This window comes from Nevskia soli DSM 19509 (genome assembly GCF_000711955.1).
Taxonomy (GTDB): Bacteria; Pseudomonadota; Gammaproteobacteria; order Nevskiales; family Nevskiaceae; genus Nevskia; species Nevskia soli.
This window is the reverse complement of the sequence record NZ_JONR01000009.1, coordinates 128,212-183,267: the sequence shown is the minus strand read 5'-3', so window position 1 is coordinate 183,267 and position 55,056 is coordinate 128,212. Positions and strand designations below refer to the sequence as shown.

Here is a 55,056-nt window from a genome sequence, read left to right as displayed (position 1 = left end):
CACGGGTCACCGCATGACCGCGAATCGACCGGAGTCGCCGATCGTCACACAGGCGGCACCTGATGGTGCCGACGTACCACCCTTGATCCGGGGACTGATGTCGGCCGCAGCCTTTCCGCACGCCGTGAGCGGAGTGCAGCTGGTGCAAACCCATATTTCCTGGGTGGTGCTGACCGGAGACTATGCCTACAAGATCAAGAAGCCGGTACGCTTTTCATTCCTCGACTTTTCCACCCTGGAGCGCCGGGAAGCGGCATGCCGGGAGGAATTACGTCTGAACCGGCTGATGACCCCGGAACTCTATCTCGACGTGGTGCCGATCGTCGCCGGTGAAGGTGGGCCCAAGCTCGCCTGCCCCGGAACACCGATCGAATATGCCGTACGGATGCGGCAATTTTCGCAGCACCTGCAACTGGATCGGCTATTGCAGGCCGGCGAATTGCAAGCCGCGGACCTTGCCGCGTTCGGCGGGGAGCTGGCCCGGCTTCACGCGGCGGCCCGGCAGGCGGCGATCGGCAGCGCCTTCGGCGAGCCGGCAGCGGCGCATGCGACGGTGCTGGAGTGCGTGCACGATCTGCGTCGCGGAGCGCCGGGCCTGGATCTGCACGCGGACCTCGACGCGATCGAACACTGGCTGTCACAAGCCTACAGCCGGCTTGCGCCGTTGCTGCTTAACCGCAAGATGCAGGGCCGGGTGCGTGAGTGCCATGGCGACCTGCATCTGGCCAACCTGGTGAAGCTGGACGGGGAGGTCCGGGCCTTTGACCGGATCGAGTTCAGCGAGGAACTGCGCTGGATCGACGTGATCAGCGACATCGCCTTCCTGGTCATGGACCTGGACCAGCGCGGCCATCCGGCCCTGGCCAGCGCGTTCCTCAATGCCTATCTCGAGGCCGGTGGCGACTATCAGGGGATGCGCCTGCTGAACTACTACCTGGTGTATCGCGCCTTGGTGCGGGCCAAGGTCGCGCTGATCCGCTGCCGCGGCGCCTGCGCCGGGCAGCGGGACGCCGACGCAGCGGAGTGCGCCCGCTATGTGCGATGGGCCGCGCGGCGCGCCGGAGAGCGGCGCCATGCCCTGTTGTTGATGCACGGCTTCGCCGGATCCGGCAAATCCTGGTTGTCGCGCGAACTTGCCGCCGTCCTGCCCGCCGTGCAACTGCGGTCCGACGTCGAGCGCAAGCGCCTGAACGGGCTCGGCTCCTTGCAGCGCAGCGGTTCGGCGGTCGGGGCAGGCATCTATACGCCCAGCGCCGGCCAACAGGTCTATTCACGGCTGGCCGCCTGCGCCGAGGACATCATCGAAGGAGGCGCCACCGCACTCGTCGACGCGACATTTCTCAAGCGGGCGGACCGGCAGCGCTTCATGGCGTTGGCTCGGCGTCTCGGCGCGCCGTTTGCAATCATCGATTGCCGCGCACCCCAGGACATTCTTGAGCGAAGGGTGGCGGAACGGCTGCGCTTGAAGTCCGACGCCTCCGAGGCCGGCCCGGAAGTGCTGCACATGCAACTGGCCACCGACGAAGCCCTGGACCAGGAAGAACTGACCCGGACCCTGAGCATCGATACTGCGATTTCGCCTTCGATTCCCGGCCTGGCCGAACAGCTGCGCAACCTGCCCGGCATGTAGCGCCGCTTCGCCGAAGGGTTGGACGGATAGAGCAAAGGTACGGATAAACCGGGAAGCAAGGGCTATTTGCAAACCTGCCCGACCAGCCTCCGTCCCCACAACAGATCCGCTCCTCCGGTCGCGCCGACAAGCGCCGAGTGGCGTTTCTGCCCCTTACGGATCAGATCAAGGTGGTTCCGGCGGTGGCGCATTGAGCAGATGCCTTGATCCATCGGCAGCGCCGCCGGTGCCGCAGACGGAGGCGATTCTAGGTTCGAGCATCCGATCCTTCAATGGCTTCGGCCACCGCCTGGTCCACTCGTTCCAGCCATACGAAGCGCAACTGCCGTTGCACGTCCTCCGGAATCTCCTCCAGGTCGGCCTTGTTACGCGCAGGCAGCATCACGGTCTTGATCCCGGCCCGCGCCGCCGCCACCACCTTTTCCTTGATGCCGCCAACCGGCAACACCAAGCCGCGCAGGCTGATCTCGCCGGTCATCGCCGTATCGCTGCGCACCGGCCGGCCGGCGAGCAGCGAGGCCAGGGCGACGTAGATGGCGACGCCGGCGCTCGGCCCGTCCTTCGGTACGGCCCCTGCCGGTACATGCAGATGAATGTCGAGTTTGTCGAGGTTGATGTCATCGCTGACGCCGAGCGCCCTCAGGTTGCCCTTGACCAGCGTCAGCGCGGCCTGCACGCTTTCCTTCATTACTTCACCCAGCTGGCCGGTGATCATCAGGCGGCCGCTGCCGGGTACGCGGCTGGCCTCGATGAACAGGATGTCGCCTCCGACCGGGGTCCAGGCCAATCCGGTGGATACGCCGGGCAAGCCGGTGCGCAGGGCCAGGTCGCTCTCGTAGCGGTGCGCACCAAGGATCGCCGGCAGATCGGAATCATTGATCGTGATCTCCTGCGCCGCGCCCTCGGCGATGCGCATCGCCGCATGGCGAAACACACTGCCGATCTGGCGCTCCAGATTGCGCACACCGGACTCTCGGGTGTAGGAGTGGATCAGTTCGCGCAGGGCGGACTCGGCGATGCTGCACTGCTCCGCCTTGAGCCCGTTTGCTTCGAGCTGGCGCTTGATCAGGTAGCGCTGGGCAATGGCCAGCTTTTCCTGCTCGGTATAGCCGCTGAGCTGGATCACTTCCATCCGGTCCAGCAGTGGGCCTGGAATGGTGTCCAGCACATTGGCTGTGGCGATGAAGATGACCTGGCTCAGATCGAACGGCACCGCCAGATAGTTGTCGCGGAAGCTGGCGTTCTGCTCCGGGTCCAGCACCTCGAGCAATGCGGACGACGGATCTCCGTGGAAGCCGCCAGCGCCCAGCTTGTCCATTTCGTCCAGCATCAGCACACAGTCGCGTGTGCCGGCCTTGCGGATGGCCTGGATGATGTTGCCCGGCATGGCGCCGACGTAGGTACGGCGATGCCCGCGGATTTCCGCCTCGTCGTGGGTCCCGCCCAGGCTGACGCGGGCGAATTTGCGGCCGGTGGCGCGGGCAATACTTTGCCCGAGCGAAGTCTTGCCCACGCCCGGCGGACCGACGAAGCAGAGTATCGGGCTGCGTCCCGCAGGATTGAGCTTGCGCACCGCGAGGAACTCGAGAATGCGGCGTTTGATCTTCGGCAGGCCGTAATGATCTTCGTCGAGAATCCGTCGCGCTTCGGCGATGTCGACGGCGGTGGCGCTGGTCTTGGACCAAGGCAGCTCGACCAGGCAGTCCAGATAGGTGCGCACCATCGAATGCTCGGCGGCACCGGACTGCATGCCGCGCAGGCGGCTCAGCTCCTTCTTCGCGTGCTTCTCCACCTCTTCCGGCATGCCCGCCTGCGCGATCGCTTTTTCCAGCTCCTCGATCTCGGCGCCACCTTCGTCGGATTCGCCCAGCTCCTTCTGGATCGCTTTGAGCTGTTCGCGCAGCACGTACTCGCGCTGGCGTCCGGCCATCGACTCGCGTGTCTGCTCGCCGATGTCCCGCGACAGCCGCAGCACTTCGAGGCGATGCGCCACCAGCCATTGCACCTTCTGCAGCCGCGGCAGCAGTTCGATGGTTTCGAGTATGTCCTGCTTTTCCGTGGGCTTGCCATCCATGAAACCCGCGACGAAGTCGGCCAGCTGCCCGGCTGAAGTGACGCCTTCGATGGTTCCGGCAAGTTCGGGCGAAGCATCGGGAAGGAGCTGCACGCCTTCCAGCGCACGCGCCTTCAGGCGATGCAGTTGTGCCTCGATTTCGGTGCCGCTGCCTTCCGGTTCGGCGATGCGCTCGATGCGCGCGACCAGGAAAGGGTAGCCTGGCAGGAACTCGACGACACGGAAACGTCCTTCGCCGTGGACGATCAGGTTGTGGACGCCATTGCGATCCGTGACGTAGCGCAGGATGTTGGCGACGGTGCCGATCTGGTGGAGCCCGCTGGCGTCCGGTTCTTCCGCCTCGGGATCGCGCTGCAGCAGCAGGCCGATGGGGCGCTGGTTGCGCGCCGCCTCCTGGGCCGCCGCCACCGATGTCGCGCGCCCGACCCCCAACGGCGCCACGATGCCCGGAAACAGCACCACGTTGCGCATCGGCATTACGATGATGGCATCGGCGGGGATCGTCACTTCGGGCGGGCGGATATCGCCGGAGGTTTCGGGTTTCGGCCGTGCCGGCTCCTGCATGGGTTCGCGCATTTCGCTCATGCCTTGCTCCGGTTACCGGCTTGTGCGGACAGCTTGCGCAGGCCCAGCGTCAGGCAACCGTCCGCAAGGCGGCGCTCCACCAACTCGAAGCGGCCAGGCGGCAACTTGATGACTCGCTCGAAGCGTCCGGCCGGAATTTCCATGCGCCGGATCGAGGCCGCACGGACCTCTGCCGGGAGCAGTCGCATGCCGGTGACGACCAGGGTATTGCCGTCAACGGCCAGCTCGACCCGTTCGGCGGCGACGCCGGGCAGGGCCACGATCAGCCACAAGGCATACTCGGTTTCGAATACATCGACCGGCGGTTCCCAGCCCGGCTGGTTCAGCGCTGGGTTCGCCGGCTGAAAGAACTGCCGTTGCAGGCGCTCGGCACGGTCCATCAACTCGCAGGCCTCGGCCCACATCCAGTACGGACTGTAGTGGTTGCTCATAAGATTCCTTAATCTGTCCGGAAGTCCTGCATTCAAGTGCAGAACTACATTCCACGAGGGCAGTTGGCCCGCCAGTCGGCGCAGTGCCGCATGTCCATGGACGCTGCCAAACGTCGTGACAATATGGAGGAAAAGGGGCGGTCGCCCATTGACATACGTCAAGCGGGCGCGTTTTTCGCGAACCGGCCGTTTATCCTTGACGGATCGGCTCGAGTGCCGGCCTTTCGACGGTGACTTGAAAGATCGATGACTCGGGCTGGCCTTCAATCCAGCTGCCAGATCACGGACACAATGGTGCGAACCAGTCACCGGCCGGCCATGCGACATCTTCCAAAACTTCCAGCTCTCCGCAGCAAGTGCTCACGTCACCAACCGGGCCGCTTGCCATTCCCGGCGCAGCAGTTCCGCGGCCGAGCGCCCCATGCGCTTGCGCACCAGCACCAGCAGCGCCCGCATGAAGATCAGGTCATGATCGGTCTGCGCGGTGTGCCAGGTGCAGGCGTGGGCGAGTTCGTGGAGGACGAAGTACTCGCTGCGGGTCGCGCGCGGGAAGCTGAGCTTGAACAGCAGGCCATCGCAGGAACTGCAACGAGCGTGACGATCGCCGCGGCCGTCCGCGATGTGCAAGCGCATCGGCTGCGGCCAGCGGCGTCGAAACCAGTCCTCGCCAGTAAGTTCAAGAACATACCTGCGGATCCGCGCCAGGGTCAGCGGATGGTCGCCGTGCAGCGCCAGCATGCAGTCCTCGGCCTTGTAGAACCGATGATCGGAGGCGGCCGCTAGCCGGCGCCGGATGGAGGGAGAGGAAGGAGGCACTCCCTTAATATGCGCCCCCGGGTTGACGACTCAATGACGGTACGGACGTACAGTAGTGCGGCTTTGCCCCATAGACCTCTGTCCGCTCGGAAAGCTCCATTGAGAGGCCCCCGGTGGGGAAAGAACAGGCAGTCTCCCGCCAAAATCCCATTTTTCACCTCGGAGGCCCTGATGGGCGTGCCGGAATCTCATACGCCGTTGTCGCCAAGGCGGCGCCGCTGCCGCGGCATGCGCTGATGCAAGATTCCGGAGGCCAGGAGGCCGTTGGCCTCCCGGCGGCGCCATACCAGTCGCGGGCGAACCTGCGGTTTCAGGGAACACAGTAGCAGTCAAGCTTGAGCGAACGCCTTACTTGCCCGTGGCCTGGAGTGCCTGAAAGTAGAGGATGAGCGCGTCGACATCCTCTGCACTGAACTCGTGCGGCGGCATGCTGGAGTGCGGTCCGCTGAGGATCGACCTGAGATGTTCCGGCCGCCCTTTGACGGGGTCCGCCGCGAGCGCTGCAAAGCTTGGAGCTCCATCCGCAGCATAGTGCTGACTCTTAGGATGCGGCCTTACTTCATGGCAATTCGAACAGTATTTGCGCACCAGTCTCCAGCCCAATCCGTCGGCCGATCCGGGCTGGGCTTGGGCGGAGAAGGCCATTGCGGTAAGGCCAAGAAGCGCACTGGTGCGGATCATAGTCGTTGCAAGCGGTGTGGTAATCAGCATTTCAATGATTCCTGGTTAACAGGCCCTAGTTGCCGATGTCCGGCACGCATCCGGACCGGCCTCATCAGCGGGCTGGTGGAGGCCGCGGGCGACTGCAAATGATGGGAAATGAGGCATTCCAGGGAAATACGCCAAGCCTTTGAATCTTTAGCCGGACATCCGGGGTACAACGGTTGGGGCAAGGCGATCATTTCACCGGCCGGACGCATCCAGGGGGAGCGACTGCAAGCGGTCTTCAAGTTGTTGATGGATGTCGGCGAAAGCCGCTTGAATGGCCGTGTCGAGCTGACTGCGGCCGGTGCTCCCGTGTTCCCGAATCACCGAAAATACCAGTCCGGGGAGGGTGACGCGGACGTGCACGATGTGCGGGGCTTCCAGGGCAACGCGGCATCCGATCAGCGCTGGATGCTTCCGCTCAAGGGCTTCGGCCTCGCTGCGGATCAGGTGCTCCAAGTCTTGCGAGTATGGAACGCTTCTGTAGCTGATATCGACGGGAATTCGCATGGGAGCCGGCGGGATGGGAGAAAAAATGACTATTCATCCGCGAAAAGGCTGGCGCCTTGATGTAGATCAACCAGGCGGAGGATATTTCCATGTCTTCCTTCCCCCGGATGTCCTGCTTTCCGAGTGCGTGCTGGCACCGCCGTTGCGCTCTGAATATCACCCATTCCAGGGCGCGGGTTGCTGATCGACAGTCAATGCTCGCGCCCATCGTCCTGGCGCGCTCATGCCGCCATCGAGCACGCCTAGTGATCGGGAAAGCGGGCCATGTTGCGGAGCGTTCAGTCCAACCGGTCTTCGTCCCGAACACAGTAGCGGACAAACCAATCACCCGCCAGCAGCGCTACGTTCTCCAAGGTGCCCGGCTCCTCGAACAAGTGACTGGCCCCCGGCACGATGGACAATTGCTTGATGCCGGGCAGTTTCGAATAAGCCAACCGATTGAGGCGGATCACCTCGTGGTCATTACCTCCGACGATGAGCAGGGTCGGACAATGCACCTGGTCGAGTGCCTGCATCGCCAGATCCGGGCGGCCACCTCGTGAAACCACGGCGGCTATGCCGAGCCCCAACCCGGCAGCGCCGATCAAGGCGGCTGCGGCGCCGGTACTGGCCCCGAAATAACCGATGGGCAGATGCTTGGGAACCAGCTTCATGCGGCTTGTTTCCGCAGTGACTTCCAGCAGGCGGCGGGTCAAGCGCGGTATATCGAAGCGCGCGGCGCGATCCTCATCCTCTTCCTCGCTCAGCAGGTCGAACAACAGCGTAGCGAATCCCCGCTGCTGCAAATAACCGGCCACGAGGCGATTGCGTGAACTATGGCGGCTGCTACCGCTGCCGTGCACAAAGATCACTAATCCCCGGGGATAGGGTGGCAGCGCGAAGTCGCCAAATACCGCGACGTCGGCAAGGTTCAGCTTGATGTCGCGTCGTTCTTCCGTATGCACAAGTTCACTCGAAATGCTGGCGCGGCGCCGGACACTGGCGTCCTTTCGATGCGCCGGGGAGTCTTTTGGTCGCACAGGAATATCAGCGGCTTCTCGGTGGAGGCGGCTGCGCCTGATAAACGTAGCCTGGAACCTGGTTGCCCTTGCTATACATGCATTGCTCGTAAGCGATGTCGTAACGCCGCTGCAAGCCGCGCGTGGAGCGGTCGGCTTCGCCCGCACCAATTGCCGATCCTGCGAGTAAACCAATGCCGGCGCCGGTTGCCGCGCCGCCGCCCGATTGCCCGATGAGGGCGCCGGCAGCGGCGCCGACTGCAGTGCCGCCAATCACGGCGCCGGCCGTCTGGTTCTGGGCGGTAGCCGGCGCCTGGCCGATTTGCTGCTGGGCGAACTGACGGCAGACGCTCGCGTCCGCTGCGAACACCTCGAACGGCTTGTAGGGCGCCGGCATGACCGCCACGCTTGGCCCGGTGGGCATTTCGACACAGCCGGCCAAGAGCTCCAGAGAAACAGACAACAACAGGGTTGCGCGGATGCGGAACATGGGAGACTCCTGCGATTTAATTTCCGGGTGGCAACGGTGCTGGCGGCGGTGTGGCCGTGACCGGTTTCCATGGGACGTCGCATTGGGTCACATAGGGGTAGTAACCCTCAGGCCGTTCACAGTAATACCAATACTGCGCCGGGGGCGGCCCCGGCGGTGTTTCGACGATAATCGCGGGCGGCACGTAAAAATCGGGGTACGGATAGATCGGTTTTTCGTACCAGAACCAGTTTCCACCCGTTACCCACCACCAGCCCCCACGATGGCCATGGTCGCCGTGGCGCCAATGACCTTCCTGCCAATGGTCACCGAGATAAGGGGGAGGCGGAACATGGTGATCACGGTGATTGTTGTGCACTCCACCGCGATCATGCCTCGCTGGGGCGACGTGGCCCATTGCTGGGCCGGCATGGCCGTGGGGAGGTTCCGCAGCCGCGGTGAAAAAGGCAAAAACCGTTGCCGCGGATGCCATGGCAATCATCATCTTGTTCATTGCACGTCCCTGTCAGTGTGACGTCGGAAAGCCAAGGGTCTGCGCAAAAATCACGCGTTGATGTGGTCCGAGTTGCATGGCTTGCGCCAGCGCGCGACGGTTGACCGCGCCCCGGATAACGCAGGCCAGCCCTTCGGATGCGCAGAACAAGTACACGTTCTGGGCAATGAAGGCCGCATCCGCGGCGCAGTAAAAACGGCGCTCCACGGGATCGGTGGAGTCGACCCGGGCAAGGTCCGCGACATACACCAGGTTGATCGGGGCGGCCCCGACGAAATCCTGAATCCCGGTCGCAGCCCGCAAGTCCTGCCGCAACACGTGCCGAAGGCCGTGCAACGTTGAATCGTAGACATGCAAGCCGTCGCCGCGTGCGACATAGATGTCGATTTCCCGCCAGTTTTTTGCCGACGGCGCGGTTCTGCCGCCGGTCTGAACCCGGTTGACGCCGTCGGCCGCCCACAACAGGTCGGAAACGAGCTGTGCCGGAATCTCGGCGGAACTGAATTCGCGCGTGCTGTGCCGCCCAGCCAACGCCGCCATCAGCGGTTTACCGCCATCGGTGCGTGGACGTGGCAGCACAACCACATCCGATAGCCGAATATCCACAGGCATAAATTTTCCACCACCCGGCATCCAAGGATGTCAAGCCTGGGGTCGCCAGCCGAACCCGGCATTGATCCAGATCAAAGCCGGCATCGCTCGTTCGCCCTTAGCCTTCAATTCCCCATGTAGAACATTGGAGATGCGCCATGGCTGAAACCGCAACCAAGCTACCCATCAAGACCCAAGACAAATCCAAAGAGGCCGCCGTACCGGCCGGCAAATCGCGTGAATGGCATCCGTTCGAGGCCCTACGCAAACAGGTGGACCACCTGTTCGAAGACTTCGACAAGGGATTCCTGCCCAACACCTTCACGCGCCCCCTGTTCGATATCGAGCCGTTCTGGCGCCGCGAATTCACCCTGAACGCGATTCCCGCAATCGACATCGTCGAGCACGACAAGGATTTCCAGATCACTGCCGAACTGCCCGGCATGGACGAGAGCAACATCGAGGTCAAGCTGTCCAACGGGATGCTGAGCATCACCGGCGAAAAGAAGGAAGAGAAGGAGGAAAACAAGAAGAACTACCATCTGTCCGAGCGTCATTACGGCGCTTTCGAACGTTCCTTTCGCCTGCCCGAAAGCGTGGAAGCCGACAAGATCGAAGCGCACTTCAAGGACGGCGTGCTCACCGTGAGCTTGCCGAAAGACGGCGAGGCGCAGAAGAGCGCCAAGAAGATCGCCATCAAGACAAACTGAGGCCCGGCGGCCTTGGTGCTCGTCGGCCGCGTCCTATGAGGCGGCCGGCGGGCCGTCCGTGTCCGCATGCCAACGTCTAACGTGGAGAGCCGTCCAGCGGCGGTACTGCCTCGCCTTGGCATCGACAATGCAGGGATAGCAGCCATATTCGAGGAGGTTGCCGACCTGCTCGAATTGAAAAACGACAACCCCTTCCGTATCCGCGCCTACCGCAATGCTGCCCGCTCGGTGCGGGCCTTCACTCCGGATATTGCAACGCTGATCGGCAGCGGGCAGGAACTGCCCAAGCTGCCCGGCATCGGCGACGATCTGGCCGCCAAGATCCATGAAATCGTCGACACCGGCAGCAGCGCCCTGCGCGAGCGCCTGCGCCGGCAAGTGCCGCCTGCTCTGGTCGAGCTGCTCGCGGTTCCCGGCCTGGGGCCCAAACGGGTCCAGCGGCTTTATCACGAGCTCGGTGTGGAGACGCCGCAGCAGCTGCACGACGCAGCGAAGTCGGGGCGGATCGGCCAGCTTCATGGCTTTGGCAGAAAATTGCAGGACAAGCTGCTGCAAGCTGTGGAGATGAAGCTGCAAACCGGCAAGCGGATGCCCTTGGCCCTGGCCGCGCCGACCGCCGAGAAACTGCTGGGATACCTGAGGCAGGCGCAGGGCGCAGCTGAAGTGGTCGTCGCCGGAAGCTACCGGCGCATGCGCGACACCGTCGGCGACCTCGATGTCGTGGTGGCGGCGGCGGCTTCCGCCAAGATCATGCAACATTTCCTGGCGTTTCCCGAGATCGGCGAGGTGCTGGCCAGCGGTCCGACGCGTGCCAGCGTCCTGCTACGCTCCGGCTTGCAGGTGGATCTGCGGGTGATCGACAAGGAGGCCTATGGCGCGGCGCTGGTGTACTTCACCGGCAGCAAGGCGCACGGCATCGCGATCCGCAGGCGAGCCCAGGAACAGGGCCTCAAGCTGAGCGAATACGGCGTGTTCAGGGGCGAGCAGCGCATCGCTGGCGGGACCGAAGCTTCGGTGTACAGGGCGCTTGGCCTGGCGGAGATTCCTCCGGAACTGCGCGAGGACTGCGGCGAGATCGAGGCCGCGGAAAAAGGCCGCCTGCCGCGGCTGCTGGAACTGCAGGATCTCAAGGGCGATTTGCATGCGCACAGCAAGGCTACCGATGGCGCCAATACCCTCGAGGAGATGGCCGCCGCCGCGCGTGACGCCGGCCTGCAATACCTGGCCATCACCGATCATTCGCGGCGCCTGAAGATCGCCCATGGCCTGGATGCCGATGCCCTGTTGCAGCAAATGGAACGGATCGACACACTCAACGGACAACTGAAGGGAATCACGCTACTCAAGGGCATTGAGGTCGATATCCTGGAAAATGGTGATCTGGACCTGCCCGACGAGGTGCTGGCACGGCTGGACCTCGTGGTGGGTGCGGTACATAGCCATTTTGCCTTGCCGCGAGCCAGGCAAACCCGCCGCATATTGCGCGCGATGGAGCATCGCTATTTCACCATCCTTGCGCACCCCCTCGGCCGCCTCATTGGCGAGCGCGAAATGCTCGATGTGGACTTGCCGGAAGTGATTGCCGGGGCGCGTCGGCGCGGTTGCGCGCTGGAACTGAATGCGCAGCCGCAGCGGATGGATTTGTTCGACATCCACTGTCGCGCGGCAAAGGAGCAGGGCGTTCCGATCTGCATCAATTCCGACGCGCACCGGACCGGGGACTTCACAAACCTGCGCTACGGCGTCGGACAGGCGCGGCGGGGCTGGCTGGAAAAGGGCGATGTATTGAATACACGGACGCTGCCCCAACTCCGCCAATACCTGAAACAGTGCTTCGTTTAGGAGGGCCGCTCCTGCGCTTTCAGACGCCGAACGGATAGGTGTCGGGCGCCTCCGCCCGATGCCAATGCTCCGGCAGATCCAGCGGTTCCACCGCGCTGGTTTCGTCCAGATGGAATATGGCATCGAACTGCGCGGCGATCGAAGCCTCGAAGTAGTGGCTGGCCCGCTCGGTCTGCGGCAGATAGATCACGCCGATGGCGCGTTCCAGCATGCTCTTGCGCAACGGCGCCGCTGCGGGATCGCGTAGCGGCAGGAAGAAGCGGTCGAGCCGCGTGCTGTGGAACAGGTGCTCGTAGCTGTCCGCCAGGGCCGGCCGCACCAGCTTGTGCTCCACCGGCCCATCCCAGTTGGAGGCCGCTGCGACCCGGCCGGTATAGGTGGTGAAGCCGACCAGCAACGTCTCGTTGCCGGCCGCTTCGCGCATCAACTGCCCGAGGTTCCATTCACCTTGGCGCCCCATCTCGGTGGCGCGCGCATCACCCAGATGCGAGTTATGAGCCCACACCACTACCTTGCCACTGCCCCCGCGCTGGACGCAATGTGCGGAAAGTGCCAGCAGGGTGTCTCGCATATGGGCATCCCGCAGATTCCAGGTGCTGGTGCGCGAGCCGAACATCGCGCGGTAGTATTGCTCGGCATTGGCCACGACTGCGGCGTTACGCTCGGCGGCGAACTGGCTTTCCCGGGCCGACAAACCATCTCGTTCCAGATATTGGCCGGCGCGGGTTCGCAGATCCTGCAATTGCTGCAACACTGCATTGCGGGCCGCCGGGCGCAAGGACATCGCCGCCTGGTACCCATAGCTTTGCGCGTCGCGCACATGGTCGAGCAGCGCATAGCGCTGCCGGGCAACCGTGGCCTGATCCGGATCGACCTGCTCAAGATAACGGATTACGGCATCGGCCGAGGTGTAGAGGCTGTAGAGATCCAGGCCGTAGAAGCCGATGCGCTGATCCACGCTCAAGGCAGCGTTGTGCTGTTGCAGCCACCGAATGAACTCCAGCACATCGCGATTGCCCCACATCCAGGTGGGAAAGCGCTGGAATGCATCCAATGCCGCCTCGGCCGACCCCGAGCCCGCGCCATTGACAAAGCGGTTGACCAGCCAGGCGTCGGGCCAATCCCCTTCGACGGCGACGGCTTCGAAACCCTGTTCCGAAATAAGCCGGCGGGTGATTGCCGCCCGCATAGCATAGAACTCGTGGGTTCCGTGGCTGGCCTCGCCAAGCAGCACGAAGCGCTTGCCGGCTGCCAACTGCAGCAGTCCATCGTAATCGTGCGGTGTGTCACCCAGGCGCTGTGCCAGTCCGCGCACGGCCAGGAATGGCGTTTTCACGGTCTCACTCATACATGCCCCGGCCGCAGCCGCTCCAGGCAATCACGCACCTCCGCATCGCTGGTATCGCCGAATTGCCGGTAGAACTGACCGACAGCGCGGAAATCCGCCGGCGCATGCACGCAAACGAACCGGTCTGCGACGGCGGCGAACGAGGCGGCGGCATCGGCGGGTGCGACCGGCACCGCCACCACGATAGCTGCGGGTCCGAGCGCCCGCAGCGCCGCGATTGCGGCATGTGCGGACGCGCCGGTGGCGATGCCGTCGTCCACCAGAATGACGGTGCGGCCGCGGACTTCCAGCGCAGGTCGGTTGCCCCGATACAGCAGTTCGCGACGGCGCAATTCCTTGATCTCGGCCGCCTTCACGGCTTGTAGCTGGCTTTCGCTGACCTGGGCCATGCGTACGACATCGTCGTTGAGATACATTGCTCCGCCGGAAGCGATTGCGCCCATGGCCAGTTCACGGTGAGAGGGCACACCGAGCTTGCGCACGACCAGGACATCGAGGTCGACGCCGAGCGCGCGGGCCACCTCGTAGCCCACCGGTACCCCGCCACGGGGCAGTGCCAGGACCACTACGTCCTTGTGATGCTTGTACGGTTCCAGCAGCCGGGCCAAGGCCTGGCCGGCTTCGATACGATCGGCGAAGACGCGGTTGTCGTCACTCTCTCCGGCGGCGACTTGGTGACCCATGGGCTGTTCCGACGCCGCTGAAAATCCCTTGGATGTAACATTCTGTCTGTTCATTACAGGCACCCGCTAATGGGATGAGGTTGTTCAGCACGGGCTACCAGGCGGATGACCATGATCACAGGATGCCGCTATTCGCTTGCTTGAGCTCGGCTTCCGCTTCGAGCCAGCCCTGCAATCGCATCCGGGGGCGAAGCCCCCTTCTCGGCCTGCAAATATGCAACGCGGAAAATGATTGCCGGGCGTTCATGAGCTAACCAGCCCTCGGTGTAGGTAACTGACGCGCCTGGAGTCCAGGCGTCGGAAGTAAAGCGGTTCGGTTCGTCATAACGTCACCCTCAAGGAACATCGCCTAAACCGCCCATGAAATGCACGCCGTTGGCAATTGACCTGAAGAAACATAACACTGAAGCCGCCAATGCCGGCCGTCATTGATCTGCATCAAAGCCGCACGATCCGGTTCACTCCTTGGGAATCGGCAACCTCCCGCCGGGCAAGCCAGATTCCGGGAAGCATGGGCAGCCAGAAGGTCAGCAGGCGCAGAAGCAATGTGGCTGCCAGGGCAGCCTCGATGGGTACTCCGAGGAATCTGAGCATGCCCACGGAGCCTGCCTCGAAGGTTCCCAGGCCAATGGGAATGGGCCCGATCGTGGCGACCATCGACGCGATCGCGAAACTGACAAAAACAATCCAGAACTGCGGCGCCTCGCCGATGGATCTGAATGCCACCCAGAGTGTCCCCGCATCGAGCAGGATAATGGCGAACTGGAGGCCGCTGGCCTGGGCCAGGAGAACAGGATTGCGCAGAAGATCGGCCGGAGCCTTGGCCAGGGCCCTAAACGTCGCTGTCATGCCCAACACCCGGCCGAGCCAGGCGAACAGCTTCCCCTCACCCCAGCGCCTGACACCAAGAACCGCCGAGGGGATTGCAATCGTAACCAATACAAAGATAGCAAGCCCGAACAAGAGCGTGAGCGTGGCATGCTGGTGTATTCGCAGGATTGCGGCGCTGCCGATCACCGCAATCAGATAGGCGATGTCGAACGAGATCAAGCCGACCAGCATTGCCGCCAGGGCCATTTCCGGCCTGATGCGCCGGCGCATCAGGCCACTTGCGACCAGCATGGTGCCGCTGATTCCTCCACTTGGCAGGATCTGGTCGGTAAACAGCTTGGCCACGGCAAGCGGCGCAAGGGTTCGAAGCGGCATGGGACAATTGGCGCGGCGCAAGGCCTGGTGCCAGACCATGGCGGCACAAACGTACGTCGCGCACTGGAGCAGGACCGCGAGCAGCAGCCAGCCCGGACGCACCGACCGTGCAAGTGCCGCGAGCCGTTCTGGCGAGCCGAAATGCAGCACCGCGACGATCAAGGCCGCCATGCCTAGCAGGCTCACCAACCAGAACAGGATCGACCTCGGGCGTGAAGTCTTGCTGAAAAGAGCCGGAGCGATATCGCCCGGCCCTGGTTCAATCGACGACATCCGTTGCCCCCGCGATGGCAACATCTTGACCGCTTGATCGTTCGCCACGTGGATTCGGCCAGCGGCCCGCCCGGAAACCGGCCCAGACCAGCATGTCGATCAGATCCATTTGCGCCTCAACAGCCAGCTTTTCACGCCCTGGGTCAGCAGTACGTAGCAGAGCAGTGTTGCCGCCAGCAGCGGCCAGTACAGCGTGGGTAGCCGCGAAAACCCAAGGAAGCGACCCAGCGGCGAGAACGGGATGGCCACTCCAAACGTCATGATCAGCAGGCTGAATGCCATCACCGGCCAGGACGAACGGCTTTGCAGAAAAGGGATCTTGTTGGTCCGGATCACATGAATGATGAGCGTCTGAGTCAACAGGCTCTCGACGAACCAGCCGGTCTGGAACAGGCTGGCGCTGTGTGCCGCGGCTTGCGGAGTCGAGATGTCCCAACAGTTGAACAGGTAGAGCATCATCAGGTACGTGGTGTAGTCGAATACCGACGAACACGGCCCGATGAAAAGCACGAATCGTGTGAGTTCCCGCAGGTCCCACTGCCGCGGCGCTGCGGTCCGCTCCCGGTCCACGTTGTCGGTTGGAATGGCTGTCTGGCCAATGTCATAGAGCAGATTGTTGGCCAGGATCTGAACCGGCAACATCGGCAGGAACGGCACGAAGATGCTTGCCCCAAGCACGCTGAACATGTTGCCGAAGTTGCTCGACGCGCCCATGCGCACGTACTTGATGATGTTCGAAAAGACCTTCCTGCCCTCGATCACGCCCTCGTTCAATACCAGCAGCGATCGTTCCAGCAGGATGATGTCCGCGGACTCCTTGGCGATATCCACCGCCGTGTCTACGCTGATGCCGACGTCGGCCACATGAAGCGCGGGCGCATCGTTGATGCCGTCACCCATGAACCCGACGGTGTGCCGGCGCGATTGCAACGCCTTGATGATCCGCTGCTTGTGTGCCGGAGAGACACGGGCAAAGAGGCTGGTGATCTCGGCGGCATCGGCAAGCTGTTCCTCGCTCAGTTTTTCGACATCGTCACCGAGCAGAACATGTTCGGTCGGCAGCCCAACCTCCCTGCATATCTTGCGCGCCACCAGGTCGTTGTCACCGGTGACGATCTTGACCGACACGCCATTCCCTTGCAGTGCCTTGATCGCCGCGGCGGCACTCTCCTTGGGAGGGTCGAGGAACGCCACATAGCCGCGCAGGGTCAGGTCGCATTCGTCGGCCTTGCCGTAGGGCGTTGCGTTCCCCGCCACCGCGCCGCGAGGCTCGATATCCTTTGTGGCGATCGCCAGCACGCGAAAGCCGTCGGCGCTGAGTAATTCGTATTCCTTCTTCAGTTCATCGATGTGCAGATGATCAAGGGGCAGGAGTGCGCCGTCGAGCTCGGCGTTTGCACATTTCGGAAAGATCGCCTCGGGAGCTCCTTTGGAAATAATGCGATCCTTGCCTTGTGGTGTCCGCACTACGACCGACATGATGCGGCGCTGGAAGTCGAAGGGAATCTCGTCGACCTTGGTGTATTCGGGGATATTGGCGCGCGCATGCGTATCGACGTGGGCCAGCACCGCCCGGTCGAGGACATTCTTCAGCCCGGTCTGAAAATGGCTGTTTATGTATGCAAGAGCGAGCACCCCATCGTCTTCGCGCAGCATGACGTTGCAATGCCGCTCGAGAATGACCTTGTCCATCGTCAGCGTTCCGGTCTTGTCGGCGCACAACACGTCCATGGCGCCCAGGTTCTGGATCGCGTTGATCCGTTTGACGATGACCTTCTTGCGCCCCATCGCTATCGCGCCCTTCGACAGGCATACCGTCACGATCATCGGCAGCATCTCGGGCGTCAAGCCGACGGCTACCGCCAGGGAAAAAAAGAAGGCCTGTACCCAGCTACCCTTGGTCAGGCCGTTGATGACGAACACTAACGGCACCATAACCGCCATGAAGCGCATCATGAGCCAGGTGAACCGGGAGATGCCGCGGTCAAAGGCGGTCTGGGTTTGCTGCTCCTGCAGGGACTCGGCCATGCTGCCCAGGTAGGTGTCCTTGCCGGTGGCGACGACCACTGCACTGGCCGATCCGCTTTCGACGCTGGTGCCCAGGAACGCGATGCTGGTCAACCCGACAGGTGCAGCCGTCGCTTCCGCGGCACTTTTCTCGATTGCGAATTTCTCGACCGGAAAGCTCTCCCCGGTGAGCGCGCCTTGGATGACGAACAGATCCTTCGCCTGCACGATTCGTACGTCGCCGGGGATCATGTCGCCGGCGGTGAGTTGCACGACATCACCCGGAACCAGGCGGGCAACGGCTACCTCGCGCGGTTCGCCGTTCCGTAGCGCCGTAGCCGTCACTGAAATGAGTGCCTTGAGCTTTTCGGCCGCATCACTGGCCCTCGATTCCTGAAATAGCTTGAGCCCGACGCTCAGGGCGATCATGGCCACCATCATGATTCCCGATCGGACATCGCCCGAGGCAAAGGAGATTGTCGCCAGTGCTGCCAGCAGGAGCACCAGCGGGTTGAGCACCGCTCGCCAGAGCAACTTGCCAAAGCTCGCACGATGGTCCTTAGCCAGTACGTTGGGGCCGTATTTGAGCAGGCGCGCGCTTGCGACTTCGTCAGTCAATCCATTGGGGCTGGTATCCAGTTTGGAGTAGAGGGCTTCCGCGTTGGTCGCCGCGGCCTCAACCAAGGCCGGCGACACCTGGATCTTTGAGGTTCGCTGCTGCCGGTTGGCAAGCAGCCTTTTCGGCAGCACTCCGGCTGGCGTTTTGGCCATGGACTTACCCGTAGAGTTGTAGTTGAGCCGGTCCGCCACCGGCCGCCTGCACTTCAGCCCCTGACTCGCTTCGCCAGATCCGCAGCGTGATCGATTGAAGGCCGTGTATTCGCAACGTCGCAAAGAAAAGCCACATGGTGACGCGTCGTCACATTGATCTTGAAACCCTTGACGATGCTGTCGGCAAGCAAGCTCGACGTGACCCTCGTGGTGACCCAGTCATCACTGGCAAGGCGTTCACCTTTCTGCGTTGCATGCATGCCCGACGCCTGTATTTTGCAGCCGACGGACGGCGTGCTGGCCGCTGCTGGCTGAAGGTCGTTTTGAATGCCGCTGATGCCGTCAACAGTACACGCGAGCTCCGCGGCGGCGCTCCTTGCGCTGGGGGTGGAAGCAGTTCCCGCTCGCGTGACCACGCCGTTGACCGTTGTGACGCGGATGTTTGAGTTCTTCGGACGCGCATCATCTATGTACCCGGCTTTAACCTTGCCTGCGATGGCCGTATCGCCGAGATCGGCGCCTGCGGTTCCAGCGCCTCTGGAGTCCGCGACGCATCCCGCATTGAATGCAATCAAGGCTGAAAGAACGACAATAGGAAGCAACCATCGCGGAGCGTTGGTATTCATGAGGCGCCTCGCAGATAAATAGCCAAGTGGTCGAGTAACTCCAGCGATTGTTGAATATCTCAATATTCGCAACTACACACGTTGATCCATGTCAATGCCAATCTGCCGACGGTTTGGCAACCTGATTTTTCAAAACGAACTGCGCCGCATTGGAAATCTCACAATGACAGGGTTCCTGCCCAGTACGGTGCCAACCCCACAGCACAACCGCCTTCTCGGGGCATTGTCCGCAGATGTGCGGGGTCGTCTGCCCCCTATTTGGAGCTGGTGCCTTTTCCACTGGGAAAAGTGCTGCATGAAGCCGGGGATATCTTTCGCCAAGTGTGCGTTCGCGTTTGCGGCAACTACGTAGCCCACCTTCGGTAAAACCGCATTGCTGGTGCGGTCCCCGGCCAGAATAATGAAGTAAATTCAACATCGGAGTGACACATGGAGTTTCTGGCCAAGGTTTCGGCTCTGAGCGTGGAGATCTGCCAGCGCACCCCGCCGGCGAACCTTGGCAGAGTCGAATGCGACAGGCATTCGGTGCGCCTTTGCATGCCCTTGCAGGTCGGGCGCAACCGGAATTTCGCCTGGAGCGACATCGCAGCTGCTTGCTACGCGGATGCCGGTCCCGATGGCATGGGCGTAATCTTCTTGGACTTGGGACGGAGTTACGAGCCGGCCTATGTGTTCATGGAATCCGCAGGTGCGCAGGATTTGTTTGCGGGACTTATCGAGCACGACATATTCCCGCTGGCCCGCCGTCCTTCGAAAACGTCCGCTGCGGAGGGCATTGCCCACTCAGCGCTGCGGCCAAGCAGCCGCGAGGGCCAACGAAACCTTCAGCCGGCGGAGCGGCTTTGACCCGGATCATTGCGCAGAGTGGGCCGGCCATTCGAGGCGTGGTAGGAAAAATATTCTGGGAAGCTATGTCGGCCTTGCCCTCAACTTCGTGGCTTGGTGCTGCAACTAGCGTGCGGAAGGTGTTCTGGAGCGCTTGGCTCGCGTCGGTAGTGCTCATGCTTGGTCCTTGCTTGCCGTGCGGCGCGGACGACCTGATGGGTAAGACTTCCACCTATTCGGTCCAGCGCGGGGACACGCTGTTGGATATCGCGCGACGCTTCGACCTCGGCTTTGCCGAACTCATGGCCGCCAATCCGGGTGTCGATCCCTGGTTACCGCCGCCCGGCACGAGCTTGCTCGTGCCCGGGCAACACGTGCTGCCGGCGGCACAGCGAACGGGCATTGTCATCAATCTCGCTGAACTGAGGCTGTACTTTTACCCTCAGGATGAATCTGAAACCCGGAGTTTTCCGATCGGGGTCGGCCGCGCGGGTTGGCAGACGCCGCAAGGGCGCACGCGGGTGGACATGAAGGCCAATCATCCGGTCTGGGTGCCCACGCCGTCGGAGCGCGCGGAGAATCCGGATCTTCCGTTATCGGTCCCGGCGGGTCCAGACAACCCGATGGGCGACTACGCTCTCTATCTCGGATGGCGTGGCTACGCCATCCACGGTACCAACAGGCCGTACAGCATCGGACGGCGTGACAGTCACGGATGCATCCGCCTGTACCCGGAAGACATCGCGTGGCTCTTTGCGCGGGTTGGTGTCGGAACTCCCGTCACGGTGGTCGATCAGCGCTTCAAGGCGGGGTGGTCCGGCGGAGAACTGTTTCTGGAGGTCCATTCCGGCCAGGCGGGCGCCGATGCCCTGGAATCCGGGCAGACGCCGGAGCCTATTGCCGAAGGTGAAGTAGAGGCATCGCTGGCCGCGGTGGCGGGTTCCGAGGCTGCGCGGATCAATTGGGAGACCGTCTACATTACGGTGCAGCAGATGCGTGGAGTGCCGGTTCAGGTCACGTCGCCGCGCCGTTGATCCAGATCATTTTAACGTCGGCCTATCGCCGTTAAAGTTAATTGGAGTTCTGTTCATAAACAAAGGAATAAATCATGCGCACCTGTAAACCGACAATCGCCGCGTTTCTGTTCGTTGCCCTCCTTGGCGGCTGCGCCACGCTCAGTGACCAGGATCGGGCACTGCTGGTCCGCGCTTCGCAAGACTCCGATTCTGCCAAGACCATGGCCAAACAGGCCTTGGACATCGCCCAAGCCGCGCAGGAGAGCGTCAATGTCGCGGGGGAGGAAGCCAACCGCGCTGCCGCCGCGGCGCAGGCGGCAAACCAGAAGGCCGAGCAGGCCGCAGCCGACGCGAAGGCGGCCAGCGAGAAGTCCGATCGCATCTTCCAGCATAGCCTGCGTAAGTGATGTCCACGCCATGCCTGGACGTTGCCGGAAACCGTGGGTCTTCAATGTAAATGTAGTCTGCCCGGTCTGAAGAAAATGCTTCGGCTGATGATCGAGAGTAATGGTTCAGATCCGTTCCTGATCTGCGGCTAGGGGCCACGCATCAGGACCGAAGGGGATACCTATCCACTGAAGATGTTCATGTTCCGGCACGGCGAGGTCAGGAAGCTAGCCGACGAAATGCTCGCCCTGCGGTACGGGTGGGGCATTCGACGAATAGATGGAGGCAAACCTGCTTTGTTTGTTCGGTAACGTCGGCAGGGAGCCCAGCGGTACGGAGGAGAGCAGATGAGCAAGACCGGAAAACAAAGCTGGCATCGGAAACCTCGGCGGGCTGCCGTTCCACGTTTCCACCAAAAGGCATTGCATCCGCCCCTGTCTGGAGGCGCAACAACGGAGGAGGCAGGGCAAGATCGGGCGTCGCCCGATGGGGACGATCTCGACTCATCAGAGGCCAATGCTTCACCAAGAGCATTTCCGGAGATCGAGTCGATGCCGCCCATTGATGCGGATATCGAGCATGTCCATGACGGCGGCACACCGGAACAGATGGTGCACGAGCGCGACGCAACATCAATGCAGAAAATCCCGGACGCCGAATAGGCGTTGATCGTGCCCCTGGTGCTGAAGATGCGCCTGTTCTGCCGCGCCGAGACAACTACATGGACGCGGCCTGGCTCCATTCTCTGGAATGCTGCAGCCTCCGAGCTCTCCGGGGCGGTTCACCCATACGATCACTGGTAACGAGGGCAATTCAATGCCGCGCACACACAATGAGTTCCACAGGTCGAGCAGGAGTGGGTGGCTCAGAGCCGCCGTGCTTGGTGCGAATGACGGGATCCGTCTTGCTCACGTTTTGGCCGCTTCACCGTATCCCTTCACAATGCCCTCGGACGTCTGAATGAAATCGTTGAGCACTTTTGCCGTATCGTCATTGTGCGCTTCGACTCAAGCTACGTGCTTGATCTTGCTGTGCGCTCCTGGCGTAACGAACCAGCCCGGCCAAGCCTCCGTCCCTATACCAAACCGCCGGTCTACTCGCGCTGACAAGCGGCGAATGGTGATGCAACATTGTGTGGAAGCGAACTGAAGGAGTGCCCGCCGAGGGTCAAAAATTAACAAGGCACAGTTCTGGCTCAATGCAAGGCGTTGCGTTCGATTTGACCCATGGAAATCCAACCGCAGAGAATTTCAATGCGTACGCGGCAGCCCTTGATTTTCTTCGTTCACGATGACGACAGGATGCTGGCTGCGATACGTCCGCTGGCCGACGCCTCCGGTTGGCGCATTGATGCCTTTGCCTCCGCACAGCAGTGCCTCGAAGCCATGGTGCGCGAGCAGCCTGATGCCCTGCTGACCGAACTCAGCCTGCTGGACATGCACGGCGTGCAACTGCTGAAAGCGATGGATATCCTGGGCTTGGCTATACCCGTCATCGCCATAGGCGAAGAGCGGGTGACCCCGCTGTCGGACCAAGCCATCGCCGTCGGCGCCCTGGCGGTGCTGCACGCTCCTTTCTGGGACGAGGAACTGGTAGGGGCGATCGAAACCGCCATCGCCGCCCGGGCCATTTTCATCGAAGCATTCGCACGATCGGCCCATGCACACGCCGGGTAATCCCGTGGTCCGCCATGATCGAATCCATACTTCTTACCGCGGCACGCATTCTCACTTTCAATCGGCAGAAGCCTCTGACGAACGCCAGCAGTTTTTTCTTCGAGCGTGGCCAACGGTTGTTCCTGGTAACGAGCCGGCACGTTTTGGTCGACGAAGCCAGCGGGCATTTCCCCGACCGTATCGAGATCGAATTGCATGTCAATCCCCAGAATCTCGCCGAGTCGACGGGCTTCTCCATGCCCCTGTACCGCGACGGCCATGCCGTCTGGCGTCAGGGCATCGACAGGGCTGGCGGAATCGATGTGGCGGCCATCGAAATCGATCGCGCGGCACTGCCTAAAACAACAGTCTACCGAGCCTTCACACCTGAGCACCTGCCAAGTTCCATCGATCACGTAGAAGTTGGAACACCGTTGTTGGTAGTAGGATTTCCACTCGGGTTTCATGACACCCTGCATCATATGCCGGTAGTACGTCAGGCGATTGTGTCCTCATCCTATGGGCTGCGCTTTCAAGGGGTGGGCTATTTTCTCACCGACGCCCGCACGCACCGCGGAACCAGCGGAGCGCCGGTCGTAATGCGCGCCGCAGCATCGAATTTATCGCATGGCGATTTGCCGTGGATCCTGCTCGGGATCCACTCGGCCCGATTCGACATCGGCACCCGAGACCTGAAGCTGGATGAAGCCCTCGGCTTGAACTGTGTCTGGTATGCCGACATCCTGTTGACCCTGACGGAACACTGATCGCGTGCTCCGTTCAGAAAATGGCTTGGGCGCGCCCGCCATCTGCCGCTCGTGCGGGGTACCGAGGTGCCAAAGGGCTTCCATGACACTCGGGTGCACGATCTCAAGCACACCTTCGGTCGGCGCTTGCGCCGGGCAGGGGTGAGCGTCGAGGGCCACCAAGACCCATTGGGGCACAAGGCCCCGAGGTGACGAAGCGGTATTCCGCGGCGGAGATCGACGACCTCATCCGGGCTGCGGAGAGGGCGGCAGTCGAACCGCCTCACGAAAGCCCTCAACCGGTCTGGTTCAGCACCTCCAAGATCGGAGGTGCGAATCAAGCACTCGCGCAAAGCGTTGCACGGCCGAGCCGGTCGCACGTCTGCATATTTTCAGCTGGCCGACCAGAGACATCGGTAACACTCACTTGGTCCAGCAGATACTAACCCTTCAAAGCCGCGCTCTACGACCGCAGGTCCGGGCAAAGCTCACCTCACAGCCGCAATCGCCGTAGGTGCCTCCGGCAGCGGCACACGAAAGCTCAGACTGAGGATGACGTCGTAAAGCATTGGCTTGGCGCCGAATGCGATGGCGGGAATGGCGACCTGGATTGCGGGCGGCGTACCGGCATTGAACAGGTCGGCCAGGCGCACCGGCGACATTGGCGAGATGCTCGTCATAGTCAGGCGCGAAGGCAGCGGGGCAAGCGTTGTAGGGGCGGCGTCGAACAACGGCGCCAGCAGGCCATCTACCTGCCACTGCACGCCCATTGGCTCGGCGTCGGTGACCAGCGTGCCGCCGGCGCGCGCGCCGTCGGCGGTGGGGATGACGGCAATCCCAAGGCCGACCAGGCCGGCGTCGGCGTTCTGGAAGTCGGCGAAGCCGAGCGCGGCGGGGTCCAGCCGCAGGTTACTGGCGAGGCTGCGCAGCGCGGACTCGGTGGTCAGCACCGGCAGCGGCGTCTTGTCGAAGGTGAAATTGACCAGCAGCGAATCCGTTACCGCTTCCAGCGGTGTAAAGGGTACTAACGAAGTCAACGGCGCCAGCGGCGTGCCGCCGGAACCAGCCAGCAGGGCGGTGATGTTCGGCATGGCGGCGGGCGCCAGTTGCGCTGCCGTGGCCCAGGCCAGCAGGCTGCGATCGCGGTGCGCACGCAGGCTCAGGTGTACCGTGCGCAATTCGCTCATGCCGGCTTCGACGCGCTGGCTGGTGCCGGGCAGCAGGACGTTGCGCGCCGGCGAAAGCACAGCGCCCGCCATGGCCAGCACGCCGGATTCCTCGCGCCGGCTGGCGCGCACCGCGGCGGCCAGCGCGGGGTCGTAGCAGCCGCGCACGGTGACTTCCAGTAGCACGTCGCTGAGCACGTCGCTCAGCTGCGCCGGCAGTAGTGAGCCGAGTTGCGCCAATCCGTCGGGAAGGGATTCCAAGCGAAGCAACAGGCGGCCATCGAGGCCGCGGTTCTCGAACGGGCGGTATTGCAGGGAGGACAGCGCGCCAAGCGGTGTCGGTTCGGCGGAGTTGCTCAGGGCCTGTGCCTGCAACTGCGGGGTTGCCGCCGAGCCGGGCAGCAGGTTGAACAGGCTCGCTTCCGCCGGTGCCTCGCGCACCAGGCGCACATAACCGAGCGCGCGCACCTGCGGGTCTGGATCTTCTTCGAAGCTGGCGCCGCCCCAGCGCGCGATGCGCTTGCGATAGGCCGCCACCGCATCGTCGAATACTTGCCCGATAGTGGCATTCAGGCTCAGGGCGTTGCCGCCGCCGGTGAGCAGCGCATTGATCAAATGGTCGCGCGCACTGTCGCGGTTGGCGGTGGGCACGATTTCGCCAGGAGTGGCGTGGGCAGCGCCGATCAGCAAGATGCCGAGGATGTCGCCCCACGGCGCCTGCATCAACGCCGATCTGGTGGCGGCACGCACCAGGTCCAGATCGACGAAGCCGCGCCCGTCGCGCAGAGGCTGGCCGGCGCCGGCGGTGGGAATGAAGAGCACTGCTTCGACGGCTGCCGCCACTGCGTCGGGCAGGGAGGGCGCATGCAGCTGGCTCTGCACCTCCGCCGGGAATTGCAGGAGTCTGTCGCGGTACTGCAGGCCGATGGGGTCCGGCAGTTTGAGCACGATCTCCACCAGCAAGGCCAGAACGTAGATCTCGTAGGTCTGCAGCGGCAGCGTCGGAAAGACGACCTGCAATGCCCGGGTCACGGCGGCATCGACCGCCGGCAACAGCACTGTGCTCTTGAAGACCGCCGCTGCGTCATCGCCGGGTACGAGGTTGGGCAGGCGCAGGAAGTCGGGCAGATCGATCGGCGGCGCCGCAGGGTTGGCGCGGCGCTTGACGCGGGTGCTCGAAGCCCCAAGGTGGGTAATGCTCAACGGAATGCCGGTGGAGGCCAGCAGCGTGGGCACGGTGGCGAAGAGGCCGCTGACGCGGATGTCCTTGAGTAGCACCCGGTACATGCCGGGGAACATGCGGTCGGTCAGCTGCGATTCATCCAGGTGGATCACCGCTTCGCGCCGCGTCAGGAAATCGCCGAACAGACCGCCAACGCCGCTGCCTAGCAGCCGCGCCAACGACAGCCGGTGGGTAACTTCGAGGTCCTTGCCGTCCTGCACGGTGGTGCGTTGCTGCTCCAGCTTGCCCAGGTCGCGTAGCAAAGCGGCCGCGGCGAAGCGGCCCGAGTCGGCGCCTCCAGGCAGCATCGGCGCCGCCGGCAGTTGATTGTCGTAGAGCTCCTGGATCACTTCGAACGCAGTGCCCAGCTCCGCACCGGCCGCTTGTTCGGCGGCGCCGGCAAGATCCCGCGCGCTGCGCAGCACGACATCGCGCGCATCGCGTAGCAGCGCCGCGGCGTCGTCCAGGTAGGCCTGCGGTGCGAGGTCTTTCAGCACGCGCAGCTCGTTGGCCAGGATGTCGAGCGACGGCACCGGACTTTGGTTGAGGATGAGGTTGGAGGCGCGCGCGAAAAGTTGCTGAATTTTCTTCACGACGTCGCCGAGTTCGTTTTTGAGCTCGCCGACCTTGGCCAGCAGCGGGCCGGTGAGCCAGGACAGCACCAGATGCACCAGCTCCTCCACCGCCAGCAGTACGGCGGCGGCGAGCAGTGCCGCGCTGAACGGGCCGCCGGCCAGCGAGATCACCAGGAAAGCCAGGATCGGCAGCACCAGGTAGGTGACAGCGATGGCGACGAACAGGCTCGAGTCGCTGCCGCTGAGCAGGCCGTTCAAGCGATCATGCACAGCGCTGCGGATCTTCTCCGTGAGCTGGCCGATTTCGCTGTCCAGCCCGGACTGCAGCTGCAGGAACGGATCGACGTCGGGTACGTCGGGAAGCTGAGGCGCGGCGGGCGTGTTGAGCAGCAGCGGCAGGTCGAAGCTTTCGAACACCGCGCCCATGGCCTGGCTGGTGCCGGCAACCACCTGCGACACCGCCGAACGCAACGGCGCGGTCATCCCGTCGATCTGCGCGTCGAGGTCCTGTAACGCTTTCTTGGCGGCATCCTTGATGCCTGCCTGGATGCCGGCGTCGGTGCCGAACGTGTGATCAAGGAATTTGCGCGTGCGGCTGAAGCTGGTGTCAGCGAAAATTGCGGCCGCCAGGTCACTGATCATTGCCTCGAACAGGCTGATCCAGAATCCGATTGGGCTGGTCGTCGCCAGGAACTCGAGCAGGCGTGGCAGCAGCAGAGCCTGTGCAGCGAGGTCTGCCATTGACGGCAGCAGGGAGTCGATGTCTTGCGAGGAGCCCAGATCCGCCAGGGAGGCCTTGATCGTGTTGATTTCGCTGAGCGCATTGATCAATGCGGGGTTGAGGACCTGCTCGGCGGCGGTGACCTTGACCATCGCCAGCTGCATCAGTTCGCTGATGTGTTGCTCGAACTGCAGCGCTGAGCCGGCCGAGCGGATCGCCAGCTCCTTGACGTATTCATAGCGCCACTTGTCGGCGGTGCGCGTGGCTGCCTCCACCAGTGGTAGCGCCGGCGCCGCCAGCGGGTCGAGCAGCAGCACCGGATCGGACGACAGCGCGGGAAGCGTAGGCGCAAAGGCGCCGCTGCCGGACAACGCGGTCGGCGTCACCGCATTGGACGCGCCCTCGGCGCTGCTGCCGGCCAGATTGGTGGCGTGGACATCGAAGGTGTAGGCGGTACCTGGCGTCAATGCTGGAAACACTGCGATGGTGGCCGGCCCGACATTGAGCGGCTTTTGCGCGGTTCCGCCGATGAGCGGTGTGACGGTGTAGCCGAGCACCAGTTCGGCCGCGGGACGTGCATCCCAGCTGACGCTGGCGGACGCAATATGCGCGACCGCTTTTACGTTTTGCGGCACGCCTGGCGGCGCCGACGGCAGCAGCGGCTGCTGCGGCTGCGCGGGCGGCACCGGCGACTTGCGCGGTGGGCGCAACAGCGTGGGCAGATTACGCGCAACCACGGCGCGGAAATACTGCTCGTTGGAGCGTTGCTCCAGCATCGCCCGCGCCGCCGGCGGCAAAGCCTGCGCCCGCTTGCGTAAGTCGCGCGCGACGCGCAGGTATGCGGCCTCGGCCGTCGGCAGCAACTTCTGGCGCGAGCCTGGATTGGCCGCGGCATAGCGCAGCAGGGCATCGAGGTCTTTTGGATCTGTGACGCTGGCGACCGATTTGAGCGTAGTGGACTTGGCCGCAGGCTTGGCAGACCGGACGGTGCTGCGCACCGGACGCTTCGAGTTGGACGTTCCCCTGGTGGCCATGCTTCCCCCATTCCTTGGTGGTGCAGCGCGTGAACAGAACCTTAGCAGAGCTGCGCGATTCTGAGATGCGAACCAGGTCGCACTATTGTCAGCGGTGGCGAAGCAGTCTCGTTGGCCGGGGTGCCGTGCTCAGCTTTTTTCAGCGATTTCATCTATCCGGTGGATGGGGTCCACCGCGCCGGGCGGAGCCGCCGCAAGCGCAGCGGCTGCCGTCGCCAAGTCGATGCCCGCGGCAATGAACAGCGGTCCGGCAACCAGCGGCTGCACTGATGCGGCAACGGAGCGTAGTCACAGACGCTGCTGGGCCGCCTATCCCATCCCTGTGACATCATAGAAACCGGCGGCGATTCCTATCGATTCAAGCACAGGAACCGTGCGGAAAAAAACCCAAATCCTAATCAACGTGGTGGGTTACTTTTAGATGCAAATCAGGGTCGGTTTTCTGTGCGCGCGGCGCATCGCTTGAGCGGCCCTTTGGGGCGCCGAATATTCGGATCTGAACGGCACGTTTTGGCCCGCTGCGTTGGAATGGCGAAATCTCGAAAGCAGCCGCTGAGCGTGCCTACCGGCAGGGATTCGGAAGGCGCACAGGCATTCCGAATGTGAAATGGAAGGCGTAAAGGCATTCCATTTGTCGAATGTGAACTAAGGTTCAGATGGTCAGTAACGCCACAATGGGACAATGGGCTCGTATGCATTGCATCAACAATGCGCCTGCCACAGGTAAGACTTGTCCACATGTTTGGCTACCATTACTTTTTTGGCCAGCGAAACTAAGGACCAATCGGCCGCAATTGGCCCGGCCACCCAACGCCGGCCTATGGAACGTCAACACATTCTTCACAAGCTAAGGTGGTCGGGCTGACTCGACTGAAACCTGTGGCAATTTCGTTGGGAAGCGCCGCTGATGCCGTAGTCCTCAGACCGCGACTGTGGATGTCGAATCAACCTCGTTGGATTGATATGGATCAAGGCGAGGCTCCCGGAGGAATGGCGATACTTGAATAAATCATCGCCGAAGGGGGGCGTCGTTCGCTGCTCGACTCCAAATTCCGTACTGCAAGATTTTTTTGAGCGTCCCGGCCATAGATACCTACGAATCCAAGCACCACGCCACAAACGGCCCTGGCGCGAGGCGTTGCGCTGCGTTCGAAATTGGCGCAGCCCTGACCTCGGTGCTGATACTGGCAAGTTGCGCGTCTCTGGACCCCCATACTGGTCCGCCATCACTGCCTGTAACAGCTACCTATCCCGCTGACGCCATTGACCCCCGGACCGATGCGGGCCAAGACGCTGCCAGCGTCGGCTGGCGTGACTACTTTGCCGATCCTCGCCTGCAGGATTTAATCAGCCAGGCTCTGGACCATAACCGGGACCTGCGTATCGCGGTGCTGCGCGTCGAGGAAGCCCGTGCCAGCTACGGCATCAAGCGAGCCGACCAGTTCCCGGCGTTCAGTCTCGGCGCCTTCGGAATCCGGACCCGCCTGCCGGCCAACGGTTTGACCGGACAGCCGTTGATCCTCACCGAGTACGACGTCGGGCTCAGCGAGCTGGCATGGGAGGTCGACTTCTGGGGGCGTGTGCATAGCCTCAAGGAAGCGGCACTGGAGAGCTACCTGGCAACCGACGAAGCGCGGCGGGGAGCCACGATCAGCCTGATCGAACAGGTAGCGAACGGCTACTTGAGCCTGCGCGAACTGGATGAGCGGCTGGCGCTGGCGCAACAAACGGTGGTCAGCCGCGAAGAGTCATTCCGAATCTTCAAGCGGCGCTTCGAGGTCGGCTCGATCTCCAAGCTGGACCTGACCCAGGTGGAAACGCTTCTGGCACAGGCGCAGGCGCTGAATGCGCAACTCGAACAAGAGCGTGCCGGGCAGGCGCATGCCCTGGCGCTGCTGATTGGCGTGCCCATCGATCTGGCGCCGGCGGTCGATGATTTCGACGATCGGGCAGTGCTTTACGAATTGCGCGGGGGCCTGCCCTCGGACCTGCTCAACAACCGTCCAGATATCATGGCCGCCGAACACCAGCTCAAGGCGTCGAGCGCCAACGTGGGCGCGGCGCGCGCCGCTTTTTTTCCACGCGTGACGTTGACTGGCTCGATTGGTACCACCAGCGCCGGGCTGGATGGGTTATTCGAAGGTGGCAGTCGCAGCTGGACCTTCCTGCCCAGCATTTCGCTGCCGATCTTCGATGGTGGGCGCAACAGCGCCAACCTCGATCTGGCCAGGGTCCGCGATAACCTGGCGGTCGCTAATTACGAAAAGACCGTGCAGGCCGCCTTCCGGGATGTTTCCGATGCCCTGTCGTCGCGCCAATGGTTGACCGAGCAAGTGCGCATCCAGCGAGCCACTCTGGCAACGCAGACCGAGCGCGCCCGACTGGCCAAGCTGCGGTACGACAACGGCGCCGCCGCGTTCCTGGAGGTGCTGGATGCACAGCGCGACCTGCTGTCGGCGCAACAGTTGCTGGTCCAGGCGCGGCGGGCGTTGCTGTCCAGCCGCGTCAGCCTTTATGCGGCTCTGGGGGGTGGTGCGCAGGAAGCCACCATTCCCTCCGAGGAGTCCGCTCCCATAAATTCGGCTTCTCATTGACGTCTGGCGTTCGATCATGACCCCACAGCACAGGAACCAACTGACATTTCTGGCCGTCACCGCCGTCGTCGCGGTGATTGCTTGGTTGGCTTGGACCGCCTTGAAGCCTACGGGTCCGGGTACGAGCTTTGTTAGCGGCAACGGCCGTATCGAAGCCACGGAAATCGACATCGCCACCAAGCTTGCCGGACGGGTGCAGGATGTCCTGGTCAACGAAGGTGACTTCGTACGGGCCGGTCAGCCGCTGGCGAACATGCAAAGCGATGTGCTCGAAGCGCAGCGCGACGAGGCGCGTGCTAGGTACAGGGAGGCGGTGAACTCGGTCAATACCGCGCAGGCACAGGTAGCCATGCGCAAGAGTGACAAAGCCGTGGCGCAAGCCGTGGTGGCGCAGCGCGAAAGCGAACTGGATGCCGCCCGGCGCCGGCTGGCGCGCTCCTCGACGCTCTCTGGCGAAGGGGCTGCATCGATTCAGGAACTCGATGACGATCGCGCACGGATGCGCGGTGCCCAGGCTGCGCTTACTGCTGCGCAAGCCCAGGTCAACGCGGCGCAGGCCGCGATCGAAGCCGCACAGTCGCAGGTGATCGGCGCCGGTTCCAGCGTGGCGGCAGCGGAGGCCACCATTGCACGCATCGACGCTGACATCCAGGACAGCCTGCTCAGGTCGCCGCGCGACGGGCGCGTGCAGTACCGCATCGCCCAGCCCGGCGAAGTGCTTGGCGCGGGAGGCCGGGTGCTGAATGTAGTCGACCTCGGCGATGTCTACATGACTTTTTTCCTACCCGAGACCGCGGCCGGCAGGGTGGCCCTGGGCAGCGAGGTGCATATCGTGCTCGATGCCGCCCCGCAATTCGTGATTCCCGCCAGGGTCTCCTATGTCTCCAGCACGGCGCAGTTCACGCCCAAGACCGTGGAGACGGCCAGTGAGCGCCAGAAGCTGATGTTCCGTGTCAAGGCGCAGATCGCTCGCGACCTGTTGGAGAAGCATCTGACGATGGTCAAGACCGGCCTGCCCGGCGTCGCCTGGATCAAGCTTGATGATCAGGCAACGTGGCCGGCGGGCCTTGGGGTCAAGATTTCGGAATGACGCCCGGACTTCCTCAGGGAGCGGCTCCGGGCTTCGCCAGGGCGACATCGGACCCCGCGGCAGTTGCCAGTCTGTCCGACGTTACCTTGCGCTATGGCAAATCCGTCGCCCTGGACGGCGTCACCCTGGACATTCCCGCCGGCCGCATGGTCGGGCTGATCGGCCCGGACGGCGTAGGCAAGTCCAGCCTGCTGTCGTTGCTTGCCGGTGCGCGAGCCGTTCAGCGGGGTCGCGTGCATGTGCTGGGTGGCGACATGGCCAGCGCCGGCCACCGAAACCGGGTCTGTCCCAACATTGCCTATATGCCGCAGGGCCTAGGCAAGAATCTCTATCCGACGCTGTCCGTGGAGGAGAACCTGCAGTTCTTCGGACGCGTGTTCGGTCATAACGCGGCAGAACGCCGCCTCCGTATCGACGAACTCACCCGCAGTACAGGGCTATATCCGTTCCTGTCGCGCCCGGTCGGTAAACTGTCCGGCGGCATGAAACAGAAGCTGGGGCTGTGCTGCGCGCTGATCCATGACCCGCAGCTTCTGATTCTCGACGAGCCGACGACCGGCGTCGACCCGCTGGCGCGGGCGCAGTTCTGGGACCTGATCGCGCGCATCCGCATGCAATCTCCGGGTATGAGCGTAATTGTAGCGACGGCCTATATGGACGAGGCGCAGCGCTTCGACTGGCTGGTCGCCATGAGCGACGGCAGGGTACTGGCCACGGGCACTCCGCAGGAGTTGCTCGCGCGTGCTGGCTGCACCTCGCTGGAGGCGGCCTTCATCGCGCTGTTGCCGGAGAAGCAACGCCGCGCACACCATCCAGTGACGATGACGCCGCTGGCGGACGGAGCCAACGCCGAGGTCGCCATCGAGGCGAAGGACCTGACCATGCGCTTCGGCGATTTCGTCGCGGTGGATCATGTCAGTTTCAGCATCCGCCGCGGCGAAATTTTCGGCTTCATCGGCTCCAACGGCTGCGGCAAGTCCACTACCATGAAGATGCTGACGGGCCTGCTGCCCGCCAGTGAAGGCCATGCATGGCTGCTCGGCAAAGAAGTCGATCCGAAGGACATGGCGACACGCCAGCGCGTGGGTTATATGTCACAGGCGTTCTCACTGTATTCGGAACTGACGGTGCACCAGAATCTGGTCCTGCACGCACGCTTGTTCCGGATGCCGCAGGCGGAAATTGCGCACCGCGTCGACGAAATGGTGGCGCGCTTCGGCCTGGAAGAGGCCCTGGATTCGCTCCCCGCAAGCTTGCCTCTGGGCGTGCGGCAGCGTCTGTCACTGGCCGTGGCGATGGTGCACAGGCCGGACCTCCTGATCCTGGACGAGCCGACGTCGGGCGTGGATCCGATCGCCCGGGACGGTTTCTGGCAATTGATGATCGACCTGGCGCGCAAGGACCGGGTGACGATTTTCATCTCAACCCATTTCATGAACGAGGCCGAGCGATGCGACCGCATCTCGCTGATGCACGCCGGCCGCGTATTGGTCAACGACGTGCCGGCCGAGTTGATTCGCAAACGCGGCGCCGACACGCTGGAGCAGGCCTTCATCAGCTATCTGAAGGAAGCTGCGGGCGATGCCGTCGGGCCTGCTCCGGATCCGGCGCCTGCGGCGACACGTCCCCTTGTGGCCGCGACCCGCCCTCGGTGCCGCTTCAGCTTTGGCCGCGCCTGGAGCTACACCCTGCGCGAGACGCTGGAACTGCGGCGTGACCCGGTGCGCGCCACGCTGGCGCTCCTCGGCACCGCGATCCTGATGTTCATCGTCGGCTACGGCATCAGCATGGATGTGGAGGACCTCAGCTACGCAGTGCTCGACCGTGACCAGACCGGGCTGAGCCAGAACTACGCGCTGAACCTCTCCGGTTCGCGCTACTTCATAGAGCAGGCGCCGATCAAGGATTACGCCGACCTCGATCAGCGCATGCGGGCTGGCAAGCTGGCCCTGGCCATCGAGATCCCCGCAGGCTTTGCCCGCGACCTCGAACGCGGCAAGCCGGTACAGGTTGGCGCCTGGGTCGATGGTGCGATGCCGCAGCGCGGGGAAACGGCGGTGGGCTATGTGCAAGGTATGCACCTGGGCTGGATGCTCGACATGGCTGTACACCGCCTCGGCCAGACCTTGGGTTTGGGCACGGCAACGATCGAGACCCGCTTCCGCTACAACCCCGATGTTAGAAGCATGCCGGCCATGGTGCCTGCAGTGATCCCGCTTCTGCTGCTGATGATCCCGGCCATGCTGGCTGCGCTTTCAGTGGTGCGTGAAAAGGAACTAGGCTCGATCATCAACCTCTACGTCACCCCGGTAACTCCCAGCGAGTTTCTCCTTGGCAAGCAGTTGCCCTATGTCGTACTGGCAATGTTCAATTTCCTGCTCATGACGGTGATGGCCATTACCGTCTTCGGCGTACCGGTCAAGGGGAGCTTCCTGACATTGACCGCGGCGGCCTTGCTATATGTGATGTTTTCGACCGGGGTCGGGCTCTTTGCATCCACATTCACGCGCAGCCAGATCGCGGCGATCTTTGCCACCATGATCGGCACCATGATTCCGGCTATTCAGTATGCGGGCATGATCAATCCAGTGTCCTCACTAGAAGGATTCGGCGCCGTCATCGGCAACATTTACCCGGCAACGCACTTCCTGACCATCAGTCGCGGCGTATTCAGCAAGGCCCTGGACTATTCCGGCCTGCACGCTTCATTCTGGCCATTGCTGCTGTCGGTGCCCGTGACCCTCGGCCTGTCCATAGCACTCCTGAAAAAGCAGGATACGTGATGACTATGCCGCTTATCGCGAATATCTACCGCCTGGGCATCAAGGAGTTGTGGAGCCTGGCGCGCGATCCGATCATGCTGATCCTGATCGTCTATACCTTCACCGGGTCGATCTACGTTGCCGCTACTGCGATGCCTGAAACGCTTCACAAGGCGCCAATTGCCATTGTCGATGAAGACGCCTCGCCGCTGTCGGCCCGCATCGTCTCGGCCTTCTATCCTCCGCATTTCACCTCGCCGGCGATGATTCCACCGGCCGCGGTTGATCCGGGCATGGATGCCGGGAACTACACGTTCGCATTGGATATTCCACCGAACTTCCAACGCGACGTATTGGCCGGAAAGTCGCCGGGGATCCAGCTCAACGTCGATGCCACGCGCATGAGCCAGGCCTTCATCGGCAGCAGCTATATCCAGAAAATGGTGCTGGACGAAGTCGACGACTTCGCGCAGCGCTACAGTGGCAGCGCCGCGCCGCCGGTTGGTCTTGCCTTGCGCGTGCGTTTCAATCCCAACCTGGAGCAGGCCTGGTTTGGCGCGCTGATGGAAATCATCAACAACGTCACCATGTTGTCGATCATCCTGACCGGCGCGGCACTGATTCGGGAGCGCGAGCACGGCACCATCGAGCACCTATTGGTGATGCCGGTGACACCGGGCGAAATCATGCTGGCGAAGATCTGGTCGATGGGCTTGGTGGTGCTGGTGGCTGCCACTGCCGCCCTTGAGTTGATCGTGCGGGGCGCGCTGCATGTCCCGATCGAAGGCTCGGTGCCGCTTTTTCTGGCCGGCGCGGCGCTGGATCTTTTCGCCACCACTTCGCTCGGCATCTTCATGGCTACACTGGCGCGCTCGATGCCACAGTTCGGTATGCTGGCGATACTGGTTCTGCTGCCGCTGCAAATGCTTTCCGGCGGCATCACGCCGCGTGAAAGCATGCCCGGGGTGGTGCAGGATCTGATGGAGGGCGCGCCAACCACGCATTTTGTGGCTGTTGGCCAGGCCATTCTCTTCCGCGGTGCCGGGCTCGACGTGGTCTGGCCGCAGTTCCTTTTTCTTGCTGCGATTGGCACTGTGTTCTTCTTTATCTCGTTGATTCGCTTCCGCAAGGTTATCAGTCAGATGGGCTGAGACTGATCGATCAGTTTGAAGGGTCCTTCGCGTTATGCCTAATGTAAGTGCCGGCGATATGCAGCTGCGAATCGGCCGGGGTGCATCAATATTGACATGCGCACGCACTTCGTTTGATCGGCGGCTAGCCGTCTGTCGCTTCGCCATGCACGTTCGTCGCCGCCGCAAATAGATGCAAATGTATTGGATCGGTAGTCGCGTCCAATACAGTCTCCTCCAGAAAGGCATAGTGCCTTTCTAAACATTTGCCCCCTTGTTACGGGGGCATTTTTTTGGTGCGCCCTGGAGGGCGCACCAGCGACTTCACATACGTAATCGACAATATTTGGGAGGTCGGCAACGACAAAATGATCCAGCAGGCCCAGAGAATTGAAGATCAGCATGGCCATCGTATAAGTGGTCCAGCGTTGCTCGCGATTCGCATCGACACAGGCCAAGCGGTAGCGCAGGCGTTCGACCAGCACCAGCAGCGGGCCCAGCATTGGTGGCCTTGCCTTCGAACACGCGATATATGTAGCCGCCGAGCGGGCGCGTCAGCAAAGCAAAGAACGCCAGGATCTGGCCCCATCCGTTGAGGGTCATCGGCATCCCTGCGGACGCAACCGTGCACATACAGCAGCCAATGGCTGCACCGTCATGCCGCATCTCCCGGACAGGTCGGCAAAACAGAAGGCGACGAAGGAACGACGGCGAATATTAACGAGCTGCCGACCCGACAGCGCATTGTGCCCAACCAAGTCAGGAAGCGCACTACTACCGATCACATGCGTCCAAGTCACCGCGGCGGAAAGCCGCGGACGTCGGCTACTTGGTCCTCCGGGCGACGTAGCAGGAAAACATTGAGGCGAAAAGTCCCACCACCACTAAGAGCCTGTAACAGAATGAATCGCGCCTGCGACGGCGGTCATTTTTGCGCAGTGCAAGTCGGACAGGGTGCGGCATGGTGATTCCATGGTGCGCTCTGGCCGGCGCAGCACTGCGCAAAAATGGCCCCGTCCCGGAGGGTTGCGCCCAAAATCGCGTCAGGGCGGCCCCGACACGGTGCCCGAGCGTAACGAAGTGGGTGCGGGAGGGGCCGCCTTCGCCCGCTCCCGCACCCACGCTGACGCGGCACCGTGTCGCGGGCGATCGTTGTCAGCCCCAGCCATGGAATCACCATGGCTGGGGCCTCCGCCTTGCCTGACGCGATTTTGGACTGCAACGCAGGCGCGATTCATTCTGTTACAGGCTCTTAGGGCCTGGAGCGCCCCCACCGGCTTCGCTTTGCAGCCAGGCCGCAAAGTGCTGTACTTCCGGACGCAACGCCGCGGCGGCTTCCATCACCACGTAGTAGGCCCGCGAGGAACGCGGCCGGCGGCCGAGATAGCGCGCTTCCTCGAACGGCGCCACCAATTGGCCGCGCCGCAGCTGCCGCTCCATCAGCGGCAGTCGCCCCAGCGCCACGCCGTGCCCCTCGACGGCGGCATTGATCACCTGGTCGTAATGGCTGAAGCGCAGCACGCCGGCCGGTTCCAGGCCCGGCAGGCCCATCGCCTCCAGCCAGGTTTCCCAGTCGAGGATGGCCTGGCGCGGCGGGGTGTCGTCGAAGTGCAGCAGCACATGGTGGCGCAAGTCGGCGGGCTCGTTCAGGGGCCGGGCGGGGTCCTTCAGCAGGTCCGGGCTGCACATCGGCAGGATGTCCTCGCCGAACAGGCGCGGCGCCCTGGCCGGCGCGCGCTCCGGCGGGCAATAGCGGATCGCCACGTCGATGCGCCCGCGGGTCAGGTCGACCACCGAGCTGTTGGCGGAGATGCGCACGTCGACGCCCGGCCAGGCCTGGCGGAAGGACGGCAGGCGCGGCACCAGCCATAGCGAGGCGAAGCTGACCGTGGTGGTGACGGTGACCATGTGCGAGCGTTCCGGCGAGATGCGCTCCAGGGTCTCGCTCAGGTCGTTGAGCATGGTGATGGCGGTCTGCTGCAGCAACTGCCCCGCCTCGGTCAGCAGCAGGGCGCGGTGGCGCCGCTGGAACAGCGGCTGCCCCAGGTGCTGCTCCAGCGCCTGGATCTGGCGGCTGACGGCCGACTGCGTCAGGTGCAGCTCGTCCGCCGCCTTGGTGAAGCTGAGATGCCGCGCGGCCGCTTCGAAGCCGCGGATCAGGTCAAGCGGCGGCAGACGCTTTTGCATGCGCACGGCTCATGTCAGATGTTCCAAACAATCGTTTGAAGGAGCCTCGCCGCAGGCGCAATATCCTCGCGCCGCAAAGGCTCTCCGTCCTCCATCATTGCATACGACAGGCGCATGCAACAGGGCGCCGGGGCAGCGCAGCAAGGAGCATCTCCATGAGTCCAGCCACCACCCTTCCCCTCCCTGGCCGCATGCGGCCGCAAGTCCGCACCGGCAGGCCGCGCCAAACCGCCCTCGCCGGCTGGCTGCGCCGGCTGCAGCAGACCTACAGCCGCGCCGCCCTGCTGGATCTGCACCGGTGAGCCGCCCGACCATGGCCGGCGCGGCCGGGGGCGACGGCGATCCGCTGCGCGAGTTGCTGCGCGATACCTTCCTGCTGCTCGGCGCCATCGGCGCCTCGTTGACGCTGGTCATGCTGCTGTCGCTGCTGTTGCCCGATCATACGCAGCAGCAGCGTGCGGCCACGCCAGTAGAACCCGTGGCGGAACACCAGGTCGTCGCCCGCCAGACGCCCCGCCTCGCGCCATGGCGGAATGCGGCGCAGCAGTAAAGCCCGGCACCGCAATCCCCGTCGCACGAGCCCTCGGGATTGCAGGGACGGTTCCTGCGACAGCCCTCATGGCATACGCCGCGATCCGCGAGATCCAAACGCAGCGAATCGCGAGAATGGCTGCCACCGGAAACAGAAAAGCCGGGGCAAGCCCCGGCTTTTACTGGACGCTGGGCTAGGGCCTCAATTCCGCTTCATCGAATCGAAGAACTCGGCATTGGTCTTGGTGCCGCGCATGCGGTCGAACAGCAGCTCCATCGCCGCCAGCTCGTCCATCTGGTGCAGCAGCTTGCGCAGGATCCACACCTTCTGCAGCTCGTTCGGCTCGAGCATGAGCTCCTCTTTACGAGTGCCGGAACGGTTGATGTTGATGGCCGGGAACACGCGCTTCTCGGCGATGCGGCGCTCCAGGTGGAGCTCCATGTTGCCGGTGCCCTTGAATTCCTCGTAGATGACTTCGTCCATCTTCGAGCCAGTGTCGATCAGCGCGGTGGCGATGATGGTCAGCGAGCCGCCTTCCTCGATGTTGCGCGCGGCGCCGAAGAAGCGCTTGGGCTTCTGCAGGGCGTTGGCATCGACACCGCCGGTCAGCACCTTGCCCGAGGAGGGAGCAACGGTGTTGTAGGCGCGGGCCAGGCGGGTGATGGAGTCGAGCAGGATGACCACGTCGCGCTTGTGCTCGACCAGGCGCTTGGCCTTCTCGATCACCATTTCCGCGACCTGCACGTGGCGGGTGGCCGGCTCGTCGAAGGTCGAGCTGATCACTTCGCCGCGCACGGTGCGCTGCATGTCGGTGACTTCTTCCGGGCGCTCGTCGATCAGCAGCACGATGAGGTAGACGTCCGGGTAATTGGCGGCGATCGACTGTGCGATGTTCTGCATCAGCATGGTCTTGCCGGCCTTGGGCGGCGAGACGATCAGGCCGCGCTGGCCCTTGCCGAAGGGCGCGACGATGTCGATGACGCGCGCGGTGATGTCTTCGGTGGTGCCGTTGCCGCGTTCCATGACGAACCGTTCGTCGGCGAACAGCGGGGTCAGGTTCTCGAAGTTGACCTTCTTCTTGCTGACTTCGGGCGCTTCGTAGTTGATCGTGTCGACTTTGAGCAGCGCGAAGTAACGCTCGTTGTCCTTCGGCGGGCGGATGCGGCCGGCGACGGTGTCGCCGGTGCGCAGCGCGAAGCGGCGGATCTGGCTGGGGGAGATGTAGACGTCGTCCGGGCCGGCCAGGTAGGAACTGTCCGGGCCGCGCAGGAAGCCGTAGCCGTCGGACATGATTTCCAGCACGCCCTCGGCGAAAACATGGTCGCCGCGGCGGGCGGCGTGGCGCAGCAGCTGGAACACCACATCCTGCTTGCGCGCGCGGGCGATGTTCTCGATACCCATCGACTCCGCCGTTTCCAGCAGCTCGGCGGCGGTCTTGCGCTTGAGTTCGGCGATGTGGAGGGTTTTCGGCGGCTCCAGCGAGCGCGGATCGGTGCCGACTTCCTCTTCCTCGATGGTGACGGTGCCATCCTCGCCTACCACCTCGCGCCGGCGCGGCGGGGCCGCGACGGCTATTTCCTGCTCGTACTCGTCTTCCATCACATCGACAGGCGGCCGGCCATTACCGTTGTAATTGCCGTTGTAGTTGCCGTTATTGCCGTTGTTGTTGCCGCTGTTGCCGTTACTGTTCCCGGGGTTTCCGTTATTACCGCTGTCGCGGTTGTTATTGGAATACTGCGGGCGGCGACGATGCTTGATCATGAAATATGAGGGGGTGAGGCTTGGATTGGGCGGATGCCCCGCTTACGCGGCCGCTGACGCCAGGTGCGGTTGCACGAAAGCGGCCAGCTGGGCCTTGTGCACGGCGCCGACCTGGGTGGCAGCCACCTGGCCGTCCTTGAACAGGATCAGGGTGGGGATGCCGCGGATGGAGAATTTCGGCGGAGTTTGCGGATTTTCGTCGACGTTAAGCTTGACGATCTTCAATTTGCCGGCAGATTCGGCGGCGATCTGCTCCAGCACCGGAGCGATCATGCGGCACGGGCCGCACCATTCCGCCCAGAAGTCCACCAGCACGGGGACGGACGACTTCAGCACGTCCTGGTCAAAGGAAGCGTCGGTAACAGGCGAGATATGTTCACTCATTTCATGACTCCGGTTTAACCCGATTGGGAAGTCCAAACAGGGGCGGCGGCATGCCGCATGCCGTCGAGAGTGGGGCGGACGCGCGGCAATTCAATGCGCGTTCCGAAATGATCTGATTTAAGATACTGGAAGAATTTCCGCGAATCGGCTGTATGCACGTGTCATTCGTGACCCGGAAGACGCGGCAGCCGCTTTGATTAAGCCTATTTCAATCCAACTGAAGAGCAAATGCAAGCCTCCGACGGCACCGACGCTCCACTATTCGTAAGACCACAGCATCTGAGCGAGGTTTCGTTCGATAGCCTGCCGCTGCATCCCACCCTCAAATCCGGCCTCGCCGAGCTTGGCTTCACCCATTGCACGCCGATCCAGGCCGCGACGCTGCCTTTGGCCCTCCAGGGCCAGGATCTGGCCGGACAGGCCCAGACCGGCACCGGCAAGACCGCCGCCTTCCTGCTGGCGACGATGAACCACCTGCTGACCCAGCCGCGGGTGGGCGAGGACGGCCAGCCCCGCGCCTACATGCTGGCGCCGACGCGCGAACTGGCACTGCAAATCTACAATGACGCACTCCAGCTTGGTGCGCACACCGGCCTGCGCCTGGCGGTGATCTATGGCGGCACCGGCTACGAAGCGCAGAAGCAAACCCTTGCCGCCGGCGTCGACATCCTGATCGGCACCCCCGGCCGCATGATCGACTTCTTCAAGCAGGGGCTGTACGTGCTGAAGGGCGTCGAGGTCCTTGTTTTGGACGAAGCCGACCGCATGTTCGACCTGGGCTTCATCGACGACATCCGCTACCTGATGCGGCGCATGCCCAAGCCCGGCGCGCGCCAGAACTACCTGTTCTCGGCCACCCTCTCGCACCGCGTGCTGGAACTGGCCTACGAGCACATGAACAACCCGGCGCGGATCCAGATCGAGCCGGAGCAGGTCACCGCCGAGCGCGTGCGCCAGGTGCTGATCCACGTCGCCAACGACGAGAAGCTGCCCCTGCTGGTCGGCCTGATGCGGCAGAAGGCCATGACCCGCACGCTGGTGTTCGTCAACACCAAGCGCGGCGCCGAGGAAGTCGAAGCCGCGCTCAAGGCCAACGGCTACGAGGCGGGCGTGCTCTCCGGCGACGTGCCGCAGAACAAGCGCGAGCGCCTGCTGGGCGAGTTCAAGCTGGGTCAGCTGCCGGTGCTGGTGGCGACCGACGTCGCCGCCCGCGGCCTGCACATCCCGGACGTGACCCACGTCATCAACTTCGACCTGCCGCAGGATGCCGAGGACTACGTGCACCGCATCGGCCGCACCGCGCGTGCCGGCGCCTCCGGCGACGCCATCTCGCTGTGCTGCGAGACCTACGTCTACTCGCTGCCGGATATCGAGAAGCTGATCGGCATGCGCATCCCGCAGACGCCGCTGACGCCGGAGCTGATGCCGCCGGATTACATCGTGCCGCCGCGCATCCATCGCGACCGCTCGGGCAAGCCGCCGCGGCGTGGTGGTGGTGGGCGTCCGGGTGGTGGGGGCAGACGGCCGGAGCGGAGTACACGGCCGGTGCGGCGGTAGGAAGGAGTTGTGCTGCCTCAGCCGATCGGCAGCAAATGTTCCAACCGATCCACCGCCGTGAACTCCTCAATCACCCGCTTCGGCTGCGAAGAATCCGGATGGCGGATCGCCACCACGGCCTCGAATCCATAGTCGCGCGCCGCGCGCAGCACCGGCAAGCTGTCGTCGGCAAACAGCGCCCGCCGCGGCTCGAAGCCGTTCTGCGCGCGTAGCGCCGGCCAGAAGCGCGGATCTTCCTTCGGCGCGCCGAAGTCGTGCGCGCAGAGGATGCGGTCGAAGTGACCCGCCAAACCGGTCTGGGCCATCTTCAGCTGCCAGCTGTCGCGGTGCGCGTTGGTCACCAGCCACAAGCTGCGCCCGCTGGCGCGCACCGCGTCGAGGAAAGCCGTGCTGCCCGGCAGCACGGCAATTCGCTCGCGCACATCAGCCTTGAGCCTGGCCAGGTCGAGACCGGTGAGGCGACTCCAGTGGTCCAGGCAGTACCATTCCAGGCGGCCCTGCAGGCCGGTGAAGTGCGGCTCCAGCCGCAGCCTCGCTTCGTCCAGGGTGATGTTGTGCGCCTGGCCGTAGTGCAGCGGCACGACATCCCGCCAGAAATGGGTATCGAAGGCCAGGTCCAGCACGGTGCCGTCCATGTCCAGCAGCACATGGTCGATGCGCTTCCAGTCGACGATCTCGGCAACGGCGGTATCCATGCCGCTATGATAATCCCGGTTCTCTCTTTCAGCCCCCGCCCTCTCATGACGCTCGCCCCGCTGCTCGAACAATGCCTGTCCATCGCCGAAGAGGCCGGGCGCGCCATCCTGCAGGTGTACCAGACCGATTTCACGGTGACCGAGAAAGACGACCACTCGCCGCTGACCCAGGCGGACCTGGCGGCGCACCGCTGTATCGTGGAACGGCTGGGCGCCTTGGAGCCGGCCTATCCCTGCCTGTCCGAAGAAGCGGCGGACATTCCCTACGAGACGCGCCGGGCCTGGCGCCGCTACTGGCTGATCGACCCGCTCGACGGCACCAAGGAATTCGTCAAGCGCAACGGCGAATTCACCGTCAACATCGCCCTGATCGACGACGGCAGGCCGATCCTCGGCGTGGTGCACGCGCCGGTGCTGGGCGTGAGCTACCTCGCGGCGCAGGGCGTGGGCGCCTTCCGCATCCGCGAGGGACGGCGCGAGGCGATCCATACGCGCGCGACCGCGGCACGGCCGACGCTGGTGGTGAGCAAATCGCATCGCGACGCCGCGCTCGACGCCTTCCTCGCCCACGCGCCGGAACACGAAGCGCTGAGCCGCGGCAGCTCGCTCAAGTTCTGCCTGGTGGCGGAAGGCTCGGCCGACCTCTACCCGCGCACCGGCCCGACCTCGGAATGGGATACCGGCGCCGGCCAATGCGTGGCGGAACAGGCGGGCGCCACGGTGTGGACGCTGCCGGACTGGGCGCCGCTGCGCTACAACCAGAAGGAGGGATTGCTCAATCCGGGCTTCATCGTCATCGGCGAGCCGGCCTACGGCTGGCGCGAAAAGCTGAAAGCTGCCTGATGAAGCAGCCGGCGCGCCCGACGTTTCGCAAGCGTGTGCAGGGCACCCTGCGGGAGCTTGGAGCGGACCCGGCCCTGCTGCGCGCCCGCGGCCTGCCGCTGTTCGCCGATGCGCGGCAGCTGCGCTGCGTCGGGCTGGGCACGGACGGGCGCGACAAGTTCCTGCTGCCGCCGGCCGCCGCAGCCTGGCTGGCGATGCGCGAGGCGGCGCAAGGGGACGGCGTGGAACTGCTGCTGATTTCCGCCTTCCGCAGCTTCGAGTTCCAGCTGGCGCTGATCCGCGGCAAGCTGGCCAAGGGCCGCAGCATCGCGGAAATCCTCACGGTGAACGCCCCGCCCGGCTGCAGCGAGCACCACAGCGGCCGCGCGGTGGACATCGGCGAGCGCGACACACCGGCACTGGAGGAGGACTTCGAGCGCACCCGCGCTTTCGCCTGGCTCGGCGCCAACGCCGCGCGTTTCGGCTTCCACTTGTCCTACCCCCGTGGAAACAGTTACGGTTACCTGTACGAGCCCTGGCACTGGTGCTGGGGGAAAGAGGACAAGGACCGGTCCTGAACGGAATCGCGCCTTTCACGGCGCGAGCCTAAGTCTGTGAGCCCTCAAAAGGGGCGACAAAAGTTCTTTCAAATCTGGCGAGGAGGCGGACATGGATGCTCTCGCGACTGCACAGCCCGGCGTCGATTTCGGGCGCACCGCCACGGATTTCGCCCGGCACCGCGCCGGCTTCCCGCCCTCGCTGTTCGAACGCCTGCGCGAGCGCGGCATCGGCATTCCCGGGCAGCGCGCGCTCGACCTGGGCACCGGCACCGGCTCCATGGCGCGCGGCTTCGCCCGCAACGGCAGCCTGGTCACCGGCCTGGACGTCGCGCCGCTGCTGCTGGAGCAGGCGCGGGCACTGGACCGCGCCGAAGACCTGCACATCGACTACCGCGTCGCCCGCGCCGAAGCCACCGGCTTTCCCGACGCGCAGTTCGACCTGGTCAGCGCCGGGCAGTGCTGGCACTGGTTCGACCGGCCGCGCGCGGCGGCGGAGGTACGGCGCCTGCTGCGGCCGGGGGGACGGGTGCTGATCGCCCATTTCGACTGGCTGCCGCTGCCCGGCAACGTGGTCGCCGCCACCGAGGCGCTGATCCTCAAGCACAACCCGGCCTGGCACCTGGCCGGGGGCAGCGGCATCCACCCGCGCTGGTTCGCCGACCTGGCGCAGGCCGGCTTCGAGGAGCTGGAGTCGTTTTCCTACGACGAGATGGTGGTCTACAGCCGCGAAGCCTGGCGCGGGCGCATCCGCGCCAGTGCCGGCGTGGCGGCGAGCCTGCCGCCGGAGCGCGTGGCGCTGTTCGACCACGAGCATGCGGAGCTGCTGGAACGCAGCTTCCCGGCTGACCCGCTACGCGTGCCGCACCGGGTGTTCGCCCTGACCGGCGTCAAGGCCTGATCCTCACGCCGCTATAGAGCGACTTCGGAGAAATCCCGCGCCTGCGGGTGCTGCGCAAACGGCCTGGCCTTGGCATCGCGTAGCAACTGGCAGGTATGCATGCCGGCGGCGCGTGCCGCATCGAGTTCCTCGCCAACGTCGGAGAGGAACAGCACTTCTTCTCCCGGCAGCGCCAGTTCCTTCAGGATGGCCTGATAGGAGCCGGCCTCGCGCTTGCCGCCGATGCGCGTGTCGAAATAGCCGGAGAACAGGGGCGTGAGATCGCCGGCGTCGGAGTGGCCGAAGATCAGCTTCTGCGCCTCGACCGAACCGGAGGAATAGACGTAGAGCCGCCTGCCCTGGCCGTGCCAGAGGCGCAGATGGACAGGCGTATCCGGGTAGACGTGGCCCTTCAGCTCGCCGGCGGCGTAGCCCTGGGCCCAGATCATGCCCTGCAGGGCCTTCAGCGGGGTGGCCTTGCGGTCTTCGTCGATCCAGCGGGCCAGCACCGCGGCGGCGGCTTCCGTGTCCAGGGCGCGGCCTTCCAGCGCTGCCGTTTCGCGGATCTGCTCGGCCACCGCCGGCTCGGCCGCATGGGCATGCAGAAAAGCACGCAGGTGCGCCTTGGCATAAGGAAACAGGGACTGGTGCACGAAATCGATCGAGGAGGTGGTGCCCTCGATGTCGGTGACGATGGCTTTGATCATGGTGTGCGGATTCTGCCCCATTGCGAAAACGGTGTGGCGGAAACAAAACGGCCGCCTTGCGGCGGCCGTTTTCGGTTCAACGCATCAGGCGGCGTGCTGCAAATGGTAATGCGGCTCTTCCAGGCGCGGGAAGCGGTCGGCGATCTTGTCGCCGGTGTAGTTGGCCACCCAGCCTTCCGGCGTGATGAACAGGCGGATCGCCTTGAATTGCGGCTGCGGGCCCATGTCGAACCAGTGGCGCACCATCGACGGCACCGAGATCAGGTCGCCGCGCGTGCACAGCACGCCGTGGACGCGGCCACCCTGGCGGATGTAGAACAGGGACTCGCCTTCGACGAAGAAGCGCACTTCGAACTCGTCGTGGGTGTGCTCGCTCAGGAACTTCTGGCGCAGCGCTTCCTTCTGGGGGTTGTCCGGCTGCAGGCCGATGACGTCGACGGACTTGAAGCCGTACTGGTTCATCAGGCGGTTGACCGAGGTGCGGTAGGCCTCGATCACCTCGTCCTGGGTGGCGTGCGCGTCCAGCGCCTTGCTCGCCTCCCAGCGCTCGAACTGCACGCCGATCTTTTCCAGATGGGTGCGGATATCCTCGAAATCGGTGTACGTGGCGACCGGCTTGCCGGACTCCTCGTAAATACGCAGCTCACTCATAAATTTACCTCCCACTCCATAACTCGCATTCCAGCATGAATTCCAGCGCTTCGACGCGGTGCCGCGCCTGCGCCACGTTATCGCCCCAGGCGTAAAGCCCGTGGCCGGCGATTAAATACGCCGGTACTTTCATCTCCTCCTTCATGTGGGCTTCGACCCGGGCGCTCAAGCGAGCGATGTCCTGGTCGTTCCCGAATACCGGTATTCCGACCTGGGCAGCGGGATCGGGAAAACCGGGCAACAACTTCAGCAACTCGTAACCGGTCAGGATGATGCGGTCCAGCCGGCGCGACAGTACGGTGTTGGCGATGCTGTGTACGTGCAGCACCGCACCAATGGACGGGTCATGGCGGTAAAGCTGCGTGTGCAAGCCGGTCTCGTACGACGACTTGCGCCCGGCTTCCAGGGGTCGGCCGTCCATGTCGGCCACCAGGAAATCGGCCCGCTTCAGCTCGCCCTTGTGGACGCCGGAAGCGGTGATCAGCATCCGCTCAGACGACAAACGCGCCGAAAAGTTTCCCCCCGTGGCGGGAACCCAGCCGCGGCGATGAAACAGGGCGCCGGCATCGATCATGGCCTGCGCCAACGTGTCCTGCTGGAGGAGTCCGGAATCCATCATTCAAGCCTGTGGAGCGGGATGAACACTAGCGGCCAAGCCTACTCCTCCGCAATGACTATTTTTAGAACAAATAGTGAAAATGGCGCTTACGGGAGCTCTGGATTCCTGACGCCGCGTTCAACCTGGGCAAAGCATCGAAAAGCAAAAACCCGCCAAAGGCGGGCTTTTGCACTGCCGCAAAACGGCTGCGGCCTACTTGATCTTGGCTTCCTTGAACACGACATGCTTGCGCACGATCGGGTCGTACTTCTTGAACTCGAACTTGTCGGGCGTGTTCTTCTTGTTCTTGGTCGTGGTGTAGAAGAAACCGGTGTCGGCGGTCGACAGCAGCTTGATCTTCTCGCGTTCTTTTTTCTTGGCCATGGTGCGCTCCTATCAGACCTTTTCGCCGCGGGCACGCATTTCTGCGACCACGACTTCAAGGCCCTTCTTGTCGATGATGCGCATGCCGTTGGCGGAAACGCGCAGGCTCACGAAGCGCTGCTCGGTCTCGAGCCAGAAGCGATGCGTGTGCAGATTGGGCAGGAAGCGGCGACGACGCTTGTTGTTGGCATGAGACACCGTGTTACCAACAATCGGCTTCTTACCGGTGACTTGGCAGACTCTGGACATGGGAGGACCCGGGAACGCTTTCCGCAAAAGGGCGCAGATCATAGCTTCCCGGCCGCCGGGAAGCAACCATTTGCTGCAAATAGTACGGTGCGGGGCGGATCCGTTTCGACGCGACGATGCCGGCCCTGATTTTCCTGGCTTCCGCGGAGTATTTCCGGCGACTTTGCCGGGCGTGGTGTGTTTGCATATAATCACCACATGAGCACCACCCGCTTTACCGTCACCCTCCCAGCGACCCGCTACGCGGCGTTGAAGGAAACCGCTGCCCGTCAGGGCAAGACGATGGCGGAAATCATCAACGAAAGCCTGGATCTGTACGGTGTGAAATCCAAAGCCGCCGCTCTGGACCTGCTGGAGAAAGCACGCCAGCGGGCGGCACTGCCGGAAGACCAGGCGATGCAACTGGCTGTCGCCGAGACCCGCGCGCAACGCGCCAGGAAATGAGCGCGCTGTATGTGATCGACACCAACGTCGTGGTGTCGGCGCTGCTGACGGCGAATCCCGATTCCCCGCCGGTCGTGATCCTCCAGCGCATGCTGGGCGGAGAATTGCGCTATCTCCTTTCGACGGATTTGCTGGCGGAATACCGCTCGGTGCTGTTGCGGCCCAGGCTGATGCGCAAACACGGCCTGGATGAAACGGAACTGGACGAACTGCTGACCGAAATCGCCGCGAACGGCACGCATCGGGAGCCGCAATCCTCTCCCCCTTCACCCGATCCCAATGACGCGCATCTTCTGGCCCTGCTCGATTGTGAGCCCCGGGCCGTACTGGTATCAGGCGACGAATTGACCCTGTATGCCGTCACGCCGCGCAGCCGTTCCATGACACCGCGTGAGCTGGTGGAACACCTCGGCGCAAACGGGTAGAAGCACCTGCGCGGCTAAAGCCAGCCCCGCTCCGCAAAGGACACGGGATCGCCTTCGCCCACCACGAAGTGGTCCAGCACCCGGATATCGACCAGGCCGAGGGCATCCTGCAGCCGGCGAGTCAGGCTGCGGTCGGCGTCGCTGGGCTCGGCCACCCCGGAAGGGTGGTTATGCGCCAGGATCAGGGCCGCGGCGTTGTGCCGCAGGGCGGTCTTGACCACCTCGCGCGGGTAGACGCTGGCGGCGTTGAGGGTGCCGCGGGCCAGCACCTCGAAGGCCAGCACGCGGTGCTGGGTGTCGAGGAACAGGGCACCGAAGGCCTCGTGGTCGAGGTCGCGCAGGCGGGCGCGCAGGAAGCTCCTGGCCTGGGCCGGGTCTTTCAGCGCCGCCGGCTCGGCCAGCGCCTCCGCCAAGTGGCGGCGGGCGATTTCGAGCACCGCCTGCAACTGCACGAACTTGGCCTGGCCCAGGCCCTTGGCGGCGCAGAACTGCTTCTGGTCGGCGCGCAGCAGGGCGCGCAGGCTGCCAAAACGACCAATCAGTTCCCGCGCCAGGTCCACCGCGCTTTTGCCGGCCACGCCGGTGCGCAGGAAAATGGCCAGCAATTCGGCGTCGGACAAGGCCTGCGGGCCTCGTTGCAGCAATTTTTCGCGCGGGCGCTCGCCCTCGGGCCAGTTGCGGATGCTCATGCCGCCTCCCTTTGCTCTTGCAGCATCGGCGGCAGCGGGCAATGCAGGGCGGCACAGACCGCGCGCAACAGCTCCGCCTCTTCCAGGCTGGTCTTGCCGTCGGCGGCGATGGTCGCGCCCAGGGCTTCCAGCAGCAGGGCCTTGGCCGGCGGCTCCAGCTCGTCGAGCTTGCGCAAGGCCAGGTCCAGGTCCGAGGTCCAGGCGTCCGGCGAGGTGGGCTGGTAGACCAGGGTCTGGCGCAGCGGCAGGCGCTGCACGCCGGCGAGGAAGGCGCGCTGCGCGGAGGCCTGGTCGTCCTGGCCGAAGCCGGCGACGACCGACAGCAGGCAGCGGATCTCCTCGCCGCAGTCCTCCAGCTTGCGCCGGCCGATGGCGCCGGCCTGGGCCGGATTCAGCACTTCGGCCAGGTGCACGCGCAGCACCCGGCCGAGGCAGTACTCGAACACCGCGACGCGGCCGTCGGCGTAGATCAGCGCGATGACGGTTTTCATCAGCTGCATCAGCTGCTCGCGCGATTGCTGCCGCAGGCTGGGAATGGCGATGGCGGCCAGCGGCAGGCGCTGCGCCGGCACCAGACCCGCCAGGGCCGGCAGCAGGGCCGCGGAGGCGGCACCGTGCGCCGCGCCGAAATCCTTGTCGATGGCCTGCAGCTGCGCCGCCTGCACCGGCCCCGCTGTTGGTTCCAGCAGCAGGGCGAAGACCAGGTCGATGGCGCGCTGGCTGTCGTGCGCGGCCGCCAGCAGGTCGGACGGGAGAGCCTGGCGCAGGGCGGCTGCGCAGTCGTAGTGGGCGGCCCGCGGCTGCGCCACGCTGGCGGCGAGCGCGGCAGGCGCCATGGCGACGGCGGGACCGCCGCGTGTTGCCTGCGCCGAACCGCCGGCGAAATCCGACATCATCGGCCGCTCCTCGTCCACCGGCGCATACCCGGGCTCATTCCAGGTCTTGCCCAGTTCGGCCAGCTGCAGCGGGTTGAAATTCGGCTCCAGGGCCTTGATCCGCTTCAGCAGCGGCGGATGGGTGGCGAACAGCGCGGAATAGCCGATGCCGTCGCCGAACAGCATGTGGGCCACTTCCTCGCCCTGGGTGTTGTTCAGCCTGGAGCCGCCCGCGATGCCCGCGACTTTCTTCAGCGCTCCGGCGATGCCCTCGGTCTGGCGGGTGAACTGCACCGCCGAGGCGTCGGCCAGGTATTCGCGCTGGCGCGACACGCCGGCCTTGATCAGGCGGCCGAAGAACACGCCGATGTAGCCGATGGCGAACAGGCCCAGCGCGATGGCCAGGATGGCGCCGCCGCCCTTGCGGTCGCTCGGCCCGTATTGCAGCACCTTGCCGCCGATGATGCCCAGCACCAGGATGCCGAACAGCAGGCCCATCAGGCGGATGTTGAGCCGCATGTCGCCGTTGAGGATGTGGCTGAACTCGTGGGCGATGACGCCCTGCAGCTCGTCGCGGCTGAGCTTGTCCAGGGCGCCGCGCGTCACCGTGACCACCGCGTCGGACGGCGAGTAGCCGGCGGCGAAGGCGTTGATGCCGCTCTCCTGCTGCAGCAGGAAGATCTGCGGCACCGCCACGCCGGAGGCGATGGCGATCTCCTCCACCACGTTGCGCAGGCGACGCTGCGCCGGGTCCCGCGTATCCGGCGACACCAGGGTGGCCCCCAGCTCCTTCGCCACGGTGGCGCCGCCGCCGCTGAGCGCGGCGATGCGGTACAGGGTCGACAGGGCGATCACCGCCACTACCGCCAGCGAGGTGCCGGCCAGTATCGGCAGCACCGCCAGCGGCTGGGCCTGGGGCGAATGACGGCTGAAGCCCAGTGCCGCCAGCACCACCAGGTCGATGGCGCCGACGATGCCCGCCACCGCCAACAGGAACAGCAGCAGCAGCCCGCGCGAACGGCTGCGCACCTTGGCCTGCTGCTGGAAGAAGTCCATGAAGCGGTGGCTAGTGGTTAGTGACTAGTGGCCAGTAGTTCAGAGGCGGGGAGTCCGGCACTGAGCCGGCTCCACTAGTCACTGGCCACTGATCACTAGCCACTGGTTTCTACTGGAACGAGACCTTCGGCGCCGCGCGCATCTCCGGCTTCTCGATCTCCAGCGGCTTGGCCTCGGTGAAGTTGAAAGCGCCGGCGAGGATGCTGTTGGGGAACACCTCGCGCTTGTTGTTGTAGCTCATCACCGCGTCGTTGTAGGCCTGGCGGGCGAAGGAGACGCGATTCTCGGTGGAGGTCAGCTCCTCCGACAGCTGCATCATGGTGGTATTGGCCTTGAGGTCAGGATAGGACTCGGACAGGGCGAACAGCCTGCCCAGCGACTGCGTCAGCACGTTCTCGGCGCCGGACAGCTGCTGCATCGCCTGCGGGTCGCCCGGGCTGGCCTTGGCCGCCTGCAGGCCGCTGACCGCGCCGTTGCGGGCGGCGATCACCGCTTCCAGGGTCTCGCGCTCGTGCTTGAGGTAGCCCTTGGCGGTTTCCACCAGATTGGGGATCAGGTCGTAACGCCGGGTCAGCTGCACGTCGATCTGCGAGAAGGCGTTCTTGTAGCCGTTGCGCGAGGTCACCAGGCCGTTGTAGATCGACACCAGGAAGACAATCGCCAGCACCAGCACCACCAATACGATCCAGCCACCCATGCGCTTCCCCTTCAAGCCCCGAGAGGCCTCCAAATTAGCATTAAACGGGCCCCGGGAAAGCGGGCCTGCGTCACGCAGGATAGAATTTGCGCATGTCATCAGCATTGCCACCGGCCGCCGCGCCGGGCCCGCGCATCCTCCTTGGCGTTACCGGCGGCATTGCCGCCTACAAGGGGGCGGAACTGGCGCGCCAGTTCATCAAGGCGGGTGCCCAGGTGCAGGTGGTGATGACCGCAGGCGCCCTGCGCTTCGTCACCGCCCAGACCTTCCAGGCCCTCACCGGCCGCACCGTCCGGCACAGCCTGTGGGACGAGCAGGCCGAGGCGGCGATGGGACACATCGAGCTGGCGCGCTGGCCCGACGCCATCGTCATCGCGCCGGCTTCCGCCAATTTCCTGGCCGGGCTGGCGCACGGCTTCGCCGACGACCTGCTCAGCACCCTGTGCCTGGCCACCGACAAGCCGATCTACGCCGCCCCGGCGATGAACCGCCTGATGTGGGCCAACCCGGCCACGCAAGCCAATATGAGCACCCTGCGTGGCCGCGGCGTGCGCGTCATCGGCCCGGGCAGCGGCGCCCAGGCCTGCGGCGAGGTGGGTGAAGGCCGCATGAGCGAGCCGGAAGGCATCGCCCGGGAAGTGCTGGGAGATTTCGCCCCAAGCGGCCCGCTGGCCGGCCTGCGCGCGGTGGTCACCGCCGGGCCGACGCGCGAGCCGATCGATCCGGTGCGCTTCATCACCAACCGCTCCTCCGGCAAGCAGGGCTATGCCGTGGCCGAGGCGCTGGCGCACCTGGGCGCAACGGTGACCCTGGTCAGCGGCCCGGTGCACCTGGACACGCCGGCCGGCGTGCGGCGCGTCGACGTGGAAACGGCGCAGCAGATGGCGGCCGCCACGCTGGCGGAGATCGAGGGCGCGCAGATCCTGGTCGGCGCCGCCGCGGTGGCGGACTACCGCCCGGTCAGCGCGGCCGGGCAGAAGATCAAGAAAAACGCCGACACGCTGGACCTGGCGCTCACCCGCAACACCGACATCCTGTCGGCGGCGCGCGCCGAGCAGCCGCAGCTGTTCATCGCCGGCTTCGCCGCCGAAACCGAGAAGCTGGCCGAGCACGCGCGCGGCAAGCTGCAGCGCAAGAAGCTCGACCTGATCGCGGCCAACTGGGTCGGCGAGGGTCGCGCCTTCGATCGCGACGACAACGCCCTGCAGGTGTTCTGGACGGACGGCGAGCGCAGCCTCGGTCCGGCTGGCAAGAGCGAAGTGGCGCGCCAGCTGGCGGCGTTGATCGCCGAACGCTACGCCGCCACGCACGCCGGCCGGAAATAGGCGGAAGCCATGCTCGAACTGCGCCCCAACTGCGAGTGCTGCAACCGCGACCTGCCGGCGGACAGCGCGGGCGCCTTCATCTGCTCGTTCGAGTGCACCTTCTGCGCCGACTGCACGCAACAGCATCTGCACGGCCGTTGCCCCAACTGCGGCGGCGAGCTGCTGCCGCGACCGCCGCGTTCGACCGCGGCACTGGCCAAGTACCCGGCCAGCACGAAACGTATTCACAATCCCCAAGGCTGCAATAAAGTTCTGACCGCGTGAACAAAATCCAACTGAAGATCCTCGACCAGCGCATCGGTCGCGAGCTGCCCCTGCCCGCCTATGCCACCGACGGCAGCGCCGGCCTGGACCTGCGCGCCCTGCTCGACGCACCGCTGACCCTGGCTCCGGGCGAGACCAAGCTGATCCGCACCGGCCTCGCCATCCACATCGGCGACCCGGGCCTGGCGGCGGTGATCCTGCCGCGCTCGGGGCTGGGCCACAAGCACGGCATCGTGCTCGGCAACCTGGTCGGCCTGATCGACTCCGACTACCAGGGCGAGCTGATGGTGTCCTGCTGGAACCGCGGCCAGACCACCTTCACCATGGAGCCGGGCGAACGCCTGGCACAGCTGGTGTTCGTGCCGGTGGTGCGCGCAGAATTCGAACTGGTCACCGACTTCGAGGCAAGCCATCGCGGCGAAGGCGGCTTCGGCCACACCGGGCGGCACTAACCCGCCCGCAATGACCGCCGACCCCAGCGCCCTCCTGCCCAGCAATATCCGCGTCCAAATGCCGATCGACCACGAAAAAGCGATCAACATCGCCCACGTCCTCACCGAGGCCCTGCCCTACATCCGCCGTTTCGCGGGCAAGACCTTCGTCGTCAAGTACGGCGGCAACGCCATGGGCGACGACGACATGATCGACAGCTTCGCCCGCGACATCGTGCTGATGAAGGCGGTGGGCATGCACCCGGTGGTGGTGCACGGCGGCGGCCCGCAGATCGGCAAGCACCTGGAAAAGCTCGGCAAGAAGAGCGAATTCGTCGAGGGCATGCGCGTCACCGACGCCGAGACCATGGACGTGGTCGAGATGATGCTCGGCGGCCTGGTCAACAAGGCGGTGGTCAACGCCATCGCCAAGCAGGGCGGCCGCGCGGTCGGCCTCACCGGCAAGGACGGCGGCCTGATCCGCGCGCGCAAGCTGCTGATCAAGGGCCAGGACATCGGCCAGGTCGGCGAAGTGGATGCGATCGACCCCCGCGTGGTGGACCATCTGGAAGCGGGCGGCTTCATCCCGGTGATCGCGCCGGTCGGCGTCGGCGCCGACGGCACCGCCTACAACATCAATGCCGATCTCGTCGCCGGCAAGCTGGCCAGCGTGCTGCAAGCCGAGAAGCTGATGCTGCTGACCAATGTGCAGGGCCTGATGGACAAGCAGGGCCAGGTGCTGACCGGCCTGACCGTGCCGCAAGTCGAGGCGCTGATCGCCGACGGCACGGTATACGGCGGCATGCTGCCCAAGGTGGCCTGCGCGCTGGATGCGGTGCGCTCGGGCGTGAAGAGCTCGGTGATCATCGACGGCCGCCTGCAGCACGCGGTGCTGCTGGAGCTGTTCACCGACCAGGGCATCGGCACGCTGATCCGGGCCTGAGGCCGGGCCTCGCGGGGCCGGCGTCTTTCGAAACAGCAGCCCTAGGGAGCCTCTGATGAATCCCAAGCCCTACCGTTGCCCCCCATTTTGCGCCAGGCAAGGCGCGAGCGACGAAGTGTGCTGATGCACATGAGGAGCGAGCAACGCAGCCTGGTGCAAAATGGGGGGCAACCCTTCGGGCGGTTTGCCCTTTGATGCAGGGCGGCGTTGCTCGTCGCTCGTGTACATTTC

55 protein-coding genes and 1 pseudogene (1 of these 56 only partly in view) are annotated in these 55,056 nt (G+C 64.1%); 28 read left to right on the top strand and 28 right to left on the bottom strand.

The annotated features are described in order from the left end of the window. Nucleotides 1–17: the 3' end of a hypothetical protein gene (locus BP26_RS0106210; RefSeq protein ID WP_029919707.1), read on the top strand. 301 nt of this gene lie to the left of the window's left edge; 17 of the gene's 318 nt are visible here — the last part of the coding sequence; its start codon lies off the left edge, out of view; the stop codon is at nucleotides 15–17. After that, nucleotides 14–1,630: a bifunctional aminoglycoside phosphotransferase/ATP-binding protein gene (locus BP26_RS0106205; protein ID WP_084182857.1), complete on the top strand. Its 1,617-nt coding sequence runs from the start codon at nucleotides 14–16 to the stop codon at nucleotides 1,628–1,630. The genes BP26_RS0106210 and BP26_RS0106205 overlap by 4 nt, the downstream gene beginning before the upstream one ends. Nucleotides 1,631–1,877: 247 nt before the next feature. On the opposite strand, the gene lon is transcribed toward BP26_RS0106205, so the two are convergent. From lon to BP26_RS0106185, 4 genes are all read right to left on the bottom strand, one after another. Continuing rightward, nucleotides 1,878–4,268, bottom strand: a complete 2,391-nt coding sequence (gene lon / locus BP26_RS0106200) for an endopeptidase La (RefSeq protein ID WP_051748448.1) — start codon at nucleotides 4,266–4,268, stop codon at nucleotides 1,878–1,880. A 17-nt stretch (nucleotides 4,269–4,285) separates the two neighbouring features. Continuing rightward, entirely contained in the window at nucleotides 4,286–4,720 is a 435-nt protein-coding gene (locus BP26_RS0106195) for an Hsp20/alpha crystallin family protein (RefSeq protein ID WP_029919704.1), read from the bottom strand. Between the two features lie 360 nt (nucleotides 4,721–5,080). Then, nucleotides 5,081–5,458 carry a hypothetical protein gene (locus BP26_RS0106190; protein ID WP_029919703.1) on the bottom strand — a complete coding sequence of 126 codons (378 nt, stop codon included), beginning with the start codon at nucleotides 5,456–5,458 and terminating at the stop codon, nucleotides 5,081–5,083. Between the two features lie 426 nt (nucleotides 5,459–5,884). Beyond that, a complete protein-coding gene (locus BP26_RS0106185; RefSeq protein ID WP_029919702.1) occupies nucleotides 5,885–6,247 on the bottom strand; it encodes a c-type cytochrome in 363 nt (120 codons plus the stop codon). A 108-nt stretch (nucleotides 6,248–6,355) separates the two neighbouring features. On the opposite strand from BP26_RS0106185, the gene BP26_RS31240 reads away from it, so the two are divergent. Continuing rightward, nucleotides 6,356–6,811 (top strand): hypothetical protein, encoded by a 456-nt coding sequence (locus BP26_RS31240; RefSeq protein ID WP_245611728.1) that lies wholly within the window; start codon nucleotides 6,356–6,358, stop codon nucleotides 6,809–6,811. 218 nt (nucleotides 6,812–7,029) lie between these two features. Here BP26_RS31240 and BP26_RS0106175 read toward each other — a convergent pair whose 3' ends face one another. The 4 genes from BP26_RS0106175 to BP26_RS0106160 form a co-directional block, all read right to left on the bottom strand. Then, nucleotides 7,030–7,695, bottom strand: coding sequence for a dienelactone hydrolase family protein (locus tag BP26_RS0106175; RefSeq protein WP_245611727.1), 666 nt, complete (start codon nucleotides 7,693–7,695; stop codon nucleotides 7,030–7,032). Nucleotides 7,696–7,777: 82 nt separating this feature from the next. Then, entirely contained in the window at nucleotides 7,778–8,239 is a 462-nt protein-coding gene (locus tag BP26_RS0106170) for a glycine zipper family protein (RefSeq protein WP_036516203.1), read from the bottom strand. A gap of 16 nt (nucleotides 8,240–8,255) precedes the next feature. After that, on the bottom strand, nucleotides 8,256–8,732 hold the full coding sequence (locus BP26_RS29255; RefSeq protein WP_157572386.1) for a hypothetical protein: 477 nt from the start codon (nucleotides 8,730–8,732) through the stop codon (nucleotides 8,256–8,258). 12 nt (nucleotides 8,733–8,744) lie between these two features. Beyond that, nucleotides 8,745–9,344: a nitroreductase family protein gene (locus BP26_RS0106160; RefSeq protein WP_029919698.1), complete on the bottom strand. Its 600-nt coding sequence runs from the start codon at nucleotides 9,342–9,344 to the stop codon at nucleotides 8,745–8,747. Nucleotides 9,345–9,481: 137 nt separating this feature from the next. On the opposite strand from BP26_RS0106160, the gene BP26_RS0106155 reads away from it, so the two are divergent. Further along, nucleotides 9,482–10,033 carry an Hsp20/alpha crystallin family protein gene (locus BP26_RS0106155; RefSeq protein ID WP_029919697.1) on the top strand — a complete coding sequence of 184 codons (552 nt, stop codon included), beginning with the start codon at nucleotides 9,482–9,484 and terminating at the stop codon, nucleotides 10,031–10,033. Nucleotides 10,034–10,099: 66 nt separating this feature from the next. After that, nucleotides 10,100–11,875 carry a DNA polymerase/3'-5' exonuclease PolX gene (gene polX / locus BP26_RS0106150; RefSeq protein WP_051748425.1) on the top strand — a complete coding sequence of 592 codons (1,776 nt, stop codon included), beginning with the start codon at nucleotides 10,100–10,102 and terminating at the stop codon, nucleotides 11,873–11,875. 19 nt (nucleotides 11,876–11,894) lie between these two features. Here the strand turns inward: polX and BP26_RS0106145 are convergent, their stop codons facing one another. From BP26_RS0106145 to BP26_RS0106125, 6 genes are all read right to left on the bottom strand, one after another. After that, on the bottom strand, nucleotides 11,895–13,223 hold the full coding sequence (locus tag BP26_RS0106145; RefSeq protein WP_029919695.1) for an erythromycin esterase family protein: 1,329 nt from the start codon (nucleotides 13,221–13,223) through the stop codon (nucleotides 11,895–11,897). Then, nucleotides 13,220–13,906 (bottom strand): phosphoribosyltransferase, encoded by a 687-nt coding sequence (locus BP26_RS0106140; protein ID WP_029919694.1) that lies wholly within the window; start codon nucleotides 13,904–13,906, stop codon nucleotides 13,220–13,222. Before BP26_RS0106140 ends, BP26_RS0106145 begins: the two co-directional genes overlap by 4 nt. Nucleotides 13,907–14,344: 438 nt before the next feature. Beyond that, entirely contained in the window at nucleotides 14,345–15,385 is a 1,041-nt protein-coding gene (locus BP26_RS0106135; protein ID WP_051748422.1) for a lysylphosphatidylglycerol synthase transmembrane domain-containing protein, read from the bottom strand. Next, nucleotides 15,372–15,494 (bottom strand): hypothetical protein, encoded by a 123-nt coding sequence (locus BP26_RS30850; protein WP_281172694.1) that lies wholly within the window; start codon nucleotides 15,492–15,494, stop codon nucleotides 15,372–15,374. The genes BP26_RS0106135 and BP26_RS30850 overlap by 14 nt, the downstream gene beginning before the upstream one ends. Next, nucleotides 15,485–18,163: a magnesium-translocating P-type ATPase gene (mgtA, locus tag BP26_RS0106130; RefSeq protein WP_029919692.1), complete on the bottom strand. Its 2,679-nt coding sequence runs from the start codon at nucleotides 18,161–18,163 to the stop codon at nucleotides 15,485–15,487. Before mgtA ends, BP26_RS30850 begins: the two co-directional genes overlap by 10 nt. A gap of 53 nt (nucleotides 18,164–18,216) precedes the next feature. Next, nucleotides 18,217–18,789 (bottom strand): BON domain-containing protein, encoded by a 573-nt coding sequence (locus tag BP26_RS0106125; RefSeq protein ID WP_084182853.1) that lies wholly within the window; start codon nucleotides 18,787–18,789, stop codon nucleotides 18,217–18,219. A 429-nt stretch (nucleotides 18,790–19,218) separates the two neighbouring features. Here BP26_RS0106125 and BP26_RS29250 point away from each other — a divergent pair, with 429 nt between their 5' ends. From BP26_RS29250 to BP26_RS0106095, 7 genes and pseudogenes are all read left to right on the top strand, one after another. After that, entirely contained in the window at nucleotides 19,219–19,635 is a 417-nt protein-coding gene (locus tag BP26_RS29250; RefSeq protein WP_029919690.1) for a hypothetical protein, read from the top strand. Nucleotides 19,636–19,829: 194 nt separating this feature from the next. Next, nucleotides 19,830–20,648, top strand: coding sequence for a L,D-transpeptidase family protein (locus tag BP26_RS26460; protein ID WP_211254839.1), 819 nt, complete (start codon nucleotides 19,830–19,832; stop codon nucleotides 20,646–20,648). 74 nt (nucleotides 20,649–20,722) lie between these two features. Beyond that, a complete protein-coding gene (locus BP26_RS0106110) occupies nucleotides 20,723–21,037 on the top strand; it encodes an alanine-zipper protein (RefSeq protein ID WP_029919688.1) in 315 nt (104 codons plus the stop codon). Between the two features lie 327 nt (nucleotides 21,038–21,364). After that, entirely contained in the window at nucleotides 21,365–21,679 is a 315-nt protein-coding gene (locus tag BP26_RS29245; RefSeq protein WP_157572385.1) for a hypothetical protein, read from the top strand. Nucleotides 21,680–21,833: 154 nt separating this feature from the next. Then, nucleotides 21,834–21,917 (top strand): annotated as a pseudogene (locus tag BP26_RS31030) (VIT1/CCC1 transporter family protein); the annotation flags it as partial. A gap of 353 nt (nucleotides 21,918–22,270) precedes the next feature. Continuing rightward, the gene (locus tag BP26_RS0106100; RefSeq protein ID WP_029919687.1) at nucleotides 22,271–22,693 is read left to right on the top strand and encodes a response regulator; all 423 of its coding nucleotides are present in this window, start codon (nucleotides 22,271–22,273) and stop codon (nucleotides 22,691–22,693) included. Nucleotides 22,694–22,707: 14 nt separating this feature from the next. Next, on the top strand, nucleotides 22,708–23,439 hold the full coding sequence (locus BP26_RS0106095; RefSeq protein WP_029919686.1) for a trypsin-like peptidase domain-containing protein: 732 nt from the start codon (nucleotides 22,708–22,710) through the stop codon (nucleotides 23,437–23,439). Nucleotides 23,440–23,906: 467 nt separating this feature from the next. Here BP26_RS0106095 and BP26_RS0106090 read toward each other — a convergent pair whose 3' ends face one another. Beyond that, entirely contained in the window at nucleotides 23,907–28,136 is a 4,230-nt protein-coding gene (locus tag BP26_RS0106090) for a fibronectin type III domain-containing protein (protein WP_029919685.1), read from the bottom strand. A 1,070-nt stretch (nucleotides 28,137–29,206) separates the two neighbouring features. Between BP26_RS0106090 and BP26_RS0106080 the strand changes: the two genes are divergently transcribed. The 4 genes from BP26_RS0106080 to BP26_RS0106065 are packed head-to-tail and all read left to right on the top strand — an operon-like array spanning nucleotide 29,207 to nucleotide 35,733. Then, on the top strand, nucleotides 29,207–30,730 hold the full coding sequence (locus BP26_RS0106080; RefSeq protein ID WP_245611725.1) for an efflux transporter outer membrane subunit: 1,524 nt from the start codon (nucleotides 29,207–29,209) through the stop codon (nucleotides 30,728–30,730). Between the two features lie 16 nt (nucleotides 30,731–30,746). Then, the gene (locus BP26_RS0106075; RefSeq protein ID WP_029919683.1) at nucleotides 30,747–31,820 is read left to right on the top strand and encodes an HlyD family secretion protein; all 1,074 of its coding nucleotides are present in this window, start codon (nucleotides 30,747–30,749) and stop codon (nucleotides 31,818–31,820) included. Continuing rightward, on the top strand, nucleotides 31,817–34,603 hold the full coding sequence (rbbA, locus tag BP26_RS0106070) for a ribosome-associated ATPase/putative transporter RbbA (RefSeq protein WP_084182850.1): 2,787 nt from the start codon (nucleotides 31,817–31,819) through the stop codon (nucleotides 34,601–34,603). The genes BP26_RS0106075 and rbbA overlap by 4 nt, the downstream gene beginning before the upstream one ends. A 5-nt stretch (nucleotides 34,604–34,608) precedes the next feature. After that, nucleotides 34,609–35,733, top strand: coding sequence for an ABC transporter permease (locus BP26_RS0106065; RefSeq protein WP_029919681.1), 1,125 nt, complete (start codon nucleotides 34,609–34,611; stop codon nucleotides 35,731–35,733). A gap of 38 nt (nucleotides 35,734–35,771) precedes the next feature. Here the strand turns inward: BP26_RS0106065 and BP26_RS29235 are convergent, their stop codons facing one another. Both BP26_RS29235 and gcvA read right to left on the bottom strand, forming a co-directional pair. Then, nucleotides 35,772–36,215: a potassium-transporting ATPase subunit KdpA gene (locus BP26_RS29235; protein WP_211254837.1), complete on the bottom strand. Its 444-nt coding sequence runs from the start codon at nucleotides 36,213–36,215 to the stop codon at nucleotides 35,772–35,774. A 739-nt stretch (nucleotides 36,216–36,954) separates the two neighbouring features. Next, nucleotides 36,955–37,899 (bottom strand): transcriptional regulator GcvA, encoded by a 945-nt coding sequence (gene gcvA / locus BP26_RS0106060; protein WP_029919680.1) that lies wholly within the window; start codon nucleotides 37,897–37,899, stop codon nucleotides 36,955–36,957. A 155-nt stretch (nucleotides 37,900–38,054) separates the two neighbouring features. On the opposite strand from gcvA, the gene BP26_RS29230 reads away from it, so the two are divergent. Further along, nucleotides 38,055–38,201, top strand: coding sequence for a hypothetical protein (locus BP26_RS29230; RefSeq protein WP_157572384.1), 147 nt, complete (start codon nucleotides 38,055–38,057; stop codon nucleotides 38,199–38,201). Beyond that, complete coding sequence (locus BP26_RS0106050) at nucleotides 38,198–38,449, top strand: hypothetical protein (protein WP_029919679.1); 252 nt, start codon at nucleotides 38,198–38,200, stop codon at nucleotides 38,447–38,449. Before BP26_RS29230 ends, BP26_RS0106050 begins: the two co-directional genes overlap by 4 nt. A 183-nt stretch (nucleotides 38,450–38,632) precedes the next feature. On the opposite strand, the gene rho is transcribed toward BP26_RS0106050, so the two are convergent. Together rho and trxA are read right to left on the bottom strand one after the other, a co-directional pair. Beyond that, complete coding sequence (rho, locus tag BP26_RS0106045; protein ID WP_051748442.1) at nucleotides 38,633–39,832, bottom strand: transcription termination factor Rho; 1,200 nt, start codon at nucleotides 39,830–39,832, stop codon at nucleotides 38,633–38,635. 402 nt (nucleotides 39,833–40,234) lie between these two features. Beyond that, nucleotides 40,235–40,576: a thioredoxin TrxA gene (trxA, locus tag BP26_RS0106040; RefSeq protein ID WP_029919677.1), complete on the bottom strand. Its 342-nt coding sequence runs from the start codon at nucleotides 40,574–40,576 to the stop codon at nucleotides 40,235–40,237. A 228-nt stretch (nucleotides 40,577–40,804) separates the two neighbouring features. Here trxA and BP26_RS0106035 point away from each other — a divergent pair, with 228 nt between their 5' ends. Continuing rightward, complete coding sequence (locus BP26_RS0106035) at nucleotides 40,805–42,133, top strand: DEAD/DEAH box helicase (protein ID WP_051748419.1); 1,329 nt, start codon at nucleotides 40,805–40,807, stop codon at nucleotides 42,131–42,133. A 17-nt stretch (nucleotides 42,134–42,150) separates the two neighbouring features. On the opposite strand, the gene yrfG is transcribed toward BP26_RS0106035, so the two are convergent. Next, a complete protein-coding gene (yrfG, locus tag BP26_RS0106030) occupies nucleotides 42,151–42,828 on the bottom strand; it encodes a GMP/IMP nucleotidase (protein WP_029919675.1) in 678 nt (225 codons plus the stop codon). 45 nt (nucleotides 42,829–42,873) lie between these two features. Here yrfG and cysQ point away from each other — a divergent pair, with 45 nt between their 5' ends. From cysQ to BP26_RS0106015, 3 genes are all read left to right on the top strand, one after another. Beyond that, entirely contained in the window at nucleotides 42,874–43,671 is a 798-nt protein-coding gene (gene cysQ / locus BP26_RS0106025) for a 3'(2'),5'-bisphosphate nucleotidase CysQ (protein ID WP_029919674.1), read from the top strand. Then, nucleotides 43,671–44,228 (top strand): M15 family metallopeptidase, encoded by a 558-nt coding sequence (locus BP26_RS0106020; protein ID WP_029919673.1) that lies wholly within the window; start codon nucleotides 43,671–43,673, stop codon nucleotides 44,226–44,228. The genes cysQ and BP26_RS0106020 overlap by 1 nt, the downstream gene beginning before the upstream one ends. A gap of 91 nt (nucleotides 44,229–44,319) precedes the next feature. Beyond that, nucleotides 44,320–45,108, top strand: coding sequence for a class I SAM-dependent methyltransferase (locus BP26_RS0106015; RefSeq protein ID WP_029919672.1), 789 nt, complete (start codon nucleotides 44,320–44,322; stop codon nucleotides 45,106–45,108). Nucleotides 45,109–45,119: 11 nt separating this feature from the next. On the opposite strand, the gene mtnC is transcribed toward BP26_RS0106015, so the two are convergent. The 5 genes from mtnC to rpmB all read right to left on the bottom strand — a co-directional run bounded on the left by mtnC (nucleotide 45,120) and on the right by rpmB (nucleotide 47,676). Then, on the bottom strand, nucleotides 45,120–45,794 hold the full coding sequence (mtnC, locus tag BP26_RS0106010; RefSeq protein WP_029919671.1) for an acireductone synthase: 675 nt from the start codon (nucleotides 45,792–45,794) through the stop codon (nucleotides 45,120–45,122). A gap of 84 nt (nucleotides 45,795–45,878) precedes the next feature. Beyond that, nucleotides 45,879–46,445: a 1,2-dihydroxy-3-keto-5-methylthiopentene dioxygenase gene (locus tag BP26_RS0106005; RefSeq protein WP_029919670.1), complete on the bottom strand. Its 567-nt coding sequence runs from the start codon at nucleotides 46,443–46,445 to the stop codon at nucleotides 45,879–45,881. Between the two features lie 4 nt (nucleotides 46,446–46,449). Further along, nucleotides 46,450–47,064 carry a methylthioribulose 1-phosphate dehydratase gene (locus BP26_RS0106000; RefSeq protein ID WP_029919669.1) on the bottom strand — a complete coding sequence of 205 codons (615 nt, stop codon included), beginning with the start codon at nucleotides 47,062–47,064 and terminating at the stop codon, nucleotides 46,450–46,452. Nucleotides 47,065–47,256: 192 nt separating this feature from the next. Then, the gene (gene rpmG, locus BP26_RS0105995; protein WP_029919668.1) at nucleotides 47,257–47,427 is read right to left on the bottom strand and encodes a 50S ribosomal protein L33; all 171 of its coding nucleotides are present in this window, start codon (nucleotides 47,425–47,427) and stop codon (nucleotides 47,257–47,259) included. Between the two features lie 12 nt (nucleotides 47,428–47,439). After that, on the bottom strand, nucleotides 47,440–47,676 hold the full coding sequence (gene rpmB, locus BP26_RS0105990) for a 50S ribosomal protein L28 (protein ID WP_029919667.1): 237 nt from the start codon (nucleotides 47,674–47,676) through the stop codon (nucleotides 47,440–47,442). Nucleotides 47,677–47,874: 198 nt separating this feature from the next. Between rpmB and BP26_RS28330 the strand changes: the two genes are divergently transcribed. Together BP26_RS28330 and BP26_RS0105980 are read left to right on the top strand one after the other, a co-directional pair. After that, the gene (locus BP26_RS28330; RefSeq protein ID WP_029919666.1) at nucleotides 47,875–48,120 is read left to right on the top strand and encodes a hypothetical protein; all 246 of its coding nucleotides are present in this window, start codon (nucleotides 47,875–47,877) and stop codon (nucleotides 48,118–48,120) included. Next, nucleotides 48,117–48,545: a putative toxin-antitoxin system toxin component, PIN family gene (locus tag BP26_RS0105980; RefSeq protein ID WP_029919665.1), complete on the top strand. Its 429-nt coding sequence runs from the start codon at nucleotides 48,117–48,119 to the stop codon at nucleotides 48,543–48,545. The genes BP26_RS28330 and BP26_RS0105980 overlap by 4 nt, the downstream gene beginning before the upstream one ends. 14 nt (nucleotides 48,546–48,559) lie before the next feature. Here the strand turns inward: BP26_RS0105980 and radC are convergent, their stop codons facing one another. The 3 genes from radC to BP26_RS0105965 form a co-directional block, all read right to left on the bottom strand. Continuing rightward, entirely contained in the window at nucleotides 48,560–49,234 is a 675-nt protein-coding gene (gene radC / locus BP26_RS0105975) for a RadC family protein (RefSeq protein ID WP_029919664.1), read from the bottom strand. After that, nucleotides 49,231–51,165: a M48 family metallopeptidase gene (locus BP26_RS0105970; protein ID WP_029919663.1), complete on the bottom strand. Its 1,935-nt coding sequence runs from the start codon at nucleotides 51,163–51,165 to the stop codon at nucleotides 49,231–49,233. Before BP26_RS0105970 ends, radC begins: the two co-directional genes overlap by 4 nt. 109 nt (nucleotides 51,166–51,274) lie before the next feature. After that, nucleotides 51,275–51,862, bottom strand: coding sequence for a LemA family protein (locus BP26_RS0105965; protein ID WP_029919662.1), 588 nt, complete (start codon nucleotides 51,860–51,862; stop codon nucleotides 51,275–51,277). 92 nt (nucleotides 51,863–51,954) lie between these two features. Here BP26_RS0105965 and coaBC point away from each other — a divergent pair, with 92 nt between their 5' ends. The 4 genes from coaBC to argB are packed head-to-tail and all read left to right on the top strand — an operon-like array spanning nucleotide 51,955 to nucleotide 54,825. Next, nucleotides 51,955–53,187 (top strand): bifunctional phosphopantothenoylcysteine decarboxylase/phosphopantothenate--cysteine ligase CoaBC, encoded by a 1,233-nt coding sequence (coaBC, locus tag BP26_RS0105960; RefSeq protein ID WP_051748417.1) that lies wholly within the window; start codon nucleotides 51,955–51,957, stop codon nucleotides 53,185–53,187. Nucleotides 53,188–53,196: 9 nt separating this feature from the next. Then, the gene (locus BP26_RS0105955) at nucleotides 53,197–53,451 is read left to right on the top strand and encodes a DUF1272 domain-containing protein (RefSeq protein ID WP_029919660.1); all 255 of its coding nucleotides are present in this window, start codon (nucleotides 53,197–53,199) and stop codon (nucleotides 53,449–53,451) included. Beyond that, on the top strand, nucleotides 53,448–53,903 hold the full coding sequence (gene dut / locus BP26_RS0105950; protein ID WP_029919659.1) for a dUTP diphosphatase: 456 nt from the start codon (nucleotides 53,448–53,450) through the stop codon (nucleotides 53,901–53,903). Before BP26_RS0105955 ends, dut begins: the two co-directional genes overlap by 4 nt. 58 nt (nucleotides 53,904–53,961) lie before the next feature. After that, nucleotides 53,962–54,825 carry an acetylglutamate kinase gene (gene argB / locus BP26_RS0105945; RefSeq protein WP_029919658.1) on the top strand — a complete coding sequence of 288 codons (864 nt, stop codon included), beginning with the start codon at nucleotides 53,962–53,964 and terminating at the stop codon, nucleotides 54,823–54,825. Nucleotides 54,826–55,056 lie beyond the last annotated feature (231 nt).

Coding starts and splice junctions, on each gene's coding strand:
- BP26_RS0106205 (WP_084182857.1), top strand. CDS start 14: ATGACCGCGAATCGACCGGAGTCGCCGATCGTCACACAGGCGGCACCT.
- lon (WP_051748448.1), bottom strand. CDS start 4,268: ATGCAGGAGCCGGCACGGCCGAAACCCGAAACCTCCGGCGATATCCGC.
- BP26_RS0106195 (WP_029919704.1), bottom strand. CDS start 4,720: ATGAGCAACCACTACAGTCCGTACTGGATGTGGGCCGAGGCCTGCGAG.
- BP26_RS0106190 (WP_029919703.1), bottom strand. CDS start 5,458: ATGCTGGCGCTGCACGGCGACCATCCGCTGACCCTGGCGCGGATCCGC.
- BP26_RS0106185 (WP_029919702.1), bottom strand. CDS start 6,247: ATGCTGATTACCACACCGCTTGCAACGACTATGATCCGCACCAGTGCG.
- BP26_RS31240 (WP_245611728.1), top strand. CDS start 6,356: ATGAGGCATTCCAGGGAAATACGCCAAGCCTTTGAATCTTTAGCCGGA.
- BP26_RS0106170 (WP_036516203.1), bottom strand. CDS start 8,239: ATGTTCCGCATCCGCGCAACCCTGTTGTTGTCTGTTTCTCTGGAGCTC.
- BP26_RS29255 (WP_157572386.1), bottom strand. CDS start 8,732: ATGAACAAGATGATGATTGCCATGGCATCCGCGGCAACGGTTTTTGCC.
- BP26_RS0106160 (WP_029919698.1), bottom strand. CDS start 9,344: ATGCCTGTGGATATTCGGCTATCGGATGTGGTTGTGCTGCCACGTCCA.
- BP26_RS0106155 (WP_029919697.1), top strand. CDS start 9,482: ATGGCTGAAACCGCAACCAAGCTACCCATCAAGACCCAAGACAAATCC.
- polX (WP_051748425.1), top strand. CDS start 10,100: ATGCCAACGTCTAACGTGGAGAGCCGTCCAGCGGCGGTACTGCCTCGC.
- BP26_RS0106145 (WP_029919695.1), bottom strand. CDS start 13,223: ATGAGTGAGACCGTGAAAACGCCATTCCTGGCCGTGCGCGGACTGGCA.
- BP26_RS0106140 (WP_029919694.1), bottom strand. CDS start 13,906: ATGGGTCACCAAGTCGCCGCCGGAGAGAGTGACGACAACCGCGTCTTC.
- BP26_RS0106135 (WP_051748422.1), bottom strand. CDS start 15,385: ATGTCGTCGATTGAACCAGGGCCGGGCGATATCGCTCCGGCTCTTTTC.
- BP26_RS30850 (WP_281172694.1), bottom strand. CDS start 15,494: ATGGATCTGATCGACATGCTGGTCTGGGCCGGTTTCCGGGCGGGCCGC.
- mgtA (WP_029919692.1), bottom strand. CDS start 18,163: ATGGCCAAAACGCCAGCCGGAGTGCTGCCGAAAAGGCTGCTTGCCAAC.
- BP26_RS0106125 (WP_084182853.1), bottom strand. CDS start 18,789: ATGAATACCAACGCTCCGCGATGGTTGCTTCCTATTGTCGTTCTTTCA.
- BP26_RS29250 (WP_029919690.1), top strand. CDS start 19,219: ATGGAGTTTCTGGCCAAGGTTTCGGCTCTGAGCGTGGAGATCTGCCAG.
- BP26_RS26460 (WP_211254839.1), top strand. CDS start 19,830: ATGGGTAAGACTTCCACCTATTCGGTCCAGCGCGGGGACACGCTGTTG.
- BP26_RS0106110 (WP_029919688.1), top strand. CDS start 20,723: ATGCGCACCTGTAAACCGACAATCGCCGCGTTTCTGTTCGTTGCCCTC.
- BP26_RS29245 (WP_157572385.1), top strand. CDS start 21,365: ATGAGCAAGACCGGAAAACAAAGCTGGCATCGGAAACCTCGGCGGGCT.
- BP26_RS0106100 (WP_029919687.1), top strand. CDS start 22,271: ATGCGTACGCGGCAGCCCTTGATTTTCTTCGTTCACGATGACGACAGG.
- BP26_RS0106095 (WP_029919686.1), top strand. CDS start 22,708: ATGATCGAATCCATACTTCTTACCGCGGCACGCATTCTCACTTTCAAT.
- BP26_RS0106090 (WP_029919685.1), bottom strand. CDS start 28,136: ATGGCCACCAGGGGAACGTCCAACTCGAAGCGTCCGGTGCGCAGCACC.
- BP26_RS0106075 (WP_029919683.1), top strand. CDS start 30,747: ATGACCCCACAGCACAGGAACCAACTGACATTTCTGGCCGTCACCGCC.
- rbbA (WP_084182850.1), top strand. CDS start 31,817: ATGACGCCCGGACTTCCTCAGGGAGCGGCTCCGGGCTTCGCCAGGGCG.
- BP26_RS0106065 (WP_029919681.1), top strand. CDS start 34,609: ATGCCGCTTATCGCGAATATCTACCGCCTGGGCATCAAGGAGTTGTGG.
- BP26_RS29235 (WP_211254837.1), bottom strand. CDS start 36,215: ATGCTGGGCCCGCTGCTGGTGCTGGTCGAACGCCTGCGCTACCGCTTG.
- gcvA (WP_029919680.1), bottom strand. CDS start 37,899: ATGCAAAAGCGTCTGCCGCCGCTTGACCTGATCCGCGGCTTCGAAGCG.
- BP26_RS29230 (WP_157572384.1), top strand. CDS start 38,055: ATGAGTCCAGCCACCACCCTTCCCCTCCCTGGCCGCATGCGGCCGCAA.
- rho (WP_051748442.1), bottom strand. CDS start 39,832: ATGGGTATCGAGAACATCGCCCGCGCGCGCAAGCAGGATGTGGTGTTC.
- trxA (WP_029919677.1), bottom strand. CDS start 40,576: ATGAGTGAACATATCTCGCCTGTTACCGACGCTTCCTTTGACCAGGAC.
- BP26_RS0106035 (WP_051748419.1), top strand. CDS start 40,805: ATGCAAGCCTCCGACGGCACCGACGCTCCACTATTCGTAAGACCACAG.
- yrfG (WP_029919675.1), bottom strand. CDS start 42,828: ATGGATACCGCCGTTGCCGAGATCGTCGACTGGAAGCGCATCGACCAT.
- cysQ (WP_029919674.1), top strand. CDS start 42,874: ATGACGCTCGCCCCGCTGCTCGAACAATGCCTGTCCATCGCCGAAGAG.
- BP26_RS0106020 (WP_029919673.1), top strand. CDS start 43,671: ATGAAGCAGCCGGCGCGCCCGACGTTTCGCAAGCGTGTGCAGGGCACC.
- BP26_RS0106015 (WP_029919672.1), top strand. CDS start 44,320: ATGGATGCTCTCGCGACTGCACAGCCCGGCGTCGATTTCGGGCGCACC.
- mtnC (WP_029919671.1), bottom strand. CDS start 45,794: ATGATCAAAGCCATCGTCACCGACATCGAGGGCACCACCTCCTCGATC.
- BP26_RS0106005 (WP_029919670.1), bottom strand. CDS start 46,445: ATGAGTGAGCTGCGTATTTACGAGGAGTCCGGCAAGCCGGTCGCCACG.
- BP26_RS0106000 (WP_029919669.1), bottom strand. CDS start 47,064: ATGATGGATTCCGGACTCCTCCAGCAGGACACGTTGGCGCAGGCCATG.
- rpmG (WP_029919668.1), bottom strand. CDS start 47,427: ATGGCCAAGAAAAAAGAACGCGAGAAGATCAAGCTGCTGTCGACCGCC.
- rpmB (WP_029919667.1), bottom strand. CDS start 47,676: ATGTCCAGAGTCTGCCAAGTCACCGGTAAGAAGCCGATTGTTGGTAAC.
- BP26_RS28330 (WP_029919666.1), top strand. CDS start 47,875: ATGAGCACCACCCGCTTTACCGTCACCCTCCCAGCGACCCGCTACGCG.
- BP26_RS0105980 (WP_029919665.1), top strand. CDS start 48,117: ATGAGCGCGCTGTATGTGATCGACACCAACGTCGTGGTGTCGGCGCTG.
- radC (WP_029919664.1), bottom strand. CDS start 49,234: ATGAGCATCCGCAACTGGCCCGAGGGCGAGCGCCCGCGCGAAAAATTG.
- BP26_RS0105970 (WP_029919663.1), bottom strand. CDS start 51,165: ATGGACTTCTTCCAGCAGCAGGCCAAGGTGCGCAGCCGTTCGCGCGGG.
- BP26_RS0105965 (WP_029919662.1), bottom strand. CDS start 51,862: ATGGGTGGCTGGATCGTATTGGTGGTGCTGGTGCTGGCGATTGTCTTC.
- coaBC (WP_051748417.1), top strand. CDS start 51,955: ATGTCATCAGCATTGCCACCGGCCGCCGCGCCGGGCCCGCGCATCCTC.
- BP26_RS0105955 (WP_029919660.1), top strand. CDS start 53,197: ATGCTCGAACTGCGCCCCAACTGCGAGTGCTGCAACCGCGACCTGCCG.
- argB (WP_029919658.1), top strand. CDS start 53,962: ATGCCGATCGACCACGAAAAAGCGATCAACATCGCCCACGTCCTCACC.